Origin of the sequence: Faecalicatena contorta, from assembly GCF_003149105.1 — a bacterium.
Classification (GTDB): Bacteria; Bacillota; Clostridia; order Lachnospirales; family Lachnospiraceae; genus Muricomes; species Muricomes contortus_C.
Genome location: NZ_QGDS01000010.1, coordinates 1 through 57,671, shown reverse-complemented (window position 1 = coordinate 57,671; position 57,671 = coordinate 1). Strand labels below are relative to the sequence as shown.

General features: G+C 43.2%; 45 protein-coding genes, 1 pseudogene and 1 other annotated feature (1 of these 47 running past the window's edge). Of the genes and pseudogenes, 37 read left to right on the top strand and 9 right to left on the bottom strand.

Translation table 11 applies throughout. The annotated features are described in order from the left end of the window. From araA to A8805_RS15270, 5 genes are all read left to right on the top strand, one after another. A protein-coding gene (gene araA, locus A8805_RS15290; protein ID WP_109712694.1) for an L-arabinose isomerase crosses the window boundary here: on the top strand, positions 1–799 show its 3' portion. It extends 698 nt beyond the left edge of the window; 799 of the gene's 1,497 nt are visible here — the last part of the coding sequence; the start codon falls outside the window, past its left edge; its stop codon occupies positions 797–799. Continuing rightward, positions 796–1,977 carry a M20 family metallopeptidase gene (locus A8805_RS15285; protein ID WP_109712692.1) on the top strand — a complete coding sequence of 394 codons (1,182 nt, stop codon included), beginning with the start codon at positions 796–798 and terminating at the stop codon, positions 1,975–1,977. The genes araA and A8805_RS15285 overlap by 4 nt, the downstream gene beginning before the upstream one ends. 140 nt (positions 1,978–2,117) lie before the next feature. Next, positions 2,118–5,972, top strand: a complete 3,855-nt coding sequence (locus tag A8805_RS15280) for a DNA-directed RNA polymerase subunit beta (protein WP_109712691.1) — start codon at positions 2,118–2,120, stop codon at positions 5,970–5,972. A 14-nt stretch (positions 5,973–5,986) separates the two neighbouring features. Beyond that, complete coding sequence (rpoC, locus tag A8805_RS15275; RefSeq protein WP_109712689.1) at positions 5,987–9,613, top strand: DNA-directed RNA polymerase subunit beta'; 3,627 nt, start codon at positions 5,987–5,989, stop codon at positions 9,611–9,613. A gap of 261 nt (positions 9,614–9,874) precedes the next feature. After that, the gene (locus tag A8805_RS15270; protein WP_109712687.1) at positions 9,875–10,696 is read left to right on the top strand and encodes a carbon-nitrogen hydrolase family protein; all 822 of its coding nucleotides are present in this window, start codon (positions 9,875–9,877) and stop codon (positions 10,694–10,696) included. Positions 10,697–10,726: 30 nt separating this feature from the next. Here the strand turns inward: A8805_RS15270 and A8805_RS15265 are convergent, their stop codons facing one another. Then, complete coding sequence (locus A8805_RS15265; protein WP_109712685.1) at positions 10,727–11,284, bottom strand: helix-turn-helix domain-containing protein; 558 nt, start codon at positions 11,282–11,284, stop codon at positions 10,727–10,729. 225 nt (positions 11,285–11,509) lie between these two features. Between A8805_RS15265 and A8805_RS15260 the strand changes: the two genes are divergently transcribed. The 11 genes from A8805_RS15260 (at position 11,510) to A8805_RS15215 (ending at position 23,880) form a co-directional block, all read left to right on the top strand. Then, positions 11,510–12,883, top strand: coding sequence for an amidohydrolase (locus A8805_RS15260; protein ID WP_330405965.1), 1,374 nt, complete (start codon positions 11,510–11,512; stop codon positions 12,881–12,883). A 42-nt stretch (positions 12,884–12,925) separates the two neighbouring features. Beyond that, a complete protein-coding gene (locus A8805_RS15255; protein WP_109712683.1) occupies positions 12,926–14,692 on the top strand; it encodes an adenine deaminase in 1,767 nt (588 codons plus the stop codon). A gap of 60 nt (positions 14,693–14,752) precedes the next feature. Beyond that, positions 14,753–14,881 (top strand): hypothetical protein, encoded by a 129-nt coding sequence (locus A8805_RS22780; RefSeq protein WP_278321251.1) that lies wholly within the window; start codon positions 14,753–14,755, stop codon positions 14,879–14,881. 285 nt (positions 14,882–15,166) lie between these two features. Next, complete coding sequence (locus tag A8805_RS15250; protein WP_109712681.1) at positions 15,167–16,015, top strand: MurR/RpiR family transcriptional regulator; 849 nt, start codon at positions 15,167–15,169, stop codon at positions 16,013–16,015. 372 nt (positions 16,016–16,387) lie between these two features. Further along, entirely contained in the window at positions 16,388–17,425 is a 1,038-nt protein-coding gene (locus tag A8805_RS15245) for a zinc-dependent dehydrogenase (protein WP_109712679.1), read from the top strand. A 51-nt stretch (positions 17,426–17,476) separates the two neighbouring features. Beyond that, positions 17,477–18,319 (top strand): class I fructose-bisphosphate aldolase, encoded by an 843-nt coding sequence (locus A8805_RS15240; protein ID WP_109712676.1) that lies wholly within the window; start codon positions 17,477–17,479, stop codon positions 18,317–18,319. A gap of 26 nt (positions 18,320–18,345) precedes the next feature. Beyond that, positions 18,346–19,884 (top strand): xylulokinase, encoded by a 1,539-nt coding sequence (locus tag A8805_RS15235; protein ID WP_109712673.1) that lies wholly within the window; start codon positions 18,346–18,348, stop codon positions 19,882–19,884. A 16-nt stretch (positions 19,885–19,900) separates the two neighbouring features. Continuing rightward, the gene (locus A8805_RS15230) at positions 19,901–20,950 is read left to right on the top strand and encodes a DctP family TRAP transporter solute-binding subunit (protein ID WP_109712671.1); all 1,050 of its coding nucleotides are present in this window, start codon (positions 19,901–19,903) and stop codon (positions 20,948–20,950) included. A gap of 69 nt (positions 20,951–21,019) precedes the next feature. Next, on the top strand, positions 21,020–21,541 hold the full coding sequence (locus A8805_RS15225) for a TRAP transporter small permease (protein WP_109712669.1): 522 nt from the start codon (positions 21,020–21,022) through the stop codon (positions 21,539–21,541). A gap of 27 nt (positions 21,542–21,568) precedes the next feature. Further along, positions 21,569–22,855: a TRAP transporter large permease gene (locus A8805_RS15220; RefSeq protein WP_242992421.1), complete on the top strand. Its 1,287-nt coding sequence runs from the start codon at positions 21,569–21,571 to the stop codon at positions 22,853–22,855. A gap of 59 nt (positions 22,856–22,914) precedes the next feature. After that, positions 22,915–23,880: a D-2-hydroxyacid dehydrogenase gene (locus A8805_RS15215; RefSeq protein WP_109712840.1), complete on the top strand. Its 966-nt coding sequence runs from the start codon at positions 22,915–22,917 to the stop codon at positions 23,878–23,880. A 25-nt stretch (positions 23,881–23,905) separates the two neighbouring features. Here A8805_RS15215 and A8805_RS15210 read toward each other — a convergent pair whose 3' ends face one another. Together A8805_RS15210 and A8805_RS15205 are read right to left on the bottom strand one after the other, a co-directional pair. Further along, positions 23,906–24,637, bottom strand: coding sequence for a response regulator (locus A8805_RS15210; protein WP_109712667.1), 732 nt, complete (start codon positions 24,635–24,637; stop codon positions 23,906–23,908). Next, positions 24,630–25,709 carry a sensor histidine kinase gene (locus A8805_RS15205; RefSeq protein WP_420319475.1) on the bottom strand — a complete coding sequence of 360 codons (1,080 nt, stop codon included), beginning with the start codon at positions 25,707–25,709 and terminating at the stop codon, positions 24,630–24,632. The genes A8805_RS15210 and A8805_RS15205 overlap by 8 nt, the downstream gene beginning before the upstream one ends. A gap of 219 nt (positions 25,710–25,928) precedes the next feature. Here A8805_RS15205 and A8805_RS15200 point away from each other — a divergent pair, with 219 nt between their 5' ends. Beyond that, positions 25,929–27,017 carry a M24 family metallopeptidase gene (locus A8805_RS15200; protein ID WP_109712663.1) on the top strand — a complete coding sequence of 363 codons (1,089 nt, stop codon included), beginning with the start codon at positions 25,929–25,931 and terminating at the stop codon, positions 27,015–27,017. A 128-nt stretch (positions 27,018–27,145) separates the two neighbouring features. Here the strand turns inward: A8805_RS15200 and A8805_RS15195 are convergent, their stop codons facing one another. The 4 genes from A8805_RS15195 to murC form a co-directional block, all read right to left on the bottom strand. Beyond that, positions 27,146–28,339 (bottom strand): ribose-phosphate pyrophosphokinase, encoded by a 1,194-nt coding sequence (locus A8805_RS15195; protein WP_109712661.1) that lies wholly within the window; start codon positions 28,337–28,339, stop codon positions 27,146–27,148. Next, entirely contained in the window at positions 28,312–29,337 is a 1,026-nt protein-coding gene (locus tag A8805_RS15190) for an ATP-binding protein (protein ID WP_109712659.1), read from the bottom strand. Before A8805_RS15190 ends, A8805_RS15195 begins: the two co-directional genes overlap by 28 nt. Positions 29,338–29,349: 12 nt before the next feature. Continuing rightward, positions 29,350–30,426, bottom strand: a complete 1,077-nt coding sequence (locus A8805_RS15185; protein ID WP_109712657.1) for a DnaD domain protein — start codon at positions 30,424–30,426, stop codon at positions 29,350–29,352. 145 nt (positions 30,427–30,571) lie between these two features. Then, on the bottom strand, positions 30,572–31,948 hold the full coding sequence (gene murC, locus A8805_RS15180) for a UDP-N-acetylmuramate--L-alanine ligase (protein ID WP_109712655.1): 1,377 nt from the start codon (positions 31,946–31,948) through the stop codon (positions 30,572–30,574). A 215-nt stretch (positions 31,949–32,163) separates the two neighbouring features. Here murC and A8805_RS15175 point away from each other — a divergent pair, with 215 nt between their 5' ends. Genes A8805_RS15175 through spoVG form a run of 3 tightly spaced genes read left to right on the top strand, consistent with a single transcriptional unit; the run spans position 32,164 to position 34,879 of the window. After that, the gene (locus A8805_RS15175; RefSeq protein WP_109712653.1) at positions 32,164–33,438 is read left to right on the top strand and encodes a glucose-1-phosphate adenylyltransferase; all 1,275 of its coding nucleotides are present in this window, start codon (positions 32,164–32,166) and stop codon (positions 33,436–33,438) included. Then, positions 33,435–34,553, top strand: a complete 1,119-nt coding sequence (gene glgD, locus A8805_RS15170) for a glucose-1-phosphate adenylyltransferase subunit GlgD (RefSeq protein WP_109712651.1) — start codon at positions 33,435–33,437, stop codon at positions 34,551–34,553. The genes A8805_RS15175 and glgD overlap by 4 nt, the downstream gene beginning before the upstream one ends. Positions 34,554–34,591: 38 nt before the next feature. Further along, entirely contained in the window at positions 34,592–34,879 is a 288-nt protein-coding gene (spoVG, locus tag A8805_RS15165) for a septation regulator SpoVG (protein ID WP_109712649.1), read from the top strand. 113 nt (positions 34,880–34,992) lie between these two features. Here spoVG and A8805_RS15160 read toward each other — a convergent pair whose 3' ends face one another. Further along, on the bottom strand, positions 34,993–35,670 hold the full coding sequence (locus tag A8805_RS15160) for an RluA family pseudouridine synthase (protein WP_109712647.1): 678 nt from the start codon (positions 35,668–35,670) through the stop codon (positions 34,993–34,995). A 120-nt stretch (positions 35,671–35,790) separates the two neighbouring features. On the opposite strand from A8805_RS15160, the gene A8805_RS15155 reads away from it, so the two are divergent. The 17 genes from A8805_RS15155 (at position 35,791) to dhaL (ending at position 57,331) form a co-directional block, all read left to right on the top strand. Then, positions 35,791–37,062, top strand: coding sequence for a 5-bromo-4-chloroindolyl phosphate hydrolysis family protein (locus A8805_RS15155; RefSeq protein WP_109712644.1), 1,272 nt, complete (start codon positions 35,791–35,793; stop codon positions 37,060–37,062). Positions 37,063–37,079: 17 nt separating this feature from the next. Further along, positions 37,080–38,213 carry a toxic anion resistance protein gene (locus tag A8805_RS15150; protein WP_109712838.1) on the top strand — a complete coding sequence of 378 codons (1,134 nt, stop codon included), beginning with the start codon at positions 37,080–37,082 and terminating at the stop codon, positions 38,211–38,213. A gap of 62 nt (positions 38,214–38,275) precedes the next feature. Beyond that, positions 38,276–38,479 (top strand) — a binding site (T-box leader). Positions 38,480–38,583: 104 nt separating this feature from the next. Beyond that, positions 38,584–40,026, top strand: coding sequence for a proline--tRNA ligase (gene proS / locus A8805_RS15145; protein ID WP_109712642.1), 1,443 nt, complete (start codon positions 38,584–38,586; stop codon positions 40,024–40,026). 224 nt (positions 40,027–40,250) lie between these two features. Beyond that, on the top strand, positions 40,251–40,814 hold the full coding sequence (locus A8805_RS15140; protein ID WP_109712836.1) for an HD domain-containing protein: 564 nt from the start codon (positions 40,251–40,253) through the stop codon (positions 40,812–40,814). Between the two features lie 231 nt (positions 40,815–41,045). Continuing rightward, positions 41,046–41,465, top strand: coding sequence for a 30S ribosomal protein S12 (gene rpsL, locus A8805_RS15135; protein ID WP_109712640.1), 420 nt, complete (start codon positions 41,046–41,048; stop codon positions 41,463–41,465). 238 nt (positions 41,466–41,703) lie between these two features. Next, a complete protein-coding gene (rpsG, locus tag A8805_RS15130) occupies positions 41,704–42,174 on the top strand; it encodes a 30S ribosomal protein S7 (protein ID WP_181392866.1) in 471 nt (156 codons plus the stop codon). Positions 42,175–42,190: 16 nt separating this feature from the next. After that, on the top strand, positions 42,191–44,308 hold the full coding sequence (gene fusA / locus A8805_RS15125; protein WP_109712636.1) for an elongation factor G: 2,118 nt from the start codon (positions 42,191–42,193) through the stop codon (positions 44,306–44,308). A gap of 119 nt (positions 44,309–44,427) precedes the next feature. Continuing rightward, positions 44,428–45,621 carry an elongation factor Tu gene (tuf, locus tag A8805_RS15120; RefSeq protein WP_109712634.1) on the top strand — a complete coding sequence of 398 codons (1,194 nt, stop codon included), beginning with the start codon at positions 44,428–44,430 and terminating at the stop codon, positions 45,619–45,621. 211 nt (positions 45,622–45,832) lie between these two features. Further along, the gene (locus A8805_RS15115) at positions 45,833–46,273 is read left to right on the top strand and encodes an RpiB/LacA/LacB family sugar-phosphate isomerase (protein WP_109712632.1); all 441 of its coding nucleotides are present in this window, start codon (positions 45,833–45,835) and stop codon (positions 46,271–46,273) included. A 98-nt stretch (positions 46,274–46,371) separates the two neighbouring features. Continuing rightward, positions 46,372–47,982 carry a response regulator gene (locus tag A8805_RS15110; RefSeq protein ID WP_109712630.1) on the top strand — a complete coding sequence of 537 codons (1,611 nt, stop codon included), beginning with the start codon at positions 46,372–46,374 and terminating at the stop codon, positions 47,980–47,982. Between the two features lie 12 nt (positions 47,983–47,994). Continuing rightward, complete coding sequence (locus tag A8805_RS15105; RefSeq protein WP_109712628.1) at positions 47,995–49,035, top strand: sensor histidine kinase; 1,041 nt, start codon at positions 47,995–47,997, stop codon at positions 49,033–49,035. Then, positions 49,010–50,458: a sugar ABC transporter ATP-binding protein gene (locus tag A8805_RS15100; protein WP_109712626.1), complete on the top strand. Its 1,449-nt coding sequence runs from the start codon at positions 49,010–49,012 to the stop codon at positions 50,456–50,458. Before A8805_RS15105 ends, A8805_RS15100 begins: the two co-directional genes overlap by 26 nt. Positions 50,459–50,893: 435 nt before the next feature. Beyond that, on the top strand, positions 50,894–52,420 hold the full coding sequence (locus A8805_RS15095) for a sugar ABC transporter ATP-binding protein (RefSeq protein WP_109712624.1): 1,527 nt from the start codon (positions 50,894–50,896) through the stop codon (positions 52,418–52,420). Continuing rightward, positions 52,420–53,367 carry an ABC transporter permease gene (locus A8805_RS15090; RefSeq protein ID WP_181392865.1) on the top strand — a complete coding sequence of 316 codons (948 nt, stop codon included), beginning with the start codon at positions 52,420–52,422 and terminating at the stop codon, positions 53,365–53,367. The genes A8805_RS15095 and A8805_RS15090 overlap by 1 nt, the downstream gene beginning before the upstream one ends. A 20-nt stretch (positions 53,368–53,387) precedes the next feature. Then, positions 53,388–54,383: a substrate-binding domain-containing protein gene (locus A8805_RS15085; RefSeq protein ID WP_109712622.1), complete on the top strand. Its 996-nt coding sequence runs from the start codon at positions 53,388–53,390 to the stop codon at positions 54,381–54,383. A 131-nt stretch (positions 54,384–54,514) separates the two neighbouring features. Continuing rightward, positions 54,515–55,558 carry an NAD(P)-dependent alcohol dehydrogenase gene (locus tag A8805_RS15080; RefSeq protein WP_109712620.1) on the top strand — a complete coding sequence of 348 codons (1,044 nt, stop codon included), beginning with the start codon at positions 54,515–54,517 and terminating at the stop codon, positions 55,556–55,558. A gap of 15 nt (positions 55,559–55,573) precedes the next feature. Continuing rightward, positions 55,574–57,331, top strand: coding sequence for a dihydroxyacetone kinase subunit DhaL (gene dhaL, locus A8805_RS15075; RefSeq protein ID WP_109712618.1), 1,758 nt, complete (start codon positions 55,574–55,576; stop codon positions 57,329–57,331). A gap of 176 nt (positions 57,332–57,507) precedes the next feature. On the opposite strand, the pseudogene A8805_RS23150 reads toward dhaL, so the two are convergent. Continuing rightward, positions 57,508–57,671: pseudogene (locus tag A8805_RS23150) on the bottom strand (IS256 family transposase); the annotation flags it as partial.

Genomic DNA, 57,671 nt, shown 5'->3' with positions numbered 1-57,671 from the left:
TGATAAATATGAAATCCTTTTGGAAGGAAGAGATGAGAAGGATTTCAGAAAGCATGTGGCAGTACAGGCAGGAATTGAGATTGGCTTTGAAAGGTTTTTGAAAGAGAAAAATTATCAGGCAATTGTTACCCATTTTGGGGACCTGGGCAGTCTGAAACAACTTCCGGGCCTGGCAATCCAGAGACTGATGGAAAAAGGTTATGGTTTTGGAGGAGAAGGTGACTGGAAGACGGCGGCTATGGTCCGTGTCATGAAAATTATGACACAGGGTATAAAAGACGCGAAAGGAACCTCCTTTATGGAGGATTATACTTATAACCTTGTGCCTGGAAAAGAAGGAATCCTGCAGGCTCATATGCTGGAGGTGTGTCCTACAATTGCTGACGGTCCGATCAGTATTAAAGCTCAGCCTTTGAGCATGGGCGACAGGGAAGATCCTGCCCGTCTGGTGTTCACGGCGAAAGAAGGGCCTGGAGTAGCAACCTCTCTGATTGATCTGGGAAACAGGTTCCGCCTGATTATCAACGATGTCGACTGTAAAAAAACAGAGAAACCAATGCCTAAGCTTCCGGTGGCTACAGCATTCTGGACTCCTCAGCCGAATCTGCTGACAGGTGCGGAGGCATGGATTCTTGCAGGCGGAGCTCACCATACGGCATTTTCCTATGATTTGACATCAGAGCAAATGGGAGACTGGGCAGCAGCTATGGGAATCGAAGCCGTATATATTGATAAGGATACTACAATCCGCCAGTTTAAAAATGAACTAATGTGGAATTCACTGGTGTTTGGAAAATGATAAAACAAATTCAATGTGATGCAGTTGAGCTGGCAGCCAGTCTTGTCAAGATAGAAAGTACAAATCCAGGGGCCTGTGAGGGAAGGATTGGAGAATTCATTTATCATTATCTGGAGAAGGCAGGTGTGAGGCCGGAGAAATCTTTGGCTGCACCCGGCCGGTTCAATGTGCGGGCGGTTTTGGAGGGCGAGGTGAAACATCCCGCCCTTATCTTCATCTGCCATATGGATACTGTTGTAAAAGGGGACGGATGGAATGTGGAAGCCTTTGGAGGACGTATAGAAGAAGGCAGATTATGGGGCAGAGGCGCTTGTGATATGAAATCCGGGCTGGCTTGTGCCCTTAGTGTGTTTGCGGAGACTGCCGATCTGGTAAGACGGGGAGGTATGAAGCTGTCTCATTCACTAGTATTTATAGGAACTGTGGACGAGGAAGGAGATATGCAGGGCGTAGAGCAGGCTATCCTTGATAAATGGGTAACGGAAAAAGACTGGGTTGTGGACATGGAACCCACAGACGGCCAGCTTCAAATGTCACACAAAGGGCGCACGTGGTTTGAGCTGGAGGTTCAGGGGGTTACCGCTCACGCCAGTATGCCTGAAAAGGGAGCTGATGCCGTTGCGGGAATGTCGGCTATACTTACTTATATAAGAAGCAAAATTTTAAAGTGCCCGGTACATCCCGAATTGGGGCCCTCAACAGTAACCTTTGGGCAAATCCAGGGTGGGTATAGCCCCTATGTGGTTCCGGACAAATGCAAGGCGACCATCGATATGCGGCTGGTACCGCCCATGAATACGAAAAAAGCCGAAGAGATTCTAAGAACGGCCATTGAAGAAGGGAAACAGCAAGTGCCAGGTATTACAGGCAGTTACCAGATCACTGGTGACCGTCCCTGGGTGGAGACTCATCCTGAATCAACTCTTCTCAATGAATTAAGGAAGGCAATATGTGAGGCAACGGGAATGCCGCCCCAAATCAGTGCCTTTCCAGGGTATACAGACACAGCAGTTATCGCTGGAAAACTGAAAAACAGGGAGTGTATGTCCTATGGACCAGGGAGCCTGCAGCAGGCTCACAAGCCGAATGAATTCGTTCTTACCACAGAAATTGAAAGATGTCAAGAGGTTTTTCGCATATTAGTAAGAAACATGTTGACAGCAGAAAGAGCTTTGTGATATAGTAGAAAATGCGCTATTGTGGAAAGGTGTGCCATCGTAGTGACAGATTTACTGTCACATGGCTCTTTTCCTATTTACAGGAACTAATGAAGGGCGACTCGTAGCCCGCCAAAAAATATATGAGGAGTGAAACGTCAATGGAGAAAAACAGAATTCGTCCCATCACAAACGGAAAAAGTTTACGCATGAGCTATTCCAGACAAAAAGAAGTATTAGAGATGCCGAATCTAATCGAAGTTCAGAAAGACTCTTACCAGTGGTTTCTGGATGAAGGACTGAAAGAGGTATTTGACGATATTTCCCCAATCTCCGACTTCAGCGGTCACCTGAGTCTGGAATTTGTCGATTTTACACTTTGCGAATCCGATGTGAAATATACAATCGAGGAGTGTAAAGAGCGTGACGCAACATACGCGGCGCCTTTGAAGGTAAGGGTAAGACTTTACAACAAAGACAACGATGAGATAAACGAACATGAAATATTTATGGGAGACCTTCCACTTATGACGAAGACCGGTACTTTTGTAATCAATGGTGCCGAGCGTGTTATTGTAAGTCAGTTGGTGCGCTCTCCGGGTATCTATTATGGAATTGCCCATGATAAGCTCGGAAAAGAACTTTACTCAGCGACAGTCATCCCTAACCGTGGTGCGTGGCTGGAATATGAAACAGACTCCAATGACGTTTTTTATGTACGTGTAGATAGAACGAGAAAGGTGCCGATTACCGTATTAATCCGTGCACTTGGTATCGGAACAAATGCAGAAATCATCGAATTATTTGGTGAAGAGCCAAAAATCCTTGCAAGTTTCGGCAAAGATACAGCTGAGAGCTATCAGGAAGGTTTATTAGAGTTATATAAAAAGATAAGACCAGGCGAACCACTTGCCGTGGACAGCGCAGAGAGCCTGATTACAAGCATGTTTTTTGATCCGAGACGTTATGATTTAGCGAAGGTTGGACGATATAAGTTCAATAAAAAGCTGGCGTTGAAAAACCGTATCAAGGGGCAGCGGGTGGCAGAAGATGTTGTCAGCCTTCTGACAGGCGAAGTAATTGCAGAAAAGGGAACTGTGATTACAAGAGAACTGGCAGATAATATCCAAAATGCGGCAGTACCATACGTTTGGGTAGAAGGCGAGGAAGAATCCCGCAATATCAAGATTCTTTCTAATATGATGGTAGATTTGCAGGCAATTGTGGACATTGATCCAAAAGAGGTAGGAGTGACAGAACAGGTATATTATCCTGTACTGGAAGGGCTTCTGGAGGAAAGTGCCGGCGACATTGAGGAGTTAAAGCGTTTAATCAGCCGGGACATCCATGATTTGATTCCTAAGCATATTACAAAGGAAGACATTTTGGCTTCCATTAATTATAATATCCATTTGGAATATAGAATGGGCAATGATGACGATATTGACCACTTGGGCAACAGACGTATCCGTGCGGTAGGAGAACTTCTTCAGAACCAGTACAGAATTGGTCTGTCCAGGTTGGAAAGAGTAGTCCGTGAAAGAATGACAACACAGGATCAGGAGGGAATTTCTCCCCAGTCGCTGATTAACATTAAGCCGGTTACAGCAGCGGTTAAGGAGTTCTTTGGCTCCTCCCAGCTTTCACAGTTCATGGATCAGAATAATCCGCTTGGTGAGCTGACACATAAGAGACGTCTGTCTGCATTGGGACCGGGAGGTCTTTCCAGAGACCGTGCCGGATTCGAGGTGCGTGACGTTCATTACTCCCATTACGGAAGAATGTGTCCGATTGAGACACCTGAAGGTCCTAACATCGGTCTGATTAACTCTCTTGCTACCTATGCAAGAATCAATGAATACGGCTTTGTAGAAGCACCGTACCGTAAAGTAGATAAAACTGATCCGGAGAATCCGATTGTTACTGAGGATGTTGTCTATATGACAGCAGATGAAGAAGATAACTATCACGTTGCACAGGCCAATGAACCCCTGGACGACATTGGACATTTCGTTCATAAGAATGTATCCGGCCGTTACCGTGAGGAGACACAGGAATATGAGAGAGGCAAGTTTGATTTCATGGACGTTTCTCCTAAGATGGTGTTCTCTGTTGCAACAGCCCTGATTCCTTTCCTGGAAAACGACGATGCTAACCGTGCGCTGATGGGATCAAACATGCAGCGTCAGGCGGTGCCCCTTCTTACGACAGAAGCACCGGTTGTAGGAACAGGTATGGAAGTAAAAGCAGCCGTAGACTCCGGTGTCTGCCTGGTGTCCGAGAAAGCAGGTGTGGTTGAGCGTTCTACATCTACCGATATTACAATTAAGCATGATGATGGGTCAAAGAAGACTTATAAATTAACAAAGTTTTTGAGAAGTAATCAGAGCAACTGTTATAACCAAAGGCCGATTGTTGACAAGGGTGAGCGGGTAGAGGAAGGACAAGTAATTGCAGATGGTCCGTCTACTTCCAGCGGCGAGATGGCACTTGGAAAGAACCCATTGATTGGTTTCATGACATGGGAAGGATATAACTATGAGGATGCTGTACTGCTGAGTGAAAGGCTGGTACAGGATGATGTATATACATCTGTTCATATTGAAGAATATGAAGCAGAGGCACGTGATACAAAGCTGGGACCGGAAGAAATCACAAGAGATATTCCGGGAGTTGGTGATGATGCACTGAAAGATCTGGATGAAAGAGGTATTATCCGGATTGGTGCGGAAGTCCGTGCAGGAGATATTCTGGTTGGCAAGGTGACTCCGAAGGGAGAAACAGAGCTGACGGCAGAGGAAAGACTGCTACGTGCAATTTTTGGTGAGAAAGCCCGCGAGGTAAGAGATACCTCCCTGAAAGTACCTCATGGTGAGTATGGTATTATTGTGGATGCAAAAGTGTTTACCAGAGAGAACGGTGATGAGCTTTCTCCTGGTGTGAATCAGGCAGTCCGCATTTATATTGCACAGAAGAGAAAGATTTCTGTTGGTGACAAGATGGCCGGACGTCATGGTAACAAGGGTGTTGTTTCTCGCGTGCTTCCGGTGGAGGATATGCCTTATCTTCCGAACGGACGTCCTTTGGATATCGTTCTGAATCCGCTGGGTGTGCCTTCCCGTATGAATATCGGACAGGTACTGGAGATTCATCTGAGCCTTGCTGCAAAAGCGCTTGGATTCAATATTTCCACACCGGTCTTTGACGGGGCAAACGAGATTGATATTATGGACACTTTGGACTTGTCAAGTGATTATGTAAACCTGGAGTGGGAAGAATTTGTAAAGAGACATGGTGATGCATTGCTTCCGGAAGTTCTTCAGTATTTATCTGATAACAGGGAGCAGAGAAAACTGTGGAAGGGCGTTCCGCTTTCACGTGATGGTAAAGTTCGTCTGCGTGACGGACGTACCGGTGAATTTTTCGACAGTCCGGTTACAATCGGACACATGCATTATCTCAAGCTTCATCACTTGGTAGACGATAAGATCCATGCCCGTTCTACAGGTCCTTACTCACTTGTTACACAGCAGCCGCTGGGCGGTAAAGCACAGTTCGGAGGGCAGCGTTTCGGAGAGATGGAGGTTTGGGCACTGGAGGCTTATGGTGCATCTTATACACTGCAGGAGATTTTGACCGTGAAGTCCGATGATGTTGTGGGACGTGTAAAGACCTATGAAGCAATTATCAAAGGCGAAAATATCCCGGAACCAGGTATTCCGGAATCCTTCAAGGTTCTGTTAAAAGAGCTTCAGTCACTGGCCCTGGATGTACGTGTGCTGCGTGATGACAATACAGAAGTGGAGATTATGGAAACGGTAGATTATGGTGAGACCGATCTGCACTCCATTATTGAAGGAGACAAAAGATATCGTGATGAGAATGAATCCTACGGGGACCAGGGATTCACGGAACAGGAATTTGTTGGGGAAGAACTTGAAAATGTGGAACCGGAGGATGATGATTTCGAAGATGAAGAAATCGTCTTTGACGAATTGATGGACGATGAAGAATAGGAGGAGCCATATATATGCCAACAAGTAATAATGAACAACAATTTCAACCGTTAACTTTTGATGCAATCAAAATCGGTCTGGCTTCACCGGATAAAATTATGGATTGGTCAAGGGGAGAAGTTACAAAGCCTGAGACCATCAACTATAGAACACTGAAACCTGAGAAAGACGGACTTTTCTGCGAAAAGATTTTCGGACCAAGCAAAGACTGGGAATGCCACTGCGGAAAGTATAAAAAAATCCGCTATAAAGGTGTGGTCTGCGACAGGTGTGGTGTTGAAGTGACAAAGGCCTCTGTACGCCGTGAGCGTATGGGGCACATTGCCCTGGCGGCGCCGGTATCCCATATTTGGTATTTTAAGGGGATTCCAAGCCGTATGGGACTGATTCTGGACATTTCCCCCAGAACATTGGAGAGAGTTCTGTATTTTGCTTCTTATATCGTACTGGACAAAGGGGAGACCAGCCTGCAGTATAAGCAGGTGTTGTCTGAAGCTGAGTATCAGGAAGAAAAGGAAAAATGGGGTTATGGTTCCTTCCGTGTAGGAATGGGGGCAGAAGCGATTCAGGAGCTTTTGCAGGCCATTGATTTAGAGAAAGAGTACGCAGAGCTGCAGGCTGGGCTGACGAATGCCACAGGGCAGAAGCGTGCGAGAATTGTGAAACGCCTGGAAGTTGTAGAAGCATTCCGTGAATCCGGCAACAAGCCGGAATGGATGATTCTGTCTGCAATTCCGGTTATTCCGCCAGATCTGCGTCCCATGGTACAGTTGGATGGAGGACGTTTTGCAACCTCTGATTTGAATGACTTATACAGAAGAATTATCAATAGAAATAACCGTCTCAAAAGGCTGCTGGAGCTGGGAGCACCGGATATTATCGTCCGCAATGAAAAGCGTATGCTGCAGGAAGCAGTAGATGCTTTGATTGATAACGGACGCCGCGGACGTCCGGTAACAGGCCCTGGAAACAGAGCGTTGAAGTCTCTTTCTGATATGCTCAAAGGTAAATCAGGACGTTTCCGTCAGAATCTTCTGGGAAAACGTGTTGACTATTCAGGACGTTCTGTTATCGTCGTTGGACCGGAGCTGAAGATTTACCAGTGCGGTCTGCCGAAAGAGATGGCAATTGAGCTGTTCAAACCATTTGTTATGAAAGAACTGGTAGCCAATGGAACAGCACACAATATTAAAAATGCAAAGAAAATGGTGGAGAGACTTCAGCCAGAGGTGTGGGATGTACTTGAGGAAGTAATCAAGGAACATCCGGTTATGCTGAACCGCGCCCCTACGCTGCACAGACTGGGTATCCAGGCATTTGAGCCGATTCTTGTAGAAGGTAAGGCTATTAAGCTGCATCCGTTGGTATGTACTGCTTACAATGCCGATTTTGACGGAGACCAGATGGCTGTCCATGTGCCGCTGTCCGTAGAGGCACAGGCAGAATGCCGTTTCCTGCTGCTTTCACCTAACAACCTGCTGAAACCCTCTGATGGTGGTCCTGTTGCCGTTCCTTCTCAGGATATGGTACTTGGTATTTACTATCTGACCCAGGAAAGACCAGGGGCAAAGGGCGAAGGAATGCTCTTTAAGAATGTGAATGAGGCGATTCTGGCTTATGAGAACGAATATATTACGCTGCATTCCAGAATTAAAGTGCGCGTGACGAAGACAATGCCGGATGGAACTGAGATATCAGGAATTGTTGAGGCTACGCTGGGAAGGCTTCTTTTCAATGAAATTATCCCTCAGGATTTGGGATTTGTAGATCGTGAGCTGGAAGAAAATGCACTCTTGCTGGAAGTGGATTTCCACGTAGGCAAGAAGCAGCTGAAACAGATTTTGGAAAAGGTTATCAATACCCATGGTGCAACGCAGACAGCAGAAGTGCTGGATGACGTAAAGGCAATCGGTTATAAATACTCTACAAGAGCAGCTATGACTGTATCCATTTCAGACATGACCGTACCGCCTGAAAAGCCGCAGATGATTGAAGAAGCGCAGAACACAGTTGATAAAATCACAAAGAACTACAAACGTGGTTTGATTACAGAAGAAGAGCGTTATAAGGAAGTTGTTGAGACATGGAAGGCAACCGATGATAAGCTGACAGAAGCCCTTCTGTCCGGTCTGGATGAATACAATAACATCTTTATGATGGCGGATTCCGGAGCCCGTGGTTCCGACAAGCAGATTAAACAGCTTGCAGGTATGCGTGGTTTGATGGCTGATACAACAGGACGTACAATCGAGCTTCCTATTAAGTCCAACTTCCGTGAAGGTCTGGATGTACTGGAGTATTTCATGTCTGCTCATGGTGCACGTAAGGGTCTGTCTGATACGGCTCTTCGTACAGCCGATTCAGGATATCTGACCAGACGTCTGGTTGACGTATCCCAGGAGCTGATTATTCATGACAGCGACTGCCAGGAAGAAGGGAAAGAGATTCCGGGAATGTTTGTTAAGGCATTCATGGACGGAAATGAAGAGATTGAAAGTCTTCAGGAGCGTATTACAGGACGCTTCTCCTGCGAAGACATTAAGGATAAAGACGGTAAGCTTATTGTAAAAGCAAACCACATGATTACACCAAGACGTGCAGAACAGGTCATGAAAAAGGGTGTAGATGAAAAAGGCCAGTCATTGGATAAGGTGAAAATCCGTACCATGCTTACATGCAGATGTAAGAATGGTGTATGCTCCAAGTGTTATGGTGCAAACATGGCAACGGGCGAAGCTGTCCAGGTCGGTGAAGCTGTTGGTATTATTGCAGCACAGTCCATCGGAGAACCGGGTACACAGCTGACCATGCGTACCTTCCATACAGGTGGTGTTGCCGGTGACGATATCACCCAGGGTCTTCCCCGTGTTGAGGAGCTTTTTGAGGCAAGAAAGCCGAAAGGTCTTGCTATCATTACTGAGTTTGCAGGTACAGCAGTAATCAGCGACACAAAGAAGAAACGTGAGATTATTGTAACAAATAATGAGACCGGAGAATCTAAAGCATATTTGATTCCGTACGGTTCCCGTATTAAAGTACAGGATGGTGCAAAATTAGAGGCCGGTGATGAGTTGACAGAAGGTAGCGTGAATCCTCATGATATCCTGAAAATTAAAGGTCTTCGTGCCGTTCAGGATTACATGATTCAGGAAGTACAGCGTGTATACCGTCTGCAGGGTGTTGAAATCAACGACAAGCATATCGAAGTCATCGTGCGTCAGATGCTCAAGAAAATCCGCATCGAGGAAAGAGGAGATACAGAATTCCTGCCAGGAACTATGGTGGATGTACTAGATTTCACTGGGACCAACGAACAACTTGAAGCAGAAGGAAAAGAGCCTGCAGTGGGCGAACAGATTATGCTTGGTATTACGAAAGCATCCCTTGCAACAGATTCCTTCCTGTCAGCAGCGTCCTTCCAGGAAACAACCAAGGTACTGACAGAGGCTGCAATCAAGGGTAAAGTGGATCATCTGATTGGCTTGAAGGAAAATGTTATCATTGGTAAGCATATTCCGGCTGGTACCGGTATGAGAAAATACCGCGATGTAAAATTAAGTACAGAACTGGAAATGGATGATGAGATTGACTTTGAGGAAGAAATAGACCTTGAAGAAGAACTGGTTATCGAAGAAGAATAGAAGTATTATATAAACAAAGGTAAGGATGTCCCCGGGAAATGGGGGCATCTTTTTTATGTAATAGAAAAGTGCTTCTATTACATAAAAACCCTCCGGGGGATTGCACTGGATTGGCAAAGAAGATGTTATTAACACAACACAACCCAGCGAGAGAATCTTGCAAGCAAGATTCCTTCTTATTTTATAGCTTGACAAAAATAAAGAGAATGTGAAAGAATTAGAAATAACCTTCGGGGAAGAATCGGGATTAAGGAGGATTTTATGAGAATAGCGCAGCTGCAGACACACACCTATCAAGAAAAGAAAAAGAATATTGAGGAGTTAGGAAAGTATCTTGAACGAATTCAAAATGAAAAGGTGGATTTGGTTACAGTAGGGGAAATGTTTACCTGCCCTTACAATACAAGGAATTTTCCGGTTTATGCGGAGCCTGAGGGCGGAGAAAGCTGGAAGGAATTCAGCAGGCTTGCTGCGAAGTATCAGATATATCTGTCAGCAGGCACCATCCCGGAAGTGGATGAAGAAGGAAGGATATATAATACAGCCTATGTATTTGACCGCAGCGGAAAGCAGATAGGAAAACACCGGAAAATGCATTTGTTTGACATTAATATCGAGGGAGGGCTGCGTTTTAAAGAGTCGGATACATTAAGTGCGGGGGATGAATGCACCGTGTTCGATACGGAATTTGGGAAGATGGGACTGTGCATTTGCTTTGATTTCCGTTTTCCGGAACTTAGCAGGCTAATGGTACAGAGAGGTGCCGGGATCATACTTGTTCCGGCTGCATTTAACATGATAACAGGGCCTGCCCATTGGGATATTATGTTTCAGAGCAGGGCATTAGATAATCAATGCTATGTGATGGGGACATCCGCCGCTAGGGAATCCTCCGGGTATATAGCATGGGGACATACTCTGCTGGTATCACCGTGGGGGAATATCATTCAGGAGATGGATGAAAAAGAAGGATATATTATCAATGATATCGACCTGGATTATATAGATAAAGTGAGAAGAGAATTGCCCCTTCTGGCGGGAAGGCGGGAAGATATATACAGGCTTCAGGAATTAAAGAACTAAAATAGGCCCTCAAAAGAAAAACCACCTCTCCTAAAAGGTGTAAGGAGAGGTGGAGACCATCAATATTTTGGCTTCTATATCAGTCTTATTAAACCATCGGTGCCCAATATAATTGGGGTAATACAAAGTATCATGCTCTTCTAGTTCGTAAACCCGGTTATCCTCCAGTTCAAAAATCACTTTCCCCTGTAGTACATAAACGAATTCTTCCCCGCCATGATGCGCATATTCCCCAGAATCGGTATGAGGCGGAATAGTAACTGTAGCCGCATACATTTCATTTTTACCATGTATAATCAGAGATTCGGTTAATGGTTTTCCGTTACTCATATTTCTCGTAAAAGACTTCTGATCGTCGGAACGCACAAGCTGAATATGGGCCTCCTCCTCCAAAAACAAGGAAAAAACAGGGATATCGAGAGAATCGCAGATTGATTTTAAGGTCAGCAGATTTGGGGACGTCTTTCCTGTCTCAATCTGGCTGATTGTGCTGGCTGCAACCTGAGAGAGCGCGGAAAGGTCCCGGATGGACAGATTCATGTCCTGCCGTTTTTCTTTAATTGCTTTCCCTATTTTAGATAAATCCATAATAACCTCCCATAATGACACTCACTTTTCCAAGATTTTGTAATAGAAAAACTTGTTCACAGACCGTGATACTTCAATACATTTTAGCAGATACGGATAAAATCTGCAACATTTTTAGTTTATAGCCGAACTGCAGCTTTTTAAGAGAAATAACTACCTTTATGCAATTGACAAAACGAACGGTGTTCGTTATAATGAACAAAAATCGAAAAAGGAGGGTGTGATTTGGAAAGCGGCAAGCAGATTTATTTTAGAAATGGTTATATTCTAACAATGAATGAGCGGAATCAAGTGTATGAAAACGGTGACCTTCTCGTTCAGGAGGACAAGATTCTGGCAGTGGGGGAAGTGGCTTCTGAATTGGTAAAGCCAGATGCGGAAATTATTGATCTAAAGGGGAAATATCTTCTGCCGGGGTTTGTGAATACGCATGTCCATACATCTCAGCAAATAAGCCGCGGTGTGGGGGATGACGTGGACTTTATGACATGGCTTCATAAGAGAATGTGGCCCTTTGAGAGCAATATGACAGAGGAGGATTCCTATGTTTCTACTCTGATGTGCTGCCTTGAATTGATACGTTCTGGCGTTACCAGTTTTGCAGAACCCGGCGGTCAGTTTGTCAGTGGAATGGTAAAGGCAGTGACCGAGGCGGGGCTTCGCGGAAAGCTGGCAAAGTCTGTTATGGACTGCGGAGAAGGGCTTCCTTTGGTCTGGCAGAGGACAATGGAGGAAGAGCTGGAGCAGCAGACGGAAGATTTGAAAAGATACCATAATTCTGCGGATGGGAGAGTACAGATATGGTATGGACTCCGGACCATATTTAACAACACAGATGAGTTGATTCTCAGGACAAAAGAACTGGCTGACCATTACCAGGCAGGAGTTCATATGCATGTGGCTGAGGCGAAATCAGAGGTTGAATATACGAAGGAGGTATATGGGGAATCCACTGTGACTCATCTGCACAGGCTGGGAGTGCTGGACAAGAACCTTCTGGCAGTACATACTGTGTGGCTGACGGATGAAGAGGTGGATTTGTTTCAGGAATATGATGTTAAAGTTTCTCACAATCCGGCCTCTGCCATGCGGGTTCTCGGATTTGCCAAAATTCCGCAGATGCTGGATAAGAACATCTGTGTGTCCATTGGAACGGATGGAGCATCCTCCAGCAACCGTATGGATATTGTAGATGAAATGTGGCTGACCTCTCTGATTCATAAAGGCTGGCGTTTGGATTCTACAGTAGTTCCATCCCAGGATATTCTATGTATGGCAACAAAAAACGGAGCCAGGGCATTACTGGATGAGCATCTGTATGGCAGCCTGGAACAGGGGAAGAAAGCAGACCTGATAATTATTAATCCTAATGGACCTTCGATGATGCCCGTAAATGACAGGATTGCGGCTCTTGTAACCTCCATGCATTCCACCAATATTGAAAGTACCATGTGTGACGGAAAATGGCTGATGAAAGACAGAAAGATTTTAACCCTGGATGAGGATGCCATTGTAAACGAGGCTCAAAAACGAAGTGAAGCGATTTATAAAAGGGCAGGCATTGTGCTGCCGGACCGTTTTCCTGTAATCCGCCGGTAAGAATTGGACGAGAGACTGATTTCAAAGAAAAGGAGAAGACATATGGACGTAAAGCTATTAGAGGTTGCTGCAGGCAAAACTCCTGCAGACATTGTTGTAAAGAATGGTAAGATTGTCAATGTGTATACGAAAGAGATTTATAAAGGCGGTGTGGCTGTCAGCGGAAATACGATTGCTGCGGTGGGAGAGGTAGACTATACCATAGGTGAAGGGACAAAGGTCATTGATGCAGAAGGGAATTTTATAACACCTGGGTTTATTGACGGGCACATTCACCCTGAAAGCACAGGACTGAGTATACGTTCCTTTGCGGAATTGGTGCTGAAACACGGTACTACAGCGATTATGACAGATTTGCATGAAGTCGGTGTTGTGGGAGGGCTGGAAGCAATAGAAGCGGTGCTTGAAGAAGCTGGGGAAACAGATCTGAAGTTATATTTCATTGTACCTTCCCATGTGCCTTTTGCTCCAAATCTGGAAACAAGCGGCGGGCACTTTGATGCGGAGATTATCAAAAAAGCATTACAAAGAAAAGATGCAGTGGGATTATCCGAGATTGTGGGGCCGTATATTTTGTCCGGATTTCCGGATTTGCTGCAGTCAATGGATATGGTAAATCAAATGCCCGGGAAGACCTGCCAGGGCCACCTGCCGGAGATGATGGGACCTGCTTTGAATACCTGTCTGGCGGCAGGGGTTACAACAGACCATGAATCTCTGAGCGGGGAAGAAGCTGTGGCCAGATTGAGGAATGGATGCCACCTGATGATCCGGGAAGGATCGGCAGCACAAAATCTGGCAGACTGTATAAAGGCAATCACCGAGGAAAAACTGGATACTTCCAGGGTTAGTATTGTGACAGATGATTTACATACGATAGATGCAGTCGATAATGGACATCTGGATGAGGCTGTCCGCAGGGCTTTGAAAGCAGGAGTGGATTTTCCCTCGGCAATACAGATGGTTTCACTGAATGCTGCAAGGGCATTTCATTTGGATGATGAAATCGGCGGTCTTGCACCTGGGCGCAGGGCGGATATTAATATTACTACCGGAGAAGAAGATTTCAAAGTATTAAGTGTAATATCGGGCGGGAAAGAAATTGTAGATCATGGAAAATGTCTTGTGGCATATCCAAAAGCAGAACATGCCCCCTGCCTTCTGAATACAACAAAACTGAGAAACCCGGTTACACCGGAGAGCTTCAAAATGCATGCTCCCCAAGGCGCAAAAAGGGTCAAAGTTCAGGTGATGGATACTCTTCCGTGGATACCCATTACTCAGGGCAGAGAGGTAGAGCTGGCTGTAGAAGATGGCGTTATTAAATGCGATGTGGAGCAGGACGTACTTTATATTGCCCAGGTGGAGCGCTATGGTGTAAATGGCAATATAGGGAAGGCTTTTATGGGCGGATTCCATCTAAAGGAAGGCGCAATTGCTTCCTCTGTGGGACATGATAATCATAATATTATAGTTATGGGGACAAATTTTGAAGATATGGCAATTGCGGTAAATCATCTGATAGAAATCGGCGGAGGCCAGAATGTAGTTAAGGACGGTGAGGTCCTTGCAGAAATTTCCTATCCAGTCTGCGGCCTGCTTTCTGATTTATCCGGTGAAGAACTGGCAGAAGAAAAGAGAAAATTAAATGAAATCATACATAAACTTGGTTCCCCAATCAAGATTCCATTTATGTTCCTGTCATTTATCTGCCTTGCTGCGATTCCAATGTATGCAGTGACAGATATGGGCTTTATCGATGTAATGAAACAGGAAGTAATTTCTCCGATAATTGAAGTTATAGAATAAACGTTAACGAACAAGAGAAGAGAAGGAAAGGCTGAAGATGTTTTAGAGCTGCTGGGAGATATGGGTACTATACCTGAGGAATTACGAACAGAAATCAAAAGTGAGCAAAACCTGGAAGTTCTGAACAAGTACCTGAAACTAGCAGCACATGCTGACTCTATCGAGCACTTTATGGAATCTATTAAATAATCAATTGTATTTATCAATGCTTCCCAGGAGATATTGCGAAATCAGGTATCTTTTCTTGAGGTATTTGCATTTTGTAACATCTCCTGTATCTAAAAATCAATGCCAATTCAGGCGAAAATTCAAAAAAATATAATAAGCAGAGGAATTCTAAAAAATCGCTGCGGCAAACTATACAGCAGAAACGTTGTAAAATGGGGATTGCTATGTTATGATTAAAAAAATAAATGCGTGTTTGGATACAAAAATTCTGTATCTAAAACATATTTGACAAGTGGAGGGGTTGCCTTGGATGGTATTAGCTGCAAGCAAAAAATTAGAGGAAAGATGAATCTTCTGACCAATACAGAGGCAAAGATTGCAAATTATGTCCTCGAGAATTATGATTCTGTATTGAACAGCAATATAACAGAACTGGCGGAAAAAGCAGGTGTGAGTGATGCGTCGGTAGTACGCTTTTGTAAAAGTCTTGGCTATAAGGGGTATCAGGATTTTAAAATTAATGCAGCGCGGGACGTGTTGCCAAAGGAGAAGCATCTCAATCCCAGTCTTGAACCTTTGGATGACATTCCCACCATCTGTAAAAAGATTTTTGGCACGGAGGTCGCAGTTTTAGACAGGACACTTGCCGTGCTTGATTTAGAAGCCGTTGAGCAGGCGGCGCATATGATTCGAAATGCGGAAAGGCTGGTTATCTTTGGCAGCGGCGGCAGCCTTCTTGTAGGAAAGGATGCACAGCACAAATTTCTGAAAATAGGAATTCAGGTACATGTGCATGAGGACGTAGATATGCAGCTGATGGCCTCTTCGCTGATGAAAGGAAACGAGGCAGCACTTTGTATATCCCATTCGGGTTATAATTCAAATGTAGTGAACTGCATGAAAAATGCGTCGGAAAATGGGGCAGGGACTATTGCGCTTGTGAGTCAGGGAAAGACGCCGGTATCTAAAAATGCAGATATAGTTCTTTATACGGCATCAGAAGAGACGATTTTTAAATCGGAATCAGTCAGCACCAGAATAGCACAACTGGCAATCATAGACTGTTTGGTTGCAATTGTGGGATTTCAGGACTATGATGACTCTTATCATGCGATTCAGCAGACTCGCAAAGCGACATCACAAAATAAATTTTAAGTTTGGTATCTAGAAGAGTGCACATAGATTTAAAGCTTAATTTAAAACTTTATATTAATGGGCAAGGAGCTAGTATAAATGTTTGGTGAGAAACAGACCTGAGGGTAGTTATAACTATCCTCAGGTCTGTTTTGATATGAGGGTGAAAATAATTTTCAATTAGAATGAAAAATAAAGAAAAAAGAACACAAAACAAAATGGATATAATTTACAACAAAGCATTTGAAAATATGTAAAATAATGAAAAAATAGCAATATGACTAAAAATAACACAACTTATTTGAAAATTATTTACAAAAATAAAAATAATTATTGAAAATAATTTTCATACATGCTATGATTCAATCGAGTAAAGTAAAGGAGTAAAAAAGCATGAGAGCAGTTGTATTAAATGCACCGAATGATTTTTCCCCCACAGACGTACCGAGACCAGAAGCCGGCCCGGACGAATTGCTTTTAGAAATGAAAAAAGCAGCTATCTGTGGAACAGATATGAGAATTCTGGCAGGGACAAAGACAAAAGGTGTCCGCTATCCATCTGTAATAGGACATGAGATGTGCGGAGTGATTTCAGAGGTAGGAGGGAATGTTACAGGGTTCCAGGTGGGAGATAAGGCGGCCATCGCCAATGTAATCCCATGCGGATCCTGTCCGGCCTGTCTGGAGGGCAGAGAAAATGCCTGTATGAACCGTAAGGCAATAGGATATGAATTTGACGGCGGCTTTGCGGAATATGTTTTAATTCCGGAAATTGCTATTACAAGCGGCAATGTGATTAAGCTTCCAGAAGAAGTATCATTTACGGCGGGAGCCTTGATTGAACCTCTTGCATGCTGCATTAGAGGGCTTAAGAATGCAGGGACCGGTTTTAATGATACAGTACTGATTGTGGGGGCAGGTCCCATAGGCCTGATGCATATGCAGCTTTCTAAAATTTCCGGGGCAAAGCAGGTGATTGTCAGCGAACCAAATGAAATGAGGCGGCAGATTGCATTGGAATTAGGTGCTGATAAAGTGGTAGATCCGATCGCTGAAGATTTACAGAAAATCGTGAAGGATGCGACCAGCGGAATGGGAGCGGATGTCATTATTATGGCAATTGGAGTACCTGCACTGGTGAACTCTGCACTGAAGCTGTGTAAAAAAGGTGGGACAGTGAACTTGTTTGCAGGATTTGCGGGCACTGGAGAATCCATCATCGAAGTAAATACCATCCATTATAATGAAATCAATGTAAATGGAAGTACCGCTTATAAGAGAAAAGATTATTTGGAGGCTGCCGATATGGTAATCGGAGGAAGAATTAATCTGGATAAAATTGCAACCCATACATTTAAGATTGATGAGTTCCGGGAGGCCTATGAGATTTGTAAAAGCGGCAGGGGGCTGAAAGTAATGATTGAACCGTAAACCAGACCAAGTGGTTTAACAATAATAAAAGTATAAAAGGAGATAGGGATTATGGCAATGTTAGGAAAAGAAGTAAGGATGAGCAGGCTGGTTAATCCGAAGAGCAATAAGATGATGGCAATTACTGTTGACCACGCAATTTCAAGAGGAATTGCGCAGTTGACAGGACTTCATCAGGTGCAGGATACAATTGATAAAATCATTGCAGGAAAACCAGAGGCCATGACATTGACAAAAGGTATTGCTGAGCACTGTATGTGGAATCATGCCGGAGAAGTTGCAATGCTGATGAAAGTTTCCAACTACTCACCCGTAGCGCCTACAAAGGACACAATTTTCGGTACAGTTGATGAAGCAATCCGCATGGGTGCAGATGCAGTTTCTATGGGATGCATGACATTAGGTGATTTCCAGGGTGAGCAGTTTGAAACAATTGGAAAATTTGCAGAAGAATGTATGAGAAAAGGAATGCCGTTAATCGGACACGTATATCCAAAAGGAGAAAGCGTTCCGGCAGATAAGAGAGCTTCATGGGAAAACATTGCATACAGTGTAAGAAGTGCATGTGAACTAGGTATGGATATTGTCAAGACTACATATACGGGTGACCCGGACAGCATGGCTAAGGTTGTAGCCTGCGTACCATCAACATTCCGCATCGTAATTCAAGGCGGGGATGCATGCAACACTCTTGATGACTATCTTCAGATGACGAGAGAAGCTATGGACTGCGGTGTCGGCGGTGTTACCATGGGAAGATTTGTTTGGGAGTATGAAGATGTCACCGCACTGGTTATTGCACTGCGCTATATTATCCACGAAGGTTATAGCGTAAAAGAAGCGAAAGAGCTCCTTGCCCAGCTTGAGAACGATAAAAACTACCATGAATTCTAAAATAAATTAGTGAACAGGTATCTGAAATGAAAAATAAATATTTATTAGGTGTTGATGTGGGAACAAGCAGTATCAAAGTAGCTATTATAGATGAGAACGCTCAGGTGCTTGGCTTGAGCAGCAGTTCCTATAGGCTGATTACACCCAATCAGGACTATGCTCAGATTGACACAGAAGATATGTGGAGGGCGTTTCTGAAATGCGTCCGGCTTTTACAGGATGGAAAAAATATTGATTTATCCAGGGTGGCGGGAATCAGCATTTCAAGTCTCTGTCCGGGGCTTGCGGCCTTGGGGGAAAATGGAGAGGTACTTGTAGATCCTATCATCTATTCTGACAGACGCAGCACAAAAGAAGCCGAGTTTATCAGGGAAACGGTGGGCGCGGACAGGCTATTTGAAATCACTGCTAACACGGCTATGGCGGGTGCTATGTCCGGTACTTCCATGCTTTGGATTAAAAGAAACCTTCCGGAGATTTATGAAAAGACAAAGTATTTCGGCCATGTAAATACACTAATGGCTCAGAGAATGTCAGGAGAATTTGCGATAGACTATTCGAATGCATCCTATACAAATCTGTTTGAGACAACAGGTGGTTATAAGTGGTCTGAATTTTTATGCCGGAAAACAGGTATTGATATTGAAAAACTACCTCCTCTTTATGCCTCTACACATGTTGTGGGGGGATTAATTCATTCAGACCTAATTGAGCTTGGGATACCAGAGCAGACGCCTGTTATCATCGGTGGCGGAGACACCGCTTGTGCAACATTTGCTGCCGGAGTGGTAAAGACTGGTGACGTATGTGAATCGGTGGGGACAACTAATGTCCTTACGATTTGTGTAGATCAGCCAAAATTCGACCGCGGATTTATCAACCGCTGCCATGTAGTACAAGGCACATGGATTTACCAGGGAGCGTTATCGCACACGGGTGCTTCCTATCAATGGTTCAGGGACAATTTCTGTCAGGATCTTGTGGAGAAAGCAATAGGAAATACAAAGAGTGCTTTTGAGCTTATGAATGAAGAAGCAGAGCTTGCGAACCCCGGGAGTGGAGGTCTGGTGTTTCTGCCATACATGCTTGGAGAAAGAAGTCCTATTTGGGACCCTTACGCGAGGGGAGTGTTTTTCGGAATTTCTTTGCAGACCACCCGTAAAGAAATGAATCGTGCAATTATGGAAGGCTGTGGATATGGACTTCGTCAGCTTTCGGAAATAGCGGAACGTGTAACAGGTCAGAAAATTAAAGAGTTCGCATCTATTGGCGGCGGAGCAAAAAGTGAGACCTGGGCACAAATTAAAGCTGATATTACAGGAAAAGATATAAAAATTCTTGACATGAATGACATGGCACCTATTGGAGCCGCTTTACTCGCCGGTGTTGGTGCGGGGATTTTCCGGGATGTCTATGAAGCGGCTGGTAAGGTAGAAAAGAAAGTGTATAAAGTAATAAAGAGCAGTAATGCTCATGAGGATATCTATAATAAAAGACATATGGTTTATACGGAATTGTACCCGCAGATTAAAGAATTGTATAAGGTGGGAAGCAATTTACAATAATTTGGAGGAAAAGTTTATGAAGAAAAAAGTAATCGCTGCAATATTGGCTGTAGCAATGATATGTACGGGCCTGGCTGGGTGCGGAGGCAGTAAGGAGTCTGAAAGTTCAGGTTCTGATGGGGCAAGCAAAGAAGAAGCGAAGAAAATCACTATTGCAGTGCCGGACCCGGACGCTTCTTATATCTACCAGGCGGCAGAAGAATTTGCAAAACGTGCGGAGGAGTATTCGGAGGGAACACTTGAATTCACTATTTCAGGCAACGGTTCTCTTTACGGAGGGGACACTGCAGCGGGGATTAAACAGCTTTCCGCAGGATCTCTGCAGATGCTGATTTTGGCAAGCAGTGTGTATGCAAGCTTCGAACCTGGATACAATGTAATCTCCGTGCCGTATATGTTTGATGACCAGCAGCAGCTTCTGGAATATCTAAACAGCGACATTGGAAAAGAGCTTATGAATCGTGTTTCCGACATGGGTATTACAACTGTGGGCAGTTGGACCAGATCATTTCGAAAAGTGACAAGCTCTAAGAATCCCATTAATACTCCGGCAGATTTAAAAGGCATGGTCCTCCGTGTACCAAATAACGCATTATATGTAGAATTTTTTGGTGCCTGTGATGCAGTAACTACTCCAATGAATTTTAGTGAAGTATACAATGCCTTGCAGTTAAATACACTGGACGGACAAGAAAACCCTGTAGACGTACCATTCTCTAATAAATTTTATGAAGTTCAGAAGTATATATCAGGAACAAACCATATGGCAGACGCCTGGTTAGTAGGTATGAACAGCACATTGTTTGACGGATTAAGTGATAAGCAGAAAGAGGCAATCCAAAAAGCTGGTGAAGAAGTACAGCAATGGAATGTTGAGTTTATGGACGAAGAAGATGAAACAGCTCTTCAGACACTGCTTGACAATGGTATGGAATATAATGATATTACAGAGGAAGGACGCCAGGAGTTTATCGCGGTATCTCAGTCCTGCTACGGTAAATTTAAAGAGCTGATTGAAGATGATGAACTTTTTGACACTACTGCCGAGTTTTGCGGTAAAAATTAAAGTGAAAGCACCTATGCCGCTAAAGTTCAAAAGGAGCGGACCTTAGCGGCATAAGTAGGAGGTTATGTTATGGAACATAAAAAAACAGTCTTATCCAAGTTCTTTGATATTATAAATGGACTGGAGAATGTGGTTCTGGCAATCATGGTCATTGGCATGATTGTTACAATTCTTTTACAGATTATTGGGCGTATTACCGGCCATCCTTTTGCATGGACAGAGGAAACCAGCCGTTATCTGTTTCTGTGGATGATGTTTGTAGCTCTGGCCTCCGGTTTTAACCGGGCGGAGTCTTCCAGAGTGACCCTGCTGCTTGCGGCAGGCCCTAAATGGCTGAAAAAGTTCAGTGAAGTATTATATGCAGTAATTGTAGTAGCCTTTTTCGGTTTTATGATTATTTATGGAATTGAAGTTGTAAAGCAGCAGATTATGATGAAAGAAATGGGAACAGCTCTTCAGATTCCGATGTATGTCATTGGTGTTTGTGTGCCAGTTTCCGGTGTGCTTGGTATTATTGGAGTGGTAGAGAGCTTTTTAGAATACCATGGGAATGTTGCGATTCCTGATAAGGAGAAAGAAAAAGAAAACTAAACAGACGTAGAAAAGGGGCGATAAGAAATGAGTATGAGTGTTGTTTTATTAATTGTCTTTCTGGTTTTAATGTTTTTAGGAGTACCGATTGCAGTATCACTTGGAGCATCCGCTGTCATTTGCATTGTTACGATGTCTGATTTGCCGCTTTCACTGGCAGCCCAGTCTATGTTTACGTCTATGAACAGTTTCATCATGGTAGCAGTTCCGTTATTTATTCTGTGTGGTTCTCTGATGGATGAAGGCGGTGTTGCAGATAAGATTTATGACCTTGCAGAGGCCATGGTAGGATGGATTTTCGGTGGTCTGGGACATGTATCTGTGGTGGTTAACATGATATTTGCCGGTATGTCAGGGTCTTCCGTGGCGGCTATTGCATCCATTGGAAAGATGAGTATTAATGCTCTTTCGAAAAAAGGGTATCCGCGGGAGTATGCGACCGCTATCAACCTTTCAGGCTCTATGCTGGCATCGGTCATCCCTCCGAGTATTCTGATGATTAATGCGGCAGCCACGGCAAATATATCTATAGGACAGGCTCTGCTGGCAGGTCTGATTCCTGGAATCATCATTGGTTTTATTTTTATGATTTATAACTATTTTTACTGTAAAAAACATGGAATTGGTGACCGTGCTCCGTTCCAGGCGAAAAAGCTTGGTAAAGCTTTCATGAATGCGATTCCTGCACTGCTGACACCGGTAATCCTGCTGGGCGGTGTTTATACAGGCTTCTATACACCCACAGAGGGTGCAGCCATTGCAGTTGTTTACACTATTTTAGTATCTGTCTATGTTTATAAGAATTTAAAGTGGAAGGATATTCCCAGAATCATTTGTAAAAATGCACGTTCAACAGGAACGATTTTGTTTGTAGCGATTGCAGCAAAACCAGCCTCTCTGCTGTTCGAGCTGGATGGCCTGCCGAGCACAGTTGCAAACATGATTACGGGTGTTTCTGATAACCGCATCGTCATCATGTTCGTTCTATATGCATTTTTAATATGTGTTGGGATGTTCATGGATGCCACGGCAGCTATTTTCATCCTTGTTCCGATTCTTCTTCCGGCAGTGCAGGCAGTTGGGGTATCTCCGTTATTTTTCGTAGTATTCCTTGTTATTACACTGTCTTTCGGATTGATTACACCTCCAGTCGGGGTATGCCTATATGCGGCTCAAAATGTTACAGGGCTAAGTTTGGAGCGGATTATTAAGGCTTCTGTCCCGTGGATTATCCTCATTGCAGTTACGCTTTGTATTTTCATAGTGCTCCCGCAGCTTATTACAGGACCTGTAGGCCTGATATTTGGAACCTAATGCTGCCTGGAATGATATATTACCAGGAAAGCGGTATAATACATAAGGAGGAAATAAAATTGAAAATTGTAATATTAGACGGTTATACAGAAAACCCGGGAGATTTGAGTTGGGAAGGTTTCGAAAAATTAGGCGAATTGACCGTATACGACAGAACCTCTCTGACAGATGCACAGGAAGCAATTGACAGGATTAGAGATGCGGAAGCGGTATTGACGAATAAGACCCCCCTTCCAAAAGAGATTATTGATGTATGCCCAAATTTAAAGTATATAGGCGTTCTGGCAACAGGCTATAATGTAGTGGATACCAATGCTGCTAAAGAAAAGGGCATTATCGTAAGCAATATTCCGACGTATGGGACTGCAGCTGTGGGACAGTTTGCAATTGCCCTTTTGCTTGAAATCTGCCATCATATTGGGCATCATGACCATGCAGTGAAAGAGGGACGCTGGGAAAATAACATAGACTGGTGCTTTTGGGATTATCCGTTGATTGAACTTGCCGGTAAAACTATGGGGGTTATTGGGTTTGGAAGAATTGGACAGGAGACGGGAAAAGTTGCGAAAGCGCTGGGAATGCGCGTCATTGCCAACGATGAATACCCAAATGATGCAGGAAGGGAGATTGCAGAATATGTTTCCAGAGAAGAGTTGTTTGCCCAGTCGGATGTAATTTCTCTTCATTGTCCATTATTCCCTTCTACAGAAGGTCTTGTGAATAAAGATAATATTGAGATGATGAAAGACGGGGTTATTATCTTAAATAACTCCAGGGGACCGCTGATAGTAGAACAGGATCTGGCAGATGCCCTGGAGACAGGAAGAGTGTATGCAGCAGGCCTGGATGTGGTGTCCGAAGAACCGATTAAAGGTGATAATCCACTGCTGAGGGCAAAAAACTGTATTATTACCCCGCATATATCATGGGCCCCAAAAGAAAGCAGGCAGCGTTTAATGGATATTGCAGTAAAAAACCTGGAAATGTTTATCCAAGGTGAGCCCGTTAATGTTGTAAATAGATAATAAACCAGTAACAGCAAGGAGTTTCCTATTCTGATGAGGGAACTCCGGGTGCTTCATATTCATCTTCTTTCATCCTGTACCCTACACCAACCTCTGTAAATATATATTTCGGCTGGGCTGGATCTGTTTCCAGCTTTCGGCGGATATTTGCCATATTTACCCGAAGTATTTTATTATCATCATCTGCAAAGGGGCCCCATATGCTGGAAAGAATGGTGGCATAGGTCATAACTTTTCCTGAATTCTGGGCAAGGAAGGTAACAATTTTATATTCTATGGGTGTTAAATGCACTTCCTTGCCATCAATACTAAGCAAACGTTTGGAAAAATCCAAAATCAGGCCTCCGCACTGGTAAGGGCGGATGTAGAGTGAATCGTTGGTCATCAGGCGGTTGGAATGGCGGAGGGAGGTGCGGATGCGGGCCAGCAGTTCGGATGTTCCGAAGGGCTTGGTGATATAGTCATCAGCGCCCAGGTCTAAGGCAGTTACTTTTTCTCTCTCGGTAGAACGGGCTGATATCACGATAATAGGGATGCTGGACCATGTGCGCACTTTTTCGATAATCATATTACCGTCCATATCAGGCAGCCCCAAATCCAACAGGACAATATCAGGACACTGTGAACGGATCAGGCTCAGTCCTTCTCCTCCGTTGTCTGCACAAAGGACTTTATATTCATGTTTTTTAAGAATCTTATTCATAAAGGTCTGTATGTTTTTTTCATCTTCTATGATTAGCACTGTAAATTTATACATCGTATTCATCCACCTTTTCCTTAAATAAAATAAAAGTAAGCTCAGCACCGTCTTCATGATTAGCGGCACTTATTGTACCACTGTGAGCGGTAATAATTGTATGGCAGATAGACAGGCCAATCCCCATACCGCGGCGTCTGTCGGTTCTGCTGTTATTGTATGTTCCTGCAAATATGAATGGAAGATGTGATTCATCAATTCCGATGCCGTAATCACGGATTGTAAAAGAAACTCTGTCCTCATAATTCTCGATTATTAATTCTACAGGTTTCCGGCTGTTGGAATGTACGAAGGCATTTTCTATGAGATTGATTAAAACCTGCTCAATAAGAATTGCATCCATTGGTATTGTAAGAGGGGCCTCAGGCATTTTAACTGATACTTTTAATTCCGGATAGCGTTTTCGGACACGTGAAATTGCTTCTGATACTACTTCTTCCACCACCTCCGGTGACTTTTTTACTTTACCGCAATTATTTTGGATGCGTGTCACCGTCAGCAAGTTTTCCACTATGTTCAGCAGCCAGTTTGCATCTTCGTTTATATTAGAAACCAGTTCCAGACGCTCAGATTCTGTCAGGTTCTCATAATCTTCCATGTAAGAAGCGGAAGAACCGATAATACTGGTAAGAGGGGTGCGCAAATCATGGGAGACGGCCCTTAAAAGGTTTGCGCGTATCCTTTCCTTTTCCACTTCTGCTAATTTCTTTTCACGCTCATCAAGTGCAGTCTTCTGCAGTTTCAGTGCTGTAGTGGCTGTACAAGTTATAACCGTGATAGTCAGCATACCAAAAAATGTAACGGGATAACCGTCCAAAGTAAAATCCATTTTAAAAAATGGATAAGTAAAGAAGGTATTCACCGCCGCGACACAAAAAAATGAAGCCACAATTCCGTACATATAGCCATCTGTATTCAGTGCAATGATAATGAGCGCCAAAATATAAAACAGTGCAATATTTACAGAATGCTTATTTCCAAGGTAAAAGAACAGAAAGGAAAGAGCAGTGGATATTACAAGGCAGAGCAAGGTTATGATTAAATTTTTGGCTAAATTCTTCTTCAATGTTATTCACCTCAACAAATTATAGCATAAGCATATCATAATACGGCAGAAATCTACAGCAATTTTAACAGAAATTTTCATATATACTGAGGGAATGAAAGGAACTGAAAAGATATAAAAGATTTCCCTTGGATTTATTGACATGCTATACAAATAGTCTTACAATTATAGTGGTATGTTTATAAAAATTGCATATGAGATGCAAGAAAAAGGAGGATTTACTCAATGGACACAGGTAAATTAAACAGAATACTGGAGGCAATGAAAGAGAAAGATATGCCGCAGATGATTATTGCGGACCCTTTAACTATCTTTTGGCTGACAGGAAAGATGATTATTCCAGGGGAGAGATTATTAGCACTTTATCTGAATGAGAACGGGAATCACAAGCTTTTTATTAATGAACTGTTCCCGCAGGAACAAGATCTTGGGGTAGAACTTGTATGGTATAACGATGTACAGGATGGTGTTGAGATTCTGTCACGATATGTAGAAAAAGATAAGCCGATTGGCATCGACAAAATCTGGCCTGCAAGATTCCTGCTTAGATTACAGGAACTGGGCGCAGGAAGCAAATTTCTGAACGGTTCTATGATTGTCGACTACATAAGGATGATTAAAGACGAAAAAGAGCAGGAATTGATGCGGGAATCTTCCAGATTGAACGATATTGCAGTTGAAAGGCTGATTCCGTGGGTATCAAAAGGACTTACTGAAAAAGAGCTGAATGCAAAAACTCGTGAGATTTTCCAGGAGCTGGGATGCGAGGATGTATCTTTTGACCCAATTACAGCTTATGCAAAAGGTGCCGCAGACCCTCATCATGTAACAGATGACTCCAAAGGAAAACGCGGAGACTGTGTAATTCTTGATATTGGCGGTTTTAAAGACAACTATGCATCTGATTTGACAAGAACTGTATTTATTGGAGAGGTTTCTGACCGGGCAAAAGAAATTTATGATATTGTTGTAGAAGCAAACAGAAGAGGAATTGAAGCTGCAAAACCTGGCAACAGAATGTGCGACGTTGATGCTGCCTGCCGTGACTATATTACGGAAAAAGGATTCGGACCGAACTTTACTCATAGAACAGGACATTCTATCGGGTTGGAAGATCATGAATTCGGAGATGTATCTTCTGTCAATGAGGATATCATCAGGCCGGGACAGTGTTTCTCCGTAGAGCCGGGAATCTACCTCCCTGAAGAAGGAATTGGTGTCCGCATTGAAGATATTGTACTCATAACAGAGGATGGCTGTGAAGTTTTGAACCATTTTACAAAAGATTTGATTGTTGTTCCAGAAGAGGCATAAAAGGCCTTGGAACAGAGTTTTATAAAATGGGGGAGGAACGTACTTTTAAGTATGTTCCTCCCCCATCCTATTCTTTATGCGGGCGTAATCCCTCTTTATTTTCCCAGTGACAAATACGTTGCGGCTTGTTATGGTGTATTTGACTTTGCTTCTTCTCTATATTTCTGCAGCACATTCTGAATCCGCTCACTTGGATTGAGCAGTGTACTGATGGAACCGTCATGGTTCAATGTGTCTATCAGCAGGGCAATATATTTGCTCATGTCACAGTTAATGTAGTATGGCTTAGAAAGAAGTGACGGTGACTGGTAAATTAAGTTTGTTGCCAGTATCCCTGTAATGATTCCGTCTTCATAAGCCTTGTCAAACTTGTCCATTCCATTTGTAAACAATCCAAATGTTGCAGCAGCAAAAATTCTATTCGCTTTGCGGCGCTTTAATTCGGTAGCCACTTCAATAATACTGTCGCCAGAGGAAATCATATCATCAATGATGATGACATCCTTGCCTTCTACGGAACTTCCGAGAAATTCGTGGGCTACGATAGGATTGCGCCCATTCACGATTTTAGTGTAATCACGGCGTTTGTAGAACATACCCATGTCGATGCCGAGTACATTGGCAAGGTAGACTGCACGGTTTGTGCCGCCCTCATCAGGACTGATAACCATCATATGGCTGCTGTCTATCTGCAGGTCCTTCACATGGCGCAGAAGTCCCTTAATAAACTGATAAGTTGACGGAGCTGTCTCGAAACCGCTCAGAGGTATGGCATTTTGTACCCTGGGGTCATGTGCATCAAAGGTGAGGATATTGTCTACCCCCATACGTACCAGCTCCTGAAGGGCCAGAGCGCAGTCCAGGGATTCCCTGCCGTTTCTTTTGTGCTGACGGCTTTCATACAGGAATGGCATGATAACATTAATACGTCGGCACTTTCCGCCTATAGCGGCAATCACACGCTTCAGATTCTGGAAATGATCATCCGGGGACATGTGGTTTGTGTTGCCGGTCAGGGAGTAGGTTACATTATAGTTGCATACATCAACCATAAGATAAAGGTCTTTTCCGCGCACGGATTCATTGATAATACCTTTTGCTTCTCCTGAACCGAATCTCGGAACTTTGGTGTTTATAATATAGGTATCCCTTACATAACCTGAAAATGCTATATCATCTTTGTGTTCATGTGCACTTTCTTTTCTCCATTTTATCAGGTAGTCGTTAACCTTGCCTCCAAGCTCTTCACATCCCACAACTGGAATGAGACCTAAGGAGCCTACCGGAATATTTTCTAGAGTTCTTTCTGTGCGGTGTAACATGTCTGTTCCTCCCTGTTTTTTAATTTCTTTTTAATTCTGATATCGTCACCAATCAGCTTCAGCATAGTGTAATTACTTGTAATCCTGGAAAATGACCGTTCTGTATATAAGTCGGCCAGGGTATCCAATGAAAGATTGGTCGATATAATGGTAGATTTACGGCTGAGAAGCCGTTCGTTAATGCAGGTAAAAAACTGTGATGCCACAAATGTATTGGTAAATTCTGTTCCTAAATCATCTATAATCAGCAGATCACAATCAAAGATATACTCATACATATTCTGCGCATCAATATTATTTTTGTCAAATGTATTTTTTGCCAAAATAGAAAAAAACTTTGAAGCAGAGAAGTAAAGGACGGAAAATTCCTTATCCATCAGTTCCTTTGCAATGCAGTTGGAGAGAAAGGTCTTTCCAACGCCCACGTCTCCGTATAAAAACAGGTTATGGAAGTCTGTCTTGAATGTATCAACGAAATTGTGGCATACATGAAGGGCATCCTGTATTACCTGCATAGAAGAACGCCCTGTCTTGCTGTCTACATAATTGTTAGAATAGTAATTAATAGAAAACGTATCAAAATTCTCCTGCTTTAGAATCTCGTTCAGATTAGACTGTTCGTAGAGGAGGCCAATGACGGATTTTTTGAAGCAATGGCACTTTTGGTTTCCAATATAACCGGTATCCTTGCAGTCCCTACAATCATAGAGAGGCTCCAGATAATCCGGAGGGAATCCGGTAGAGCGAAGCAGTTCCTGCTTGCTGCTCCTTAAGATTGCCAGTTCTTCTTTCAGCAGATCGACTGCTCTCTCATCTCCGTTCAGCAGCTTTTTACCGTACTGGATAGAGAGGATAGAAATAGAATCATCTAAAGATTTAAATTCCGGTAGTTTATCATAGACGTCTTCATAGCGTCTTCTCAAAATATCGCGGTTATGAAGCTGTTTTTGTTCGTAACCACGCATAATAGCCTGATATTGCGATGCTTTAAGTCCCACAATCTGCTCCTTCTAATTACTGTTTAATAGTTGCTCTTCCAAAGATTCCATATCATAAGCTCGTCTCTCAAAATTGTTGAGATTTTTTGAGGCGGGTCTCTGTTTGATACCGGCAGCTTTCTGAACCGACTTTTCTTTAAGGAAAGCTGCATCTAAGGCTGCGATATCTTGCAAGTGGCGTACCTGGTTCTCATTCCACTTTGTGAGAATTGTGTCTGCATACTCGAAGCTTGGCTGGTGCGTGGCTGTAATCGTACGGCTGCATGCCTCCTGTATGATGTCAAGAGCAAAGCCAAATTCCTCTGTCCATTTTTTGATAAAAACAAGTTCGGCTGCCGCAGGCCCTCTGTTCTTGATGCCAAATGCATTCAGAACGGTATAACAATTCTTGTGATAGGCAGAAGAAGTCTGACGTGCCTGCTCTACGGAAGTAATGCCATTATCGGCCCAGGATAAGGCAACCTTTTGGATATAGTGCATACTTTTATGTCCGTTCTCCACGCAGGATTCTATAAGGTATTCTATCAAATCTGCAGACATCCCCAGAGTTTCGTAAAAATATGTAATAGCATCTACATCTGTTTTAGACAATGTCTTTCCTAAATACTGCTCTGCAATAAAAAGAAGAGACTTTAGTTCCTTCTGTGCCTTAAAAGAAGTCAGAGGGATGGCCTTAGGTATCGGGAGTACTTCAGGCGGCGCCTCATCTGTTACCTGCTCCTTCACAGGAGTTTTTGCAGGAGCTGAGACGGTCTTCAGGGCGGTCATTTTCCTTCCGGCAGCGGCAATGGAAGGGGCTCTTTCCAGCTCAATCCCAACAATCTTGCCGTCCTTATCTTTTTCCAAACTTAAAAGTCCTTCAGATTCCCAGTATCTAAAGGCCCTTAGTATATCTTTTTCTGTATTGTTCAGGCAGTCTGCAATCACTGAGATTGTCAGAGAGGAGCAAGGATCATCCAGATGCCGCAGCAGAAACAAATATACTTTTACAAATTCACCATTTGCCTGAATCATGTAATTATCAATGAAGTCGTTGGTGATTAATGTCATGTTTGTCTGAAACTTATTTTTTAATGTTAATGTCTTCATTTTATGTTTCCCCACCCTTTGATTTTTGTACCGGTTCTCATGCGTAAAGGTATTATAGCATCTTATCGCAAAGGGAAAAAGCACTTTTTCGTGGCAAAAACAAGGTATTTTGTAGATAACTTTATGTGGAAAATGTGGATAAGTCCTATTTTAAAAGGTCTTCTCCAATGTTTACAACATCTCCGGCCCCCATAGTTATCAACAGGTCACCAGGTTTACAATTCTTTTTTAAGAAATTCTCAATTTTTTCGAAACTAGAAAAGTAGTGTGAATCCGTACCGGTGCGCCGAATCTCATTTGAAAGGTCTTTCGACGAAATTCCAAGAGTGTCGGTCTCCCTGGCAGCATAAATATCAGCCAGAACAACATGGTCTGCATGGGAAAGGGATTCGGCAAATTCCCGGAAAAATGCTTTCGTACGGGTATAAGTATGAGGTTGGAATACACACCATAGTTTATTATGAGGGTAATGTTGTGCAGCTTTTAAGGTGGCTGCAATCTCCGTCGGATGATGTGCATAATCATCTACGATAGTAGTGCCGTTTAAAGTACCTTTATATTCAAAACGGCGGTCGGTTCCTGAAAAGGAAATCAGCCCTTTCTGAATGATATCCATAGGAATATCAAGGAGCTCTCCAACAGCAATAGAGGACAGTGCATTTGATACATTATGGTCACCGGTCACGGAAAGAACGATATGTTCAGCCTGCTTACCTTTGCGGAGCAAATCAAAAGAAACCCTGCCCTTGTCATCATAACTGATATTCTGTGCACTGTAATCCGAAGAAGGAGCGCTTCCATAGGTGACAGTGCGGCAGTGGAGTCCCTGACAGATTTCTTCATAGTTCTGGATGTCTGTATTAATAACAAGGGTTCCGTCAGACGGAAGCAGCGCTGCAAACTGATGAAAGGAATGGCGGATGTCTTCCAGGTCTTTGAAGAAATCAAGATGATCCTCCTCGATGTTAAGAATGACACTGATTTTAGGATTAAAGTCAAGGAAGCTATTCGTGTATTCACAGGCTTCAGTGATGAATGTCCCTGAATTTCCAACACGTATATTTCCCCCGATAGCCTGCAGGATGCCGCCTACGGATATAGTGGGATCCAGGTTCCCCTCCAGAAGAATATGGGAAATCATAGAGGTGGTTGTTGTTTTTCCATGTGTTCCTGATATGGCAATAGGAGTGCTGTAATTCTTCATGAGCTGTCCAAGCAGTTCGGCACGTGTAAGCATGGGGATTTTCCGGGCAACTGCTTCAATCAGTTCCGGGTTATCCCTGCTTACGGCGGCTGTATATACCACGCAATCAATTCCATCTATAATATTCGAGGCACTCTGACCGTAGAAAATCCGAACACCTTTTTCCTCAAGCTGATTGGTGAGCGGTGATTTTCTGGAATCCGAACCGGAAACAGTGAACCCTTCTTTGTGAAGTATTTCTGCGAGTCCGCTCATACTAATGCCTCCAATTCCTATGAAATGGATATGGATTGGTTTTTTGAAATTAATCTTATACATATATTTATTCCTTCCTGGGTTGTAAAATTTTGGAAATAGTCATAAACTTTAACTGTTTTTTATATTATACTATATATGGGGAATTTTTAAAGATGTTCTTTTTGTGCAAAAATGACAAAAAGTAAAAACATTGAATTAAAAAATTGTAAAAAATGTGCACAAACGAGAAAAAATGTGTTATAATAAATCCAATCAACTAGAAATGAGGTGACGACATGATTAAGAAAGAGATGATTGCTATGCTGCTGGCAGGTGGACAAGGCAGCAGACTGGGGGTTCTTACCGCAAAAGTAGCCAAGCCGGCAGTAGCTTTTGGGGGCAAGTACCGTATCATTGATTTTCCGCTCAGTAACTGTATTAATTCTGGTGTTGATACTGTAGGTGTGCTGACACAGTACCAGCCTTTACGCTTGAATACTCATATTGGGATTGGTATCCCGTGGGATTTGGATAGAAATGTCGGAGGTGTGACGATTCTGCCACCTTATGAAAAAAGTACAAGTAGTGAATGGTATACGGGTACGGCGAATGCTATTTATCAGAATCTGGACTATATGGAGACTTATAATCCCGATTATGTGCTCATTCTTTCAGGGGACCATATTTATAAAATGGATTATGAGGTAATGCTGGATTTTCATAAGGCAAATCAGTCTGATGTAACAATCGCAGCTATGCCTGTGCCAATAGAGGAAGCAAGCCGTTTTGGTATTGTCGTTACAGATGAAGAAAGCCGGATTAAAGAATTTGAAGAAAAGCCGGAGAAGCCAAGCAGTAACCTGGCATCTATGGGAATATACATATTTAGCTGGCCGGTGCTTAAAGATGCATTGCTGAAGCTTTCTGAACAGCCAAACTGTGATTTTGGAAAGCACATTATTCCATATTGCCATGAGAATGGGAAACGGATGTTTGCCTATGAATATAATGGATATTGGAAGGATGTGGGAACTCTTAGCTCTTACTGGGAAGCAAATATGGAATTGATTGATATCATTCCTGAGTTCAACCTGTATGAGGAGTTCTGGAAGATTTACACCAACAGTGCAAATATTCCGCCTCAGTATATTTCAGAAGAAGCTGTTATTGACAGATGTATCATAAGCAACGGCTCTGAGATTTATGGAGAAGTCCGTAATTCAGTGCTTGGAGGCGGTGTGACTGTCGGCAGGGGAAGTATCATCAGAGATTCGATTATTATGAGAGGAGTCACAATCGGAGATAATTGTATCATTGATAAAGCAATTATTGCTGAGGATACTGAGATTGGAAATGATGTCGTGATCGGTATTGGAGAAGATGTTCCGAATATGGAGAAGCCGGGTGTATACGGCGGCGGGCTTGCTACAATTGGAGAGAACTCTGTGATACCATCCGGAGTGAAGATTAGTAAGAATACCGCCATTAGTGGTGTTACGTCGTCAGAGGATTACAACGATGGAGTACTTGCAAGCGGTGAGACATTAATAAAGGCAGGTGAACGGATATGAGAGCAGTAGGTATTATTTTAGCGGGTGGTAACAGCAGAAGAATGCTGGATTTAACGTCCAGACGGGCAACGGCAGCAATGCCTATAGCTGCCAGCTACAGAGCAATTGATTTTGCGCTGAGTAATATGTCGAATTCACATATACAGAAAGTTGCCGTACTGACACAGTACAATGCAAGATCTGTGAATGAACATTTGAACTCATCAAAATGGTGGGATTTTGGAAGGAAACAGGGAGGTCTTTACATATTTACTCCGACGATAACAGCGGAGAATGGATACTGGTACCGTGGAACCGCAGATGCTATTTATCAGAATCTTGATTTCCTGAAGAGATGCCATGAGCCTTATGTGATTATTTCATCTGGAGATGCAGTGTACAAGCTGGATTACAATAAGGTGCTTGAGTATCATATTGCAAAAAAAGCTGATATTACAGTAGTGTGTAAGGACCTGGAAACAGGAGAAGATGCGACACGGTTTGGAACAGTACGCATGAATGAATCTGCCAGAATTGAAGCATTTGAAGAAAAGCCAATGGTGGCTCACTCCCAGACAATCTCTACTGGTATCTATATCATCAGGAGAAGACAGTTAATAGACCTCGTCGAGCACTGTGCAGAAGAGGAAAGACATGATTTTGTAACCGATATTCTGATTCGTTATAAGAATTTGAAGAAAATATACGGTTATAAGATAAACAGCTACTGGAGCAACATCTCAACAGTGGAGGCATATTACCACACAAATATGGATTTCCTGAAGCCGGAGGTGCGTAATTATTTCTTCAAAGAACTTCCACCGGTGAAGTCCAAGGTCAGCGACCTTCCGCCTGCTAAATACAATCCGGGCGCGGTTGTGAAGAACAGCATTATCGGAAGCGGAAGTATCATTAACGGTACAGTGGAAAATTCGATACTGTTTAAGAAAGTATTTGTGGGCAATAATTGCGTCATCAAGAATTCTGTTATCCTGAATGATGTTTATCTGGGGGATAATACGTATATTGAAAATTGTATTATTGAGAGTCGTGATACGATAAGGGCGAACACGAGACATGTTGGCGAGGATGGAGTAAAAGTGGTAGTTGAGAAAAACGAACGGTATGCATTATAATCTTACGAATGCAGGCAGAGAAAGGGGACTTGAATGTTATGCAGATTACAGATGTACGTGTGCGCAGAGTAACAAAGGAAGGTAAGTTAAAGGCAGTCGTTTCTATCACCATTGACGATGAATTTGTAGTTCATGATATCAAAGTGATTGAAGGTGAGAAGGGCTTATTCATAGCAATGCCCAGCAAGAAAGCGCTTGACGGCGAATACCGCGACATCGCGCACCCAATCAATTGCGGCACCAGAGAACGTATTCAGACCACAATTCTAGAAAAATATTCTGAATCAGTTGAGGAAGAATCAGAATCAGTTCCTGAAGAAATGTAATTGAAGTAGGAGTAGATGTAAAACTGCTGCAGCTCATAGAGGGTGCAGCAGTTTTTTGCTCTGCCGGAAGATGCTTCGAATGTCCGGCAGAGTACGAACTCCAGGAAACTGCACTACGGAGTTTGTAAACTTTTCATAGAATCTTCTGGTGTGTTGAGATGAAACTCCATGTGTTCATTGGTCCGGGGATGATAAAATGTCAAGCGGCAGGCAAATAGCTGAAGAGTTCCGATGGCAGAATGTTTTTTTTGTATGCCGTACTTTTTGTCACCAGCGATGGGCGTTCCCATGTGTGCCATCTGCACCCTGATTTGATGATGCCGGCCTGTCTTTAAAGTGATTTCTGCAAGTGAGTAGGGCGGCTGAGTTTCTATAACTTTATAATGAAGGAGAGCCTTTTTTGCTCCCGCAGTATTGCTGGAGCATATGCGGGAGGAATTGGTTCTGCTGTCTTTTATTAGATAATCTTCCAGATCTCCTTCCGGACAGGAGGGAATACCATCCAGGAGGGCGCGGTAATGTTTTCCGAATCCATATTCTGTCAATTGCTTATTCAGGTTTTTCGCCGCAGCCTGGGTTTTAGCAAATACGAGAAGTCCTTCTACGGGCTGGTCCAGACGATGAATCACGGCCAGATAAGGCGGCTGTTTTTGGGGACTGTTTTTATAGATATGGTTTTTCAGGATGCTGACCATATCAGGTGTTCCGATACGGCTGCTCTGTGTAGGCACTCCGGACGGTTTGCGGCATACGATAATATCCGGGTCTTCAAATAAAATATCAGGGGTCATTTTCTTTGCTCCTTTAGTGGTATTTCCTTGACTTTTCAGAAAAATCTGACTACACTGATTATCATATAAAAGAAATAAGAGGTCAAGCTTTCTAAATAGATTTTTGATAAGGCAGGTGGAATGAGAATGAACCAGGATTGGGAAAGATTTGGGGAGGATATCAAGCGAACGGTGCAGGATGCCATAGATTCCCAGGACTTTAACAGGCTGAATCAGACAATTACAAACACCATCAACGGCGCCATGGGCGGTCTGGGGAAGGGATTGTCGAATATGAGCAGGCGTGCCGCCAGAGATATGTACAAGTATCAGCGTAGGGCACAGCGGCATGGGTACGGTTGGGAACAGGACCGGAATCCCTATATGTATGGAGAAGAAAGAAATCAGGCAGGGGACAGGCAATACCGTGCTTCACAGGAATCAACCGCGCTGCAGAAAACTTCCGGCTTGTTTATCCAGACACCGGGGATGAAAGTCGGCGGAATCGTTATGACTGTGACAGGATGGACCGTGGGAATCGGGACGTTCCTTACAATGTTGTTTCTGTTGATCGGAACAGTACTGATGGGTCATTATTTTGGAACGTGGCTTCAGATTGCAATGGGAATTCTGGCTCCCTTTTTTGTCGGCAGCGTGATTTTGGGTAATGCAGGCAGGGTACTTTTAGGCAGGGTGAAGAGATTCAGAACTTACATCCAGGAGCTTGAGGGAAAGGAATACTGCGAGATAAAGGAACTGGCAGAAAGGCTAAAAAAGCCCCACAAATATGTGGTGAAAGACATTGAGAAAATGATACAAAAAAGATGGTTCCGGCAGGGACATCTGGACCATCAGAAAACTTGTCTTATTGTAAGCGATAAGGCTTATGGACAGTATACTGAGCTGATGCAGAATGTGGAGAGGCAGAAACTGGAAGAAAGGCTTGCAAAAGAGCGCCAGGCTCAAGAGCAGGCGAATATGGATCCTCAGGTACAGGAAATTGTCCGTGCCGGGGATGAATACATTAAAAAGATCCGTGAATGTAATGATGCAATTCCAGGAGAGGAGATTTCTGCTAAGATATACCGGATAGAGATGCTGGTAGCTAAGATTTTTAACCGGGTACAGCAGAATCCTGAAAATATCTCTGATATCAGGAGACTAATGGAATATTATCTGCCCACTACGGTTAAGCTTTTGGAAGCGTACGAGGAGCTGGATGCCCAGCCGGTGCAGGGGGAGAATATTATTTCATCAAAAGAGGAGATTGAAAAGACATTAGACACATTGAATGTGGCGTTTGAAAAGCTTTTAGATAGTTTGTTCAAGGATACGGCATGGAATGTGTCTGCAGATATATCTGTGCTGAATACAATGCTGGCACAGGAAGGTCTTACAAAGGATGACTTTTAATCATGGAGGAAAATAACATGAACAACGAATTTGAAGGATTTGCTGCGGCACCTACATTGACACTGGAACCTTTCCGGGAAGAAAAACAGGCTGTAAAACCTGCTGCTGTGGAAGAGGCTTCTTTTAATGACAGCATTTTGTCTGAATCAGAAAGACAGGCAGTGGATACATTTGCCAGCCAGATTGATTTGACTAATTCCGCAGTGATTTTGCAATACGGCGCAGGAACCCAGAAGAAGATGGCAGATTTTTCTGAAACGGCTCTTGAGAATGTGAAGACAAAGGACTTGGGAGAAGTTGGAGAGCTTCTGTCAGGCGTTGTGCGGGAACTGAAGGATTTTGGCGAGGAGGAGGAAAAAGGATTTTTAGGAATCTTTAAAAAGACCTCAAATAAGATTTCCGCAATGAAAGCGAAATATGCCAAGGCAGAGACAAATATTAACCAGATATGCAAAGTGCTTGAAAATCATCAGGTGCAATTATTGAAGGATATTGCTATATTGGACAAGATGTATGATGTAAACCTCACCTATTTTAAGGAATTGTCCATGTATGTACTGGCAGGTAAGAAAAAGCTGCAGGAGATTAGAAATACAAAACTGCCGGAGCTTCTTGCGAAGGCACAGCAGAGCGGGCTGCCGGAGGATGCACAGGCGGCGAAAGATTTGGACTCCATGTGCAACAGGTTCGAGAAAAAGATACATGACCTGGAGCTGACCAGAACTATTTCCATACAGACAGCACCTCAGATCCGGCTGGTTCAGGGAAATGATACACTTATGGTTGAGAAGATACAGTCCACGATTGTGAATACGATACCGCTGTGGAAGAGCCAGATGGTTCTTGCCCTTGGGGTGGAACATTCGGCACAGGCCGCAGCAGCGCAGCGCGAAGTGACAGATATGACAAATGAACTTCTGAAGAAAAATGCAGAGAAGTTGAAGATGGCGACGATTGAGACTGCAAAAGAATCGGAGAGAGGTATTGTAGACATTGAGACCTTGAAGATAACAAATGAATCTTTGATTTCCACTTTGGATGAAGTGCTGCATATTCAGCAGGAAGGCCGGCAGAAGCGCCGGGAGGCAGAAAAAGAGATGCTGCGTCTGGAGAATGAACTGAAACAGAAACTTCTTCAGGTACAAGGGTAATATAAGAAAATGAAAATAGAATCCCTTGACAAAAGGAGTATTTTCAAGTAGAATCACAGTTACTATAGGCTGTGAACGGGATTAGTATATACAGAAAGCGGCACAGAGAGGGGGCTATCAGGTGGGAGGTCCCTGCGCGGAATGTACAGAACCGGCCCGGGAGCCCCTGTGTGAAAACACAGCGTAGAGCCGGCGTTAACGGTGAATGAGTGAACTGTAAATTACAGTTAATTAGGGTGGTACCGCCGAAACTTTCGGTCCCTTTTTGAAGGGAAAGAAAGTTTCGGCTTTTTATATAATGTAGAAAGTTTCTTTCCATATAAGAAAAACAGGGCAAGGGTCCTGGGAAATTGAAAAAAGGAGACATATTATGGCAAAGGAAAAGAAATTAGTTAAGTCAATTACATCAAGAGATGAAGATTTCGCACAATGGTATACAGATGTGGTGCGGGAGGCAGAATTGTGTGATTATTCAAGCGTAAAGGGTTGTCTGAATTATCTGCCGAATGGCTATGCAATTTGGGAAAATATTCAGGCAAGTCTGGATAAGCGTTTTAAAGATACAGGAGTACAAAATGTATATCTTCCAGTTCTCATACCAGAATCGTTGCTTCAGAAGGAAGCGGCTCACATCGATGGATTTGCCCCTGAGGTAGCATGGGTGACACATGGCGGTATGGAAAGACTTCAAGAGAGATTCTGCATCCGTCCTACTTCCGAGACTTTGTTCTGTGATTTATGGAGTAAGACAGTACAGTCCTACAGAGACCTGCCAAAAGTTTGGAATCAATGGAATTCCGTACTGCGCTGGGAAAAAACAACGAGACCGTTCCTTCGTTCCAGAGAATTCTTATGGCAGGAAGGACATACAATTCATGCAACATATGAAGAGGCAGAGGAAAGAACGATTCAGATGCGTGATGTATATGTGGATTGCCTTGCAGAAGATTTAGCAATTCCAGTTGTCACCGGGCGTAAGACAGAGAGTGAGAAATTTGCGGGTGCGCAGGATACTTATACGTTAGAGGCATTGATGCATGACGGAAAAGCATTGCAGTCTGCCACCAGCCATTTCTTCGGCAGTGCATTCCCGGATGCATTTGATATTAAATATGCAGATAAAAATAACGAGCTGCACAGTGTTTACGAGACATCCTGGGGGCTTTCCACAAGGAGCATCGGTGCGATTATTATGGTACATGGTGATGACAGCGGATTGGTTATGCCGCCTAGAATTGCACCGTTACAGACAAGAATCATTCCTATTGCACAGCATAAAGAAGGGGTCCTGGATAAGGCAAATGAACTGTTTGATACGTTAAAGGCAGCAGGATACAGAGTAAGCATTGACGATTCTGAGAAGAGCCCGGGATGGAAGTTCAGTGAGCAGGAGAAACTTGGAATTCCGACCAGAATTGAAATCGGTCCGAAAGATATTGAAAATAATCAGGTCGTAGTCGTACGCCGTGATAACAGTGAGAAGATTATAATTCCTATGGATGAACTTGCAGAAAAGCTCTCCGGCATATTGGATACAATTCAGAAAGATATGTTTGACAGAGCAAAGGCCTTCCTGGATAATCACATCAACACTGCAGTGACTATGGAAGAAATGAATGAGAAATTCAAGCAACACCAGGGCTTTATTAAAGCGATGTGGTGCGGTGATGAAGAATGTGAAGGTGAGATTAAATATTATACAGGAGGTGCATCCTCCAGATGTATCCCGGAGGAACAGGAACACCTGTCCGATGTCTGCATATTCTGCGGAAAACCGGCGAAACATATGGTATATTGGGGAAAATCATACTAGAATTCATGTACGGGGACCTGTTTCTTTATTAATAATAAGGGGAGGTCCCCTTTGATTTTGTAATAGGAAAGTGCTTTTCCTATTACAGAAAATCCCCTCCGGGGAGGATGCACACTACGCACATAATGAAAATGGCCGCTAAAGCGACCGTGCTCCGGTGCGAGAGTCTGGCTTGCCAGACCCTTGATTCTTTTAATTTAGAAATTCAAGAAGGAGATAGTAAAATGACGAGAGAAAAGGCATATGAAATACTTACAAAATACATGAAGGGTGAAAAATATTTACAGCATTCTCTGGCGGTAGAGGCCATTATGAAAGGACTGGCGAAAAAACTGGCACCTTCGGACGTAGAACGCTGGGGTATCGTAGGACTTCTTCACGATTTGGATGAGGAACATTGTGAATGGCAGGAACATCCAGAGGTTCACGGACCTACATCTGTAGAAATATTGAAAAAAGAAGGGATTGATGACCAGGAATTGTTTCAGGCTATCTGTGCCCACAATCCTGCATCTGGCGTGAAAGCAAGAACAACACTGCAATATGCGGTGCTTGCGGCAGATCCTATGAGCGGATTTTTGAAAGCCATTGCCCAGATTTATCCAGATAAGAAAATTGCAAGCGTGAAGAAAAAATCTGTAAATAAAAGATTTGGAGAATTGCGTTTTGCATCGGGGGCAAACAGGGACTACATGGAGTCCATAGAATTCACGGGAATGTCCCTGGATGAGTTCATAGATATTGCACTGGAGGAAATGCGTGCGATATCAGATGAGCTGGGACTATAAGTTTGGGAGTGTGTTATAGTCCGGTCATACCCTCAATTGTGTTTTACATGGCGAAACTGTAACAAAATCGATAAAAACCCCTTGACTTTCCCATGAAAACGTAATAAACTGATTTAGCGTGCACAAAGATACGCTATTTTTAGTGCACAAATCAAGATAATCACAATTATCTGCAACCACCCTTCCGCACAGGCCGGAAGGAAACGAAAGAATCATAGGAGGTGAAAAAGAATGCCAACATTTAACCAGTTAGTTAGAAAAGGACGTCAGACTTCTGAAAGGAAATCAGGTTCACCGGCACTTCAGAAAGGATACAACTCTCTGCAGAAGCGTGCTACGAATGCATCCGCACCACAAAAAAGAGGTGTGTGTACAGCAGTTAAGACAGCTACACCGAAGAAGCCTAACTCAGCTCTGAGAAAGATTGCCAGAGTTCGCCTTTCCAACGGAATCGAAGTAACAAGCTACATCCCAGGTGAAGGCCACAACCTTCAGGAACATAGCGTTGTTCTGATTCGTGGAGGAAGAGTTAAGGACCTGCCAGGTACAAGATACCATATCGTCAGAGGTACACTTGATACAGCAGGTGTTGCTAAGAGAAGACAGGCTCGTTCTAAGTACGGCGCTAAGAGACCGAAAGACGCAAAATAAATCCAGAGCGCTTAATGAGTTTTTGTTAGCAAGTGTAACTAAATAGTTAAATCGTATCACAAACAGAGCTATGATTATCGTAGGTTGCGGATTAAGCAGAACCCGTTTATCCGGGGTTCTATATAAGAGTCTTGCGGCCACGAACACATGAAACGCGATTTCCATAGAGAGACACATGTGAGTACCGATGAATTAATCCCGGCAGAGACCGGAAGAAGTGATTAAGGAGGGAAGGACCGTGCCACGTAAAGGACATACTCAAAAGAGAGATGTATTAGCGGACCCAATATACAATAATAAGGTTGTTACCAAACTTATCAACAATATCATGTTGGACGGTAAGAAAGGTGTAGCACAGAGGATTGTATATAAAGCGTTTGAGAGAATTGAAGCAAAGTCAGATAAACCGGCAGTTGAAGTGTTTGAAGAAGCTATGAACAACATTATGCCGGTACTGGAAGTTAAGGCAAGGCGTATCGGTGGAGCAACTTACCAGGTGCCGATTGAGGTAAGAGCAGAAAGAAGACAGGCTCTTGCACTTCGTTGGCTCACACTGTTTTCTCGTAAAAGAGGCGAAAAGACAATGGAAGAAAGACTTGCGAATGAGCTTCTTGATGCATCCAACAACACTGGTGCATCAGTAAAGAAGAAAGAAGACATGCACAAGATGGCAGAAGCAAATAAAGCATTTGCTCACTACCGCTTTTAATTAGGAGGAAAAAATCTTGGCTGGAAGAGAATATCCATTAGAGAGAACCAGAAATATTGGTATTATGGCTCACATTGATGCCGGTAAGACGACATTGACAGAGCGTATCCTGTATTATACTGGTGTAAACTATAAGATTGGTGATACCCATGAAGGTACTGCTACTATGGACTGGATGGAGCAGGAACAGGAAAGAGGTATCACGATTACTTCAGCTGCTACAACATGTCACTGGACTTTGGAAGAGAAAACGAAACCAAAGGCCGGTGCCCTGGAACATCGTGTTAATATTATTGACACGCCGGGGCACGTTGACTTTACTGTAGAAGTTGAACGTTCACTCCGTGTACTGGACGGCGCCGTAGGCGTGTTCTGTGCTAAGGGTGGTGTTGAGCCGCAGTCAGAGAACGTATGGCGTCAGGCTGACACATATAATGTACCAAGAATGGCATTTATTAATAAGATGGACATTTTAGGTGCTGATTTTTACAACGCTGTTGAACAGATCAAAACAAGACTGGGTAAAAATGCAATTTGTCTTCAGCTGCCAATCGGCAAAGAAGAAGATTTCAAAGGAATTATTGACTTGATGGAAATGCAGGCCTACATCTACAATGATGAAAAAGGCGATGATATTTCTGTTACAGAGATTCCGGAAGATATGAAAGATGATGCAGAGCTTTATCGTACAGAATTAGTTGAGAAGATCTGTGAATTAGATGATGATCTGATGATGGAATATCTGGAAGGTGAGGAACCTTCTGTTGAGGCACTCAAAGCAGGGCTGAGAAAAGCTACCTGTGAATGTGCAGCTATTCCAGTATGCTGTGGTACAGCTTACAGAAATAAAGGCGTTCAGAAATTATTGGATGCAGTTATTGAATATATGCCGGCTCCTACCGACATCCCTCCAATTGACGGTGTGGATATGGAAGGAAATGAAGTGGTTAGACATTCTTCTGATGAAGAACCATTTTCAGCTTTGGCATTTAAGATTATGACAGACCCGTTCGTAGGTAAGCTTGCTTACTTCAGGGTATACTCAGGTTCCGTAAACTCAGGTTCCTACGTGCTGAATGCAACAAAAGGCAAGAAGGAACGTGTTGGACGTATCCTCCAGATGCATGCCAACAAGAGACAGGAGCTGGATAAGGTTTATTCAGGAGATATCGCTGCTGCTATTGGATTTAAGTTTACAACAACAGGTGATACAATCTGTGACGAGCGTCATCCGGTTATTCTGGAGTCGATGGAATTCCCAGAGCCAGTTATTGAGCTTGCTATCGAGCCTAAGACAAAGGCTTCTCAGGGCAAATTAGGAGAATCTCTTGCGAAACTTGCAGAAGAAGATCCTACATTCCGTGCACACACAGATAAAGAGACAGGACAGACAATTATCGCAGGTATGGGTGAGCTTCATCTGGAAATCATTGTAGACAGACTTCTGCGTGAATTTAAGGTAGAGGCTAACGTAGGTGCACCTCAGGTTGCTTACAAAGAGTCCTTCACAAAACCTGTTGATGTAGATAGTAAATATGCAAAACAGTCAGGTGGACGTGGACAGTACGGACACTGTAAGGTTAAATTTGAGCCAATGGATGTCAATGGCGAAGAGATTTACAAGTTTGATTCTGCCGTAGTCGGCGGTTCTATTCCTAAGGAATATATTCCGGCAGTAGGCGCAGGTATCGAGGAAGCTATGAAAGCCGGTGTTCTCGGCGGATTCCCGGTAGTTGGTGTTCATGCAACCGTATATGACGGTTCCTATCATGAAGTCGACTCCAGTGAAATGGCATTCCATATTGCGGGATCTTTGGCATTCAAAGATGCAATGAAGAAATCCTCCCCGGTACTTCTTGAGCCAATCATGAAGGTAGAGGTGACAATGCCTGAGGAATATATGGGAGATATCATTGGTGATATCAACTCACGCCGTGGACGTATTGAAGGAATGGATGATTTAGGCGGCGGTAAGATTGTCCGTGCATTCGTGCCATTGTCTGAAATGTTCGGCTATTCTACAGATTTACGTTCCAGAACTCAGGGACGTGGTAACTACTCTATGTTCTTCGATAGTTATGAGCCAGTACCGAAGTCTGTACAGGAAAAAGTATTGTCCAACAAAAATGCCTAAATATCAGAAAAAGGCTTGAAAAACACAGGATTATGAAATATAATCAGAGATAGCCGAGTAAAAGCGAAAACCAAGAAAATGCCTGTAAATAGGCGATATATTAAGGAGGATTATTCAAAATGGCAAAAGCTAAATTTGAAAGAAACAAACCACATGCTAATATTGGTACTATTGGACACGTTGACCATGGTAAAACAACATTAACAGCTGCTATTACAAAGACACTTTCTGAGAGAGTATCAGGAAATGCAGCAGTTGATTTCGACAAAATTGATAAGGCTCCAGAGGAGAGAGAACGTGGAATCACGATTTCTACATCTCACGTAGAGTATGAGACAGACAAACGTCACTATGCACACGTTGACTGCCCAGGACATGCCGATTATGTAAAGAACATGATTACAGGTGCTGCTCAGATGGATGGTGCTATCCTCGTTGTAGCTGCTACTGATGGTGTTATGGCTCAGACAAAAGAGCACATCCTTCTGTCCCGTCAGGTAGGTGTACCTTACATCGTTGTATTCATGAACAAATGTGACATGGTAGACGATGAAGAACTTCTTGAATTAGTAGAAATGGAAATCCGTGAACTTCTGAGCGAATATGAATTCCCAGGAGATGACACTCCGGTTATCCAGGGATCAGCTCTGAAAGCTCTTGAAGATCCAACAGGAGCATGGGGAGACAAGATCATGGAACTTATGGATGCTGTTGACAGCTGGATTCCAGACCCAGAACGTGACACAGATAAGCCATTCCTTATGCCTGTAGAGGATGTATTCTCTATCACAGGACGTGGAACAGTTGCTACAGGTAGAGTAGAGCGTGGAACACTTCACGTAAATGATAAAATCGAAATCATTGGTATCAAAGAAGAGGTTATGGAAACAACTGTAACAGGTATCGAAATGTTCCGTAAACTCCTTGATGAAGCACAGGCTGGAGATAACATCGGAGCTCTGCTTCGTGGTGTTCAGAGAACTGAAATCGAAAGAGGTCAGGTTCTGATTAAACCAGGTACAGTAAAATGCCACAAGAAATTTACAGCTCAGGTTTACGTTCTGACAAAAGATGAAGGTGGACGTCATACACCATTCTTCAACAATTACAGACCACAGTTCTATTTCAGAACAACAGACGTAACAGGCGTTTGTGATCTGCCAGAAGGCGTTGAAATGTGTATGCCTGGAGATAACGTAGAAATGTCAATCGAACTGATTCACCCAATCGCTATGGAAGAGGGTCTTGGATTCGCTATCCGTGAAGGTGGACGTACAGTTGGATCAGGAAAAGTTGCTAAGATTATCGAGTAATCTTGATTCTGGTTGTGTAATATAAGTATATAGGCTGCAATCCTTTAGAAATAGAGGATTGCAGCTTTTTTTGTCCAGAAATAAAATAATATTAAAATAAAAGAATAGTAGCGAAAGAAAACGAAAGTGGACAAAATGGGAGTGCAATGTTAGAATATGAATAGAGCAAAGGACATATAAAGTGAAAACTAGATTCAGGAGGAGAATTAAGATGAAAATAGCAATCGGTTGTGACCCAAATGCACAGGAAGCAAAAGAAGAGCTGGTAAAGTTCATGGAAGAGAAAGGATATGGGGAAATTACTGATTTTGGAAGTGAAGACCCTATTTATGCAAACGTAGCGATTAAAGTTGCAGAGGCAGTTGCTGCGAAAGAGTATGACCGTGGAATTCTGATTTGTGGAACTGGTATTGGCGTATCTATTACTGCAAATAAGGTAAAGGGTGCGTATGCAGCGCTGATTTCTGATGTATATTCAGCAAAAAGGGCAAGACTCAGCAATGATGCAAATATTGCCTGCCTTGGTGCATTTACCGTTGGTAATAAGCTGAGAGAAGAGCTTGTCGATGCATTTTTGACAAATGAGTTTGAAGAAGGCTGTTCTTCCCAGCCTAAAGTAGATGCATTTATAAGTTATGATAATGCAAGATAAATAAGTAAGGAAGTGGAAGGGGTGTTGCAAAATAGATGAGCTGTCATCTATGAAGCGACGCTCCATTTTTGTATGCCGAATTTAGGAGGGGGCAAAGTATGCTGAAGGTACTGATTGCAGATGATGAAAAAAAGGTATGCCAGTTGATTGTTAATCTAGTGGAATGGGAGGCGCTTGGATTTGAAATTGTAGGCGTAGTCAATGATGGAATCTCTGCATATAAGTTCCTGCAGGAAAACACGGTAAATGTTATGGTTACCGATATCCGGATGCCTGGATATGACGGTTTGGAGCTGATACAGAAAGCGAAGGTGTTGTATCCGGATATGCATATTGTTATTATAAGCGGCTACAGTCAGTTTGATTATGCTCAGAATGCAATCCGATATGGGGTAGAGGATTACCTTCTGAAACCAATACGAAAAAAAGATTTGACGGCAACTTTACAGAAGATTTTAGATAAGTGCCAGGAAGAACTCAGGGATACTCAGAAATGGCAGGAGATGCGGCAGCGGTTGGAGGAGAATGAGGAAAAATTAAAGAGGAGCCTGGTGGAAGATTTATTGAAGAGGCCGGAAAAGTTTGGCGGTTTTTTTGTTATTGATAAAATTAATAAAGAATATCATTATAATTTTGAAGAAACATGTTATCAGACACTGATTGTAAAGATAATACCAGGGAAGCGAAAAGAAGATGCGGACATGCGGGCAATACTGCGGGGAAAAGGGATAGAAATTATTAATGATGCGTTGAAAAGCCTGTGTAATGAGGTGGTGACCTGCGTTATTGATGGTGATATATATGGTATCCTCAATGGGACAGATGAAGAGATGCACAAGGTTTACAGAAGACTGAAGAAGGTAAAATTGGATATTGTCAGACTTCAGGATGTATTCGAAGAGGTGCAGGTTTATATTGGTCTTGGGAAAATAAAAGACAGTATGCAGAAAATACTGGAAAGCTTTGAGGAAGCAAGGCAGGCTGTCCGGGGGAGATTCTATTATGGGGAAGATTTTCTTCTGCGGGATATTGGAAGCGAAGAATGCGGGGAAGAGGTTAAGAAGATTATAGACAATTCCTTTAAAAAGAGATTTTTAAGCTATATTGAAATTATAGACCAGGGCAGTATCGAGGATGAACTAAGAGATTTACAAATAAAACTATTAAAAAACCCATTGAAGGACGGGCGTCTTGTGGAAGAGGTGTATAAAGAAGTCCTGACACTGTTTTATTTTGGAACCCACAATTATAATATTGCCATACCAGGCCAATATCTGGAATTGCTGGCACAGTTTGAACTGTTTGGGACCATACCTGAGGTGATAAGCCATCTGAAGCAATATATTGTAAGCTCTCTGGTACATTGGATGGAGGAAAAGAAGTATGTGGAATCCAGACCTATTAGAATCGCAAAGCAGTACATTGGAGAGAACTATTATCAGGCATTGACACTTGAGATGGTCAGTAAGAATATTGGATTTAATCCAACTTATTTTTCAGTCATGTTTAAAAAGGAGACGGGAATGAATTTTTCCGATTATTTAAAGAAAATTCGTATTGATAATGCAAAAGGTATGCTTTTGGATACAGAACAGCAGGTAGAGGACATTTCTTATGCAGTAGGATATTCTGATACTAAATATTTTTCGAGATTATTTAAGAAACTGACAGGGGTAACACCTACGGAATTCCGCAAGCTATATAATTAGGAAGGGAAAGCAATGAAGAAAAAGGCACTTTCGGTCAGGGCAATTATTATTTTTATCTTGTTTATTTTAACGGGTATAATAAATATTGGAATATTAAGTGTAATATGCTCTGAGAAGGATATATCTGCCCGGTATATATATTGGCTGATTTGGGGAGAGGCAGTTGTATATTTCGCTGCTGCTTATCTTATTATACAGTATGTGGTAAAGCCTTACCGGGAGATGAAAAAGCTATATCAGCGATTTATTGACGGACAGGTTTATGAGGATCTGTTTGAAGCTGAATATGAACTTATGCCTGGATGGCATCAGGTTATGAAAAAGGTACGTCATTTACTGAACAAGCAGGATGCCATAAGAATGTCGAAAAAGCAGGCGGAATATTTGGCGCTGCAGAATCAGATAAATCCCCATTTTTTATATAATACCCTGGAAGCAATCCGTGGGGATGCAATTTGCGGCGGATTAAACAGTGTGGCGGAGACAACGGAGGCATTGTCCATTTTTTTCCGGTATTCCATTACAGGAGTGGATAAACTGGTTACCCTGGAAGAGGAGATTGATAATGTGGAAAATTATTTTACCATTCAACATTATCGGTTTGGAGAAAAAGTAAAGCTTCAGATTACATACCCCAGGGAAGAGGAAATTTTGCAGCTTAAACTTCCAAAACTTACAATTCAGCCTTTTGTAGAAAATGCGATTTATCATGGTATTGAGAAAAAGGTGCAGGGCGGAGTCATTCAGGTAGAGATTGATACTACGGATAACAAGCTTATGATTACCGTTTCAGACAATGGTATAGGGATGCCGGAAGAACAGGTGGAGCAGATTAATAATTACTTTGACAAGGTTGCAGTGAGTTATGTAGGAGAAGATAGGAAAAGAAAGGGCGGAATTGCAATGAAGAACGTCAATAGCCGTATCAAACTGCTGTTTGGAGAGGATTATGGGGTTCACGTATATAGTGTGGAGGGAATTGGTACGGATGTTAAAGTGATGCTGCCAAAGTTAAAACGAGGGGAATATGAAGAAAGAACTGCTGAGAATTGAAAATCTTAAAAAAGGGACGCTGCTCAAGGGTGTAGAGCTTCAGGTGTTTGAGGGAGAAATTATTCATTGTGTATTTGACAATATCCAGGCAAAAAATTTGTTTTTTGAGATTGTGACGGGCGCCATGGGAGCAGATTATGGGCGGGTATATTATGAGGAGCAAAAAGTTTTGGAAAAGGACATATTCCGGGTACTGAAAAGCTCCATAGAAGTCATTTCCATGGATAGCAGGCTAATTGATTCCGTTACAATTGAAGAAAATCTCTTTTTAATCCGCCCTCAGGTAAAAGGACAGTGGGTAAGGCAAAGTAATTATAGAAAAGAAACACTCCGGCTTTTTGAGGAATTTGAGATATTTATAGATATGGAGAGGCCTGTCAGCCGTCTTACTATATTTGAGAAAGTGCAAATAGAGATTTTAAAGGCATATCTGTTGGATAAGAAAGTAATTATGCTGACTGCACTCAGTAACTGTCTGAGTGACCAGGAAATAAAAAGTTTGTGGAAGCTGCTTGAAAAACTGCGGAGAAAAGGGGTTTCATTTGTGGTGGTAGAGCCTCTGGAGGATATTAATTTTTTCTATACGGATACCGTAGTGATAATAAGGCATGGCAGAACATGTATGATAAAAGATGTGGACAACTGTGATTACACAATGCTGCATACGATCTTGTACCGGAATGAAATGGAAAAGGGAATAGAGGACTGGAAGATAAAACAGGAACAGAACCATGGCGGAGAAGTGAAAATAGAGAATGCCTCTACGGCTTATCTAAAAAATGTATCTTTTACTGTGGGCAAGGGGGAAATTGTGAAGCTCTTTTGTATTGACGAACGCAGCTATGAAGAGATGATTGTCTTTATGAAGGGGGAAACCGAGATCTTTGGCGGCCGGCTTTGGACCGGCGGTATCGGGCGGGAAATGAAAAAAACCATGGGAGGACTAAAGGATAGGATTGGAGTCGTGGAAGGAAATCCGAGGACGGCATCTTTGTTCTCCGAGCTTACGGCTATGGATAATCTTCAGATGTTATTGTCACATAAGGTTTCGGGAATGTGGATGATAGCCAAGTATAAGAAAAGCGTGAGAAGACTTTTGGGGGATATTATTCCGGATGATGTATATGGGAGGAAAATAAAAGAACTGTCTCCTTCTGATATTCAAAAGATTGTATACTGCAGGTGGCTCATCTATTCTCCTTATCTGCTTGTTTGTATCCAGCCCTTTGCTGAAGGGGATATCCAGGCCAGGGAAACGGTAAGGCAAATGTTGTATACCCTTGAAAGCAGGAAGATTCCGGTGTTGATTATTACAGCTAATACGGCAGAGTTTAATTATTGCCAGGGCCGGGAGCTGTACATGCGGCATGGCAGGATGATTTCTAAGAAGGAAGCGTATGAATTTATATATTCAAAAATATAGAAAGTGGAAAGCTGTAATACGGAAGGTGTTACAGCTCATTTTTTATGTAATTTGGAAACTGTATTTCCTGTTACATAAAAACCCGACTGGGGATTGCACTGCGGCGTAAACGGTAAGTGTCGCTATGCGACAGCTGCAGGCGCAGGAGTTTGCAAAGCAAACTCTTTATTCTGCAATAAAAATAGGCTTAAACGTGGAGATCGGAAAAGTAAGTTATATAAATGTACCATATTGAACGTTAGTAGTTCAATAAGTATACAATATAGATAAAAAATTAACAAAGTAAAAAATATAATTATGCAAAACATCTAATATCAAAAGATTGACCCCCCTGTTGTAAAGATAATAAGTATGAGTAAGTGAAGCAATATGATAGTATTCAGTCATCGGGAGAAAACTGCGGATGGTGATTAAATGTATGGGAGGAAAAAGTATATGGGAAATGATGACAAGGCAAGAGAAGAGCCTGTGCTTGAGGCCAGGAATATCACAAAGCGTTTTCCGGGGGTTTTAGCTTTATCCAATGTCAATTTCAGACTGGTGAAGGGAAAGGTTCATGCATTGATGGGCGAAAACGGCGCCGGAAAATCAACCTTGATGAAGATTATAGCAGGTATTTACCAGGCCGACGAGGGGGAACTCTATCTGCATGGGAAAAAAGTATCGCTTCAGACACCAAAACAGGCGCTGAATCACGGAATTTCTATGATTCATCAGGAGTTAAGTCCGATTTTGGATATGACGATTGCGGAAAACTTGTTTTTGGGAAAAGAGTTCTGTAGAGGAAAATTTGTTGATTATAAACGAATGAATCAGGAAGCTTCTGCCTTGCTGGAAAAAGTGGGAGTGAAGCTTCACCCTTCCATGCGGATGAAAGAACTCACTGTTTCCCAGATGCAGATGGTGGAAATCGCCAAGGCATTGTCCTATGAAGCAGAGATTATCATTATGGATGAGCCCTCTGCTACGATTACGGAGCGGGAGATATCGAATTTGTTCCGGATTATTAAAAGCCTGAAGGAAGAGGGTAAGTGTATTGTATATATCACACATAAAATGGATGAGGTATTTCGTATTGCGGATGAAATTACTGTTTTCAGGGATGGAGAATATATCGGTACTTATGATTCGGATAAGATTGATGAAAATCAGCTTGTTGTAAAGATGGTAGACCGGGAGCTTACTAAGATATATCCGGAACGCTCAAACCAAATCGGAGATGTGGTGCTGAAAGTGGAAAATCTCAGTCAGTCAGGTGTGTTTGAGGAAATTTCCTTTGAGTTAAGAAAGGGTGAAATACTTGGATTCTCCGGTTTAATGGGTTCGGGCCGGACAGAGGTGATGAATGCACTGTTTGGAATTACCCAGCCTACCTCGGGTTCGATTTACATAAATGGAGAGGAATTGGGAAAACCAAAACCGGGAAAAGCAATCTCAAAGGGAATTGGGTATGTAACGGAAGACCGGAAAGGAAATGGCCTTGTGCTGGAAATGAGTGTTTACGACAATACCATTTTGCCGTCCCTTGATAAGCTGTCTAATAAGATAGGAGTGGTGAACCGTAAACAGTCCATGAAGGTTGCAGAAGAGTATAAAGAAAAACTCAATATTAAAACACCAAGTATGCAGCAAATGGTAAAACAGCTCAGCGGAGGAAACCAGCAGAAAATTGTACTGGCCAAATGGCTGATTCAGAACCCGGATGTACTCATTTTTGATGAGCCTACAAGAGGCATTGACGTAGGAGCCAAGACGGAAATATATAAGCTGGTTGCAAAGCTGGCAGAAGAAGGAAAAGCAATCATATTTATTTCTTCGGAAATGCCTGAAATACTCGGGATGTCGGACCGGATTATTGTTTTTTATGAGGGCAGGAAGCAGGGGGAATTGATAAGGAAAGAAGCAACGCAGGAGAGAATCATGATGTATGCTTCAGATGTAAATGAAGGAGGAGCACAGTAATGAAGGAGAAAATGAAAGGATTTGACAGGAAGTGGATTCAGACATACATGCTTATTTTTATTGTCATAGGACTGGGAATTATACTATCGTTTATTTCCAGCAACTTTTTGACAACGACGAACCTGCTGAATGTACTGCGCCAGATATCCATTAACGGGATTTTGGCCATTGGAATGACCATAGTCTGTCTTACGGGAGGGATTGATTTGTCGGTAGGTTCCATTGTGGCATTTTCGGGGATTATTGCAGCAGGGTTTTTGCGGGATAAGGATTATCCAATTATACTGGTCCTCTTAATCGCTATCCTGGCCGGAGGGCTTCTGGGGCTTTATAATGGGTATTTCGTAGCTTACCGGAATGCGGCGCCGTTTGTGGTAACTCTGTCCATGATGACAATTGCACGAGGTATGACCTATGTATATAGTAATGGGCGTCCCATTTCCAATCTGCCTACCAACTTCCTTGCGATTGGAAAGGGAAGTATTGCAGGTATACCGGTACCGACAATCATCTTGATTCTTGTGTTTGTATTAGCCAGTGTCATGCTGACGAAATTAAAGTTTGGACGTTATGTGTATGCAGTCGGCGGAAATGAAAATGCAGCTATGGTATCGGGTATTAATGTGAAGTGGATTAAGATGATGGTATATGTCTTAAGCGGGATTGCATGCGGGATTGCAGCAATCATTCTGACAGCCCGTGTATCGGCAGGGCTGCCAACCGCAGGGGAAAGCTATGAGCTGGATGCGATTGCGGCAACGGTAATAGGGGGAACCAGTCTTTCGGGAGGCCGCGGAAGACTCTGGGGAACAATTGTAGGCGCTATTTTGTTAGGAATTGTAAACAACGGGCTGGATTTGCTGAATGTATCTTCATTCTACCAGCAGATTGTAAAGGGATTGATTATTCTCGGGGCGATATTAATCGATTCTAAACGTAATGAATAATTTTAGGAGGGAAATAGGTTATGAAAAAAAGAATATTAGCGGTTTTACTTGTTGCAGGTATGGTAGCCGGTATGCTGTTGGGATGCAGCACCGGAACGGAGGAGAAATCCAGCGGGGAAGAGAAACAGGAAACCTCATCTGAGAAAGATGGGGGGTACACTATCGGATGTACAGTATATTATATGACAGAGTTTGTGACTCTGATGGTGGAAGGTATGGAGCAGAGAGCGGATAAACTTGGATGTGATCTTGTTATGCTGGACGCACAGCAGGATGCCCAGAACCAGATTACACAGGTTGAGAACCTGATTGCGCAGAAGGTTGATGTGATTATTGTAGCTGCAGTAGATTCTGACGCAATTCTTCCTGCAATGGAGATGTGTGAGGATGCAGGTATTCCGCTGGTTGGTGTAAATATGCTTTTCAATACGGAAGAACCTTATCATTATGTGGGGCCTGATGATGTGCTGGCAGGGGAACTGGAGATGCAGAATGCCATTGATGCCATCGGCGGAGAAGGCAACATTGTAATTCTGGAAGGACCAATCGGACAATCTGCACAAATCCAGCGTCTGGAAGGAAATCAAAATGTGCTTGATAAATACAAGGGTAAGATTGAGGTTCTGGCAGACCAGACTGCAAACTGGAGCCGTGAAGAAGCCCTGACATTAGTGGAGAACTGGCTGGAGTCGTTTAGTGGTCAAATTGATGCAATCGTAGCTCATAATGATGAGATGGCACTGGGGGCAATCCAGGCATTGGAGGCAGCGGGACTTACAGATAAAATCGTAGTGACAGGCGTGGATGCAATTTTAGATGGCTGCAATGCAGTGAAAGACGGCACGCTTCTTGGAACTGTATATCAGGATGCCGAACTGGAAGGCAGTGAGGCAGTTCAAAAGGCTTATGATGTGCTGGAAGGAAAAGTAACAGAAAAAGAATTGTCTTATATTGATATGAAATGGATTACAAAAGACAATGTAGATGAATTGCTGACAACAGTCTATGCGAAGTAAAGTGATGTTTTTTTCTTAAAAACATTTGTAAAAAATATGCCCTGAGAAAAATTGTAAGTGGTTGGGAATTTCCCAGCCACTTAAAAAAATAAGCATTGTTAAAAAAGAGACAAAGAAAAGAGGTGCCCGATATGGAAGGGAAAATGAAAGTTGCAGTAATGACAGGTGCAAAAAAGATGGAATGGGTAGAAAGGAATATCCCGCAGCCGCAAAAAGGTGAACTTCTCATTAAACTGGAATATGTAGGAGTGTGTGGGTCGGATCTGCATTTTTATGAAGCGGGAAGATTGGGTAATTGGGTTCCGGACGGCCCCCTGGTACTTGGACATGAACCGGGAGGTATTGTGGAGGAAGTAGGAGAGGATGTGAAGGGATTCGAAAAGGGAGACAGAATTGCCATTGAGCCGGGCGTTCCCTGTGGCGTTTGCGAGATGTGTAAGAAAGGTTTCTATAACCTTTGCCCGGATATGTCATTTATGGCTATACCAAAAGAAAGAGATGGAGTATTTTCCGATTATTGTGTACATCCCGCAAATATGTGTTATAAGCTTCCTGAAAATGTGGATACAATGGAGGGGGCATTGATTGAACCTCTTTCTGTTGGCTTCCACGCTGCGAAAATTGCAGAGGCTGAAATTGGTCAGAGTGCGGTAGTGCTGGGCTGCGGCTGTATCGGGCTGGTAACCATTATGGTGCTGAAGGCAAGGGGAATTCAGGAAATATATGCCGTTGATGTAATTGATAAGCGTTTAGAAAAGGCTAAAGAAGTGGGGGCAAAAGAGGCCTTTAATGCGAAGGAAATCAATATTGAAGAATTTGTAAAAACTCTCCCCGGCGGCGGAGTAGACTTGGTATTTGAAACAGCAGGGTCAGAATTCACTACACGTCAATCCGCGAAATTAATTAAAAATGGAGGCCGGGTTGTATTGGTTGGTATGTGCGCTGAGCCTGAGGTTGTGGTAGATATCGGAAGTCTGAGTGCCAAAGAGGGTGATTTAAAGACTATTTTCCGTTACCGGAATCTGTATCCGGCGGCGATTAAAGTAGTCAGCGAAGGGACTATTCCGTTGAAATCTATTGTATCACATGTGTTTGACTTTAAAGATGTGATAGAAGGTGTGGCTTATAATGTGGAGCATAAAGAGGATGTCATTAAGGCTGTAATAAAATATTAGACAGGGAAGGCAGTTATGAGAAAAATAATTAATCATGCGGACAATGTAGTAAGAGAGATGCTGGAGGGATATGTTGGTGCTTACAACAGATATTACCGGAAGCATCCAGATGTAAACGGTGTAATTTTAAAGCAGAGAAGGAAGGGAAAGGTTGCCCTGGTCATTGGCGGCGGGAGCGGACATGAGCCCATGTTTTCGGGCTTTGTGGGGAAAGGTCTTGCGGATGCGGCAGCTTGTGGGAATATCTTCGCCTCTCCTGACCCCAACACGGTGTATGAGACGGCGAAAGCCGTGGAGGAAGGCCAGGGAGTTCTTTTCGTATATGGATGTTATGCAGGGGATAACCTGAACTTTGATATGGGGGAAGAGATGCTCCAGGAAGAGGGAATACAGACCACCCACGTAAGGGTGTGGGATGATGTTGCCAGTGCGCCCAGGGACAGAATCGAGGACCGCCGGGGGATTGCAGGGGATGTTTTTGTAGTAAAGATTGCCGGAGCCGCCTGTGATGCAGGATTGAACCTTGCAGAGGTTACAAAATTAACAGAAAAGGCGCGGGACAATACAAAGACCATTGGTGTTGCCACCGCATCTGCCCAGCTTCCGGGAGTGGAGAAGCCGATCTTCGAGCTTGGGGAAAATGAGATTGAGTATGGAATGGGCCTGCATGGAGAGCGGGGGGTGCTGCGGACCCACTGGCAGAGTGCTGATGTGCTGGCAGAAAAAATGTATGGTGAAATTAAGAAGGATACAGACCTGAAAGCAGGAGATGAGGTGTGTGTACTGATCAATGGGTTAGGCTCTACTACGATTACGGAACTTGCAATTGTTTACCGTAAGGTCGGCGAACTACTGGAGCGGGATGGAATAAAGGTTTATGATGCAGACTTGAACAATTACTGCACAAGCCAGGAGATGGGCGGCTTTTCTATTACCTTATTCCAGTTGGATGAAGAACTGAAACAATACTATGATATGCCCTGCTTTAGCCCCTATTATGCCAAAGGTGAACTGATGGAAAGTTCCCGTGAGGAATTAGAATGTTGTGAGAAGGAACTGGTTTCTGCCGGTACTCAAGCTGAGGGGCGGGAGGAGGAAACTGTGGGAGAACCTCAAGTATCCCGAAAGGCTGGGGGAGCCCTGACAGAGCTGAGCGCAGAGGATGTCAAGGGTATGCTCCTGTACATAGCAGACAAAATCAGGGCAAAAAAACCGTATCTGACTGAGATAGACAGCGCCATTGGCGATGGGGACCACGGCATTGGAATGGCAGGGGGGATGAAAAAAATAAAAGAAAAGCTGTGGCAAATGGAAGGAGAGCAAAACGCCTATGCAGTGTTCGAGGCAGCGGGAAAAGCCATGCTCATGTCCATGGGAGGGGCATCTGGTGTGATCTTCGGGAGCCTTTATCTGGCGGGGGCAAAGGAGATGGATGCAAAGGCCTTCCTGACTGCAGAAGATCTGGCAAAGATGGAGCGCAAAAGCCTGTCTGCAATCAAAGAGAGGGGGAAGGCGGAAGTCGGAGACAAGACCATGGTAGATGCGCTGGAGCCTGCAGTTGTTGCTATGGAGAAGAATTATGAAAAAGGGCTGCTTGAAATGTTGAAAGCTGCCGAGGAAGCAGCAAGGCAGGGTGTGGAAGAGACAAAGAAATACACCGCAAAGTTTGGGCGCGCGAAATCCCTGATGGAAAGGGCTGTTGGTTACCAAGATGCGGGGGCGACTTCCGTATGGCTGATTTTTCAGGGAATGAGGGAATATATAGAAGGATAGAAAGATATCGTGCGGGTTTGTCAAGTAAAATGTGTAAATTTTGATTTTTTATAATACCGGTGTTCATGCACCGGTATTTTCATGAGTTCAGCCTTGCTTTCTCCCCGTCAACGGGGGCGGCCCATTTTAGGGTACCACAATCAGACCATCCGTATATGATGGTGGTTGTTAGATTCTTAGACTCTTTCATATTTTCGAATTCTTGGCTGGATTTTCGGATCTACATCCAACTGGTTTCTCACCAGTGCCCAGCTATGTACATGACCTCCTTCCCATTTCTTATATAGCTCTGTTATTCGCAGATACAGCAGTTTTAGCAATGCGTTCTCGTTCGGAAATG

Coding starts and splice junctions, on each gene's coding strand:
- A8805_RS15155 (WP_109712644.1), top strand. CDS start 35,791: ATGAGAATGAACCAGGATTGGGAAAGATTTGGGGAGGATATCAAGCGA.
- A8805_RS15110 (WP_109712630.1), top strand. CDS start 46,372: ATGCTGAAGGTACTGATTGCAGATGATGAAAAAAAGGTATGCCAGTTG.
- A8805_RS15235 (WP_109712673.1), top strand. CDS start 18,346: ATGAAAAATAAATATTTATTAGGTGTTGATGTGGGAACAAGCAGTATC.
- A8805_RS15160 (WP_109712647.1), bottom strand. CDS start 35,670: ATGACCCCTGATATTTTATTTGAAGACCCGGATATTATCGTATGCCGC.
- A8805_RS15195 (WP_109712661.1), bottom strand. CDS start 28,339: ATGTTACACCGCACAGAAAGAACTCTAGAAAATATTCCGGTAGGCTCC.
- A8805_RS15100 (WP_109712626.1), top strand. CDS start 49,010: ATGAAGAAAGAACTGCTGAGAATTGAAAATCTTAAAAAAGGGACGCTG.
- A8805_RS15280 (WP_109712691.1), top strand. CDS start 2,118: ATGGAGAAAAACAGAATTCGTCCCATCACAAACGGAAAAAGTTTACGC.
- A8805_RS15210 (WP_109712667.1), bottom strand. CDS start 24,637: ATGTATAAATTTACAGTGCTAATCATAGAAGATGAAAAAAACATACAG.
- A8805_RS15085 (WP_109712622.1), top strand. CDS start 53,388: ATGAAAAAAAGAATATTAGCGGTTTTACTTGTTGCAGGTATGGTAGCC.
- A8805_RS22780 (WP_278321251.1), top strand. CDS start 14,753: ATGGGTACTATACCTGAGGAATTACGAACAGAAATCAAAAGTGAGCAA.
- A8805_RS15270 (WP_109712687.1), top strand. CDS start 9,875: ATGAGAATAGCGCAGCTGCAGACACACACCTATCAAGAAAAGAAAAAG.
- A8805_RS15175 (WP_109712653.1), top strand. CDS start 32,164: ATGATTAAGAAAGAGATGATTGCTATGCTGCTGGCAGGTGGACAAGGC.
- A8805_RS15200 (WP_109712663.1), top strand. CDS start 25,929: ATGGACACAGGTAAATTAAACAGAATACTGGAGGCAATGAAAGAGAAA.
- glgD (WP_109712651.1), top strand. CDS start 33,435: ATGAGAGCAGTAGGTATTATTTTAGCGGGTGGTAACAGCAGAAGAATG.
- rpoC (WP_109712689.1), top strand. CDS start 5,987: ATGCCAACAAGTAATAATGAACAACAATTTCAACCGTTAACTTTTGAT.
- murC (WP_109712655.1), bottom strand. CDS start 31,948: ATGTATAAGATTAATTTCAAAAAACCAATCCATATCCATTTCATAGGA.
- A8805_RS15265 (WP_109712685.1), bottom strand. CDS start 11,284: ATGGATTTATCTAAAATAGGGAAAGCAATTAAAGAAAAACGGCAGGAC.
- A8805_RS15105 (WP_109712628.1), top strand. CDS start 47,995: ATGAAGAAAAAGGCACTTTCGGTCAGGGCAATTATTATTTTTATCTTG.
- A8805_RS15080 (WP_109712620.1), top strand. CDS start 54,515: ATGGAAGGGAAAATGAAAGTTGCAGTAATGACAGGTGCAAAAAAGATG.
- A8805_RS15230 (WP_109712671.1), top strand. CDS start 19,901: ATGAAGAAAAAAGTAATCGCTGCAATATTGGCTGTAGCAATGATATGT.
- A8805_RS15225 (WP_109712669.1), top strand. CDS start 21,020: ATGGAACATAAAAAAACAGTCTTATCCAAGTTCTTTGATATTATAAAT.
- A8805_RS15115 (WP_109712632.1), top strand. CDS start 45,833: ATGAAAATAGCAATCGGTTGTGACCCAAATGCACAGGAAGCAAAAGAA.
- A8805_RS15255 (WP_109712683.1), top strand. CDS start 12,926: ATGGACGTAAAGCTATTAGAGGTTGCTGCAGGCAAAACTCCTGCAGAC.
- A8805_RS15140 (WP_109712836.1), top strand. CDS start 40,251: ATGACGAGAGAAAAGGCATATGAAATACTTACAAAATACATGAAGGGT.
- A8805_RS15220 (WP_242992421.1), top strand. CDS start 21,569: ATGAGTATGAGTGTTGTTTTATTAATTGTCTTTCTGGTTTTAATGTTT.
- spoVG (WP_109712649.1), top strand. CDS start 34,592: ATGCAGATTACAGATGTACGTGTGCGCAGAGTAACAAAGGAAGGTAAG.
- dhaL (WP_109712618.1), top strand. CDS start 55,574: ATGAGAAAAATAATTAATCATGCGGACAATGTAGTAAGAGAGATGCTG.
- A8805_RS15095 (WP_109712624.1), top strand. CDS start 50,894: ATGGGAAATGATGACAAGGCAAGAGAAGAGCCTGTGCTTGAGGCCAGG.
- rpsL (WP_109712640.1), top strand. CDS start 41,046: ATGCCAACATTTAACCAGTTAGTTAGAAAAGGACGTCAGACTTCTGAA.
- proS (WP_109712642.1), top strand. CDS start 38,584: ATGGCAAAGGAAAAGAAATTAGTTAAGTCAATTACATCAAGAGATGAA.
- A8805_RS15245 (WP_109712679.1), top strand. CDS start 16,388: ATGAGAGCAGTTGTATTAAATGCACCGAATGATTTTTCCCCCACAGAC.
- A8805_RS15285 (WP_109712692.1), top strand. CDS start 796: ATGATAAAACAAATTCAATGTGATGCAGTTGAGCTGGCAGCCAGTCTT.
- A8805_RS15185 (WP_109712657.1), bottom strand. CDS start 30,426: ATGAAGACATTAACATTAAAAAATAAGTTTCAGACAAACATGACATTA.
- A8805_RS15090 (WP_181392865.1), top strand. CDS start 52,420: ATGAAGGAGAAAATGAAAGGATTTGACAGGAAGTGGATTCAGACATAC.
- A8805_RS15150 (WP_109712838.1), top strand. CDS start 37,080: ATGAACAACGAATTTGAAGGATTTGCTGCGGCACCTACATTGACACTG.
- tuf (WP_109712634.1), top strand. CDS start 44,428: ATGGCAAAAGCTAAATTTGAAAGAAACAAACCACATGCTAATATTGGT.
- A8805_RS15240 (WP_109712676.1), top strand. CDS start 17,477: ATGGCAATGTTAGGAAAAGAAGTAAGGATGAGCAGGCTGGTTAATCCG.